The 41,825-nt window shown below is 71.6% G+C and carries 39 protein-coding genes, 1 pseudogene and 1 riboswitch; of the genes and pseudogenes, 26 read left to right on the top strand and 14 right to left on the bottom strand.

All coding sequences use genetic code 11. From position 1 onward, the window contains the following. Positions 1 to 749 precede the first annotated feature (749 nt). The 4 genes from AXW62_RS15405 (at position 750) to AXW62_RS15390 (ending at position 4,183) form a co-directional block, all read left to right on the top strand. A complete protein-coding gene (locus AXW62_RS15405; RefSeq protein WP_060945041.1) occupies positions 750 to 1,640 on the top strand; it encodes an N-acetylmuramoyl-L-alanine amidase in 891 nt (296 codons plus the stop codon). Positions 1,641 to 1,802: 162 nt separating this feature from the next. After that, the gene (locus AXW62_RS15400; RefSeq protein ID WP_060945040.1) at positions 1,803 to 2,618 is read left to right on the top strand and encodes a DUF5336 domain-containing protein; all 816 of its coding nucleotides are present in this window, start codon (positions 1,803 to 1,805) and stop codon (positions 2,616 to 2,618) included. 171 nt (positions 2,619 to 2,789) lie between these two features. After that, positions 2,790 to 3,800 (top strand): LLM class F420-dependent oxidoreductase, encoded by a 1,011-nt coding sequence (locus AXW62_RS15395; RefSeq protein ID WP_030825772.1) that lies wholly within the window; start codon positions 2,790 to 2,792, stop codon positions 3,798 to 3,800. 89 nt (positions 3,801 to 3,889) lie between these two features. After that, positions 3,890 to 4,183, top strand: coding sequence for a hypothetical protein (locus AXW62_RS15390; RefSeq protein ID WP_030825774.1), 294 nt, complete (start codon positions 3,890 to 3,892; stop codon positions 4,181 to 4,183). A 352-nt stretch (positions 4,184 to 4,535) separates the two neighbouring features. Here AXW62_RS15390 and AXW62_RS15385 read toward each other — a convergent pair whose 3' ends face one another. The 3 genes from AXW62_RS15385 to AXW62_RS15375 form a co-directional block, all read right to left on the bottom strand. Beyond that, complete coding sequence (locus AXW62_RS15385) at positions 4,536 to 5,636, bottom strand: prenyltransferase/squalene oxidase repeat-containing protein (RefSeq protein ID WP_060945039.1); 1,101 nt, start codon at positions 5,634 to 5,636, stop codon at positions 4,536 to 4,538. After that, a complete protein-coding gene (locus AXW62_RS15380; RefSeq protein ID WP_060945038.1) occupies positions 5,633 to 6,376 on the bottom strand; it encodes a class I SAM-dependent methyltransferase in 744 nt (247 codons plus the stop codon). Before AXW62_RS15380 ends, AXW62_RS15385 begins: the two co-directional genes overlap by 4 nt. Positions 6,377 to 6,500: 124 nt before the next feature. Continuing rightward, positions 6,501 to 7,838, bottom strand: coding sequence for a glycosyltransferase family 4 protein (locus AXW62_RS15375; RefSeq protein ID WP_030825793.1), 1,338 nt, complete (start codon positions 7,836 to 7,838; stop codon positions 6,501 to 6,503). A 392-nt stretch (positions 7,839 to 8,230) separates the two neighbouring features. On the opposite strand from AXW62_RS15375, the gene AXW62_RS15370 reads away from it, so the two are divergent. Together AXW62_RS15370 and AXW62_RS15365 are read left to right on the top strand one after the other, a co-directional pair. Next, positions 8,231 to 8,845, top strand: coding sequence for a TetR family transcriptional regulator (locus tag AXW62_RS15370; RefSeq protein WP_030825795.1), 615 nt, complete (start codon positions 8,231 to 8,233; stop codon positions 8,843 to 8,845). A gap of 294 nt (positions 8,846 to 9,139) precedes the next feature. After that, positions 9,140 to 9,766 (top strand): response regulator transcription factor, encoded by a 627-nt coding sequence (locus AXW62_RS15365; protein ID WP_174556396.1) that lies wholly within the window; start codon positions 9,140 to 9,142, stop codon positions 9,764 to 9,766. A gap of 76 nt (positions 9,767 to 9,842) precedes the next feature. Here the strand turns inward: AXW62_RS15365 and AXW62_RS15360 are convergent, their stop codons facing one another. Both AXW62_RS15360 and AXW62_RS15355 read right to left on the bottom strand, forming a co-directional pair. Beyond that, positions 9,843 to 10,076 carry a ferredoxin gene (locus tag AXW62_RS15360; protein ID WP_030825799.1) on the bottom strand — a complete coding sequence of 78 codons (234 nt, stop codon included), beginning with the start codon at positions 10,074 to 10,076 and terminating at the stop codon, positions 9,843 to 9,845. Further along, the gene (locus AXW62_RS15355; RefSeq protein WP_060945036.1) at positions 10,076 to 11,542 is read right to left on the bottom strand and encodes an aldehyde dehydrogenase; all 1,467 of its coding nucleotides are present in this window, start codon (positions 11,540 to 11,542) and stop codon (positions 10,076 to 10,078) included. Before AXW62_RS15355 ends, AXW62_RS15360 begins: the two co-directional genes overlap by 1 nt. Before the next feature lie 247 nt (positions 11,543 to 11,789). Here AXW62_RS15355 and AXW62_RS15350 point away from each other — a divergent pair, with 247 nt between their 5' ends. Next, positions 11,790 to 12,857 carry a Strvi_7410 family MBL fold metallo-hydrolase gene (locus AXW62_RS15350; protein ID WP_060945035.1) on the top strand — a complete coding sequence of 356 codons (1,068 nt, stop codon included), beginning with the start codon at positions 11,790 to 11,792 and terminating at the stop codon, positions 12,855 to 12,857. A 599-nt stretch (positions 12,858 to 13,456) separates the two neighbouring features. Here the strand turns inward: AXW62_RS15350 and AXW62_RS15345 are convergent. Further along, positions 13,457 to 13,927 (bottom strand): protein-tyrosine phosphatase family protein, encoded by a 471-nt coding sequence (locus AXW62_RS15345; protein WP_060945034.1) that lies wholly within the window; start codon positions 13,925 to 13,927, stop codon positions 13,457 to 13,459. A gap of 237 nt (positions 13,928 to 14,164) precedes the next feature. Between AXW62_RS15345 and AXW62_RS15340 the strand changes: the two genes are divergently transcribed. The 6 genes from AXW62_RS15340 to AXW62_RS15315 all read left to right on the top strand — a co-directional run bounded on the left by AXW62_RS15340 (position 14,165) and on the right by AXW62_RS15315 (position 21,180). Continuing rightward, positions 14,165 to 14,716 carry a GNAT family N-acetyltransferase gene (locus tag AXW62_RS15340; RefSeq protein ID WP_060945049.1) on the top strand — a complete coding sequence of 184 codons (552 nt, stop codon included), beginning with the start codon at positions 14,165 to 14,167 and terminating at the stop codon, positions 14,714 to 14,716. Positions 14,717 to 14,748: 32 nt separating this feature from the next. Next, a riboswitch (cobalamin riboswitch) is annotated at positions 14,749 to 14,821 on the top strand. 174 nt (positions 14,822 to 14,995) lie between these two features. After that, positions 14,996 to 16,333 carry an SCO2321 family membrane protein gene (locus AXW62_RS15335; RefSeq protein ID WP_060945033.1) on the top strand — a complete coding sequence of 446 codons (1,338 nt, stop codon included), beginning with the start codon at positions 14,996 to 14,998 and terminating at the stop codon, positions 16,331 to 16,333. Between the two features lie 206 nt (positions 16,334 to 16,539). Beyond that, entirely contained in the window at positions 16,540 to 17,148 is a 609-nt protein-coding gene (locus AXW62_RS15330; protein ID WP_060945048.1) for an SCO2322 family protein, read from the top strand. A gap of 8 nt (positions 17,149 to 17,156) precedes the next feature. Beyond that, the gene (locus tag AXW62_RS15325; RefSeq protein WP_252368618.1) at positions 17,157 to 18,479 is read left to right on the top strand and encodes an energy-coupling factor transporter transmembrane component T; all 1,323 of its coding nucleotides are present in this window, start codon (positions 17,157 to 17,159) and stop codon (positions 18,477 to 18,479) included. Further along, a complete protein-coding gene (locus AXW62_RS15320; RefSeq protein ID WP_060945032.1) occupies positions 18,476 to 20,098 on the top strand; it encodes an ABC transporter ATP-binding protein in 1,623 nt (540 codons plus the stop codon). Before AXW62_RS15325 ends, AXW62_RS15320 begins: the two co-directional genes overlap by 4 nt. 281 nt (positions 20,099 to 20,379) lie before the next feature. Next, entirely contained in the window at positions 20,380 to 21,180 is an 801-nt protein-coding gene (locus AXW62_RS15315) for an ECF transporter S component (protein WP_060945047.1), read from the top strand. A gap of 70 nt (positions 21,181 to 21,250) precedes the next feature. Here AXW62_RS15315 and AXW62_RS15310 read toward each other — a convergent pair whose 3' ends face one another. Then, positions 21,251 to 21,817, bottom strand: a complete 567-nt coding sequence (locus tag AXW62_RS15310) for a hypothetical protein (protein ID WP_060945046.1) — start codon at positions 21,815 to 21,817, stop codon at positions 21,251 to 21,253. Positions 21,818 to 22,177: 360 nt separating this feature from the next. Between AXW62_RS15310 and AXW62_RS15305 the strand changes: the two genes are divergently transcribed. Continuing rightward, complete coding sequence (locus AXW62_RS15305) at positions 22,178 to 23,359, top strand: UDP-N-acetylglucosamine--N-acetylmuramyl-(pentapeptide) pyrophosphoryl-undecaprenol N-acetylglucosamine transferase (protein WP_060945045.1); 1,182 nt, start codon at positions 22,178 to 22,180, stop codon at positions 23,357 to 23,359. Positions 23,360 to 23,522: 163 nt separating this feature from the next. Here the strand turns inward: AXW62_RS15305 and AXW62_RS15300 are convergent, their stop codons facing one another. Both AXW62_RS15300 and AXW62_RS15295 read right to left on the bottom strand, forming a co-directional pair. Next, positions 23,523 to 23,708, bottom strand: a complete 186-nt coding sequence (locus AXW62_RS15300; RefSeq protein WP_060945031.1) for a hypothetical protein — start codon at positions 23,706 to 23,708, stop codon at positions 23,523 to 23,525. Positions 23,709 to 23,793: 85 nt separating this feature from the next. After that, complete coding sequence (locus tag AXW62_RS15295; protein WP_306305058.1) at positions 23,794 to 24,153, bottom strand: ATP-binding protein; 360 nt, start codon at positions 24,151 to 24,153, stop codon at positions 23,794 to 23,796. A 136-nt stretch (positions 24,154 to 24,289) separates the two neighbouring features. Here AXW62_RS15295 and AXW62_RS15290 point away from each other — a divergent pair, with 136 nt between their 5' ends. Continuing rightward, complete coding sequence (locus AXW62_RS15290; protein ID WP_502688775.1) at positions 24,290 to 25,624, top strand: helix-turn-helix transcriptional regulator; 1,335 nt, start codon at positions 24,290 to 24,292, stop codon at positions 25,622 to 25,624. Then, positions 25,609 to 26,148, top strand: coding sequence for a GNAT family N-acetyltransferase (locus AXW62_RS15285; protein WP_060945028.1), 540 nt, complete (start codon positions 25,609 to 25,611; stop codon positions 26,146 to 26,148). The genes AXW62_RS15290 and AXW62_RS15285 overlap by 16 nt, the downstream gene beginning before the upstream one ends. A 119-nt stretch (positions 26,149 to 26,267) precedes the next feature. On the opposite strand, the gene AXW62_RS15280 is transcribed toward AXW62_RS15285, so the two are convergent. Continuing rightward, positions 26,268 to 27,437, bottom strand: a complete 1,170-nt coding sequence (locus tag AXW62_RS15280; protein WP_060945027.1) for a steroid 3-ketoacyl-CoA thiolase — start codon at positions 27,435 to 27,437, stop codon at positions 26,268 to 26,270. A 254-nt stretch (positions 27,438 to 27,691) separates the two neighbouring features. Here AXW62_RS15280 and AXW62_RS15275 point away from each other — a divergent pair, with 254 nt between their 5' ends. Both AXW62_RS15275 and AXW62_RS15270 read left to right on the top strand, forming a co-directional pair. Continuing rightward, positions 27,692 to 28,924: a cytochrome P450 gene (locus AXW62_RS15275; protein WP_060945026.1), complete on the top strand. Its 1,233-nt coding sequence runs from the start codon at positions 27,692 to 27,694 to the stop codon at positions 28,922 to 28,924. 58 nt (positions 28,925 to 28,982) lie between these two features. Beyond that, positions 28,983 to 29,582: an HD domain-containing protein gene (locus tag AXW62_RS15270; RefSeq protein WP_060945044.1), complete on the top strand. Its 600-nt coding sequence runs from the start codon at positions 28,983 to 28,985 to the stop codon at positions 29,580 to 29,582. 328 nt (positions 29,583 to 29,910) lie between these two features. On the opposite strand, the gene AXW62_RS15265 is transcribed toward AXW62_RS15270, so the two are convergent. The 3 genes from AXW62_RS15265 to AXW62_RS15255 form a co-directional block, all read right to left on the bottom strand. After that, the gene (locus AXW62_RS15265; protein ID WP_063817593.1) at positions 29,911 to 30,540 is read right to left on the bottom strand and encodes a superoxide dismutase family protein; all 630 of its coding nucleotides are present in this window, start codon (positions 30,538 to 30,540) and stop codon (positions 29,911 to 29,913) included. A 101-nt stretch (positions 30,541 to 30,641) separates the two neighbouring features. Next, a complete protein-coding gene (locus AXW62_RS15260) occupies positions 30,642 to 32,723 on the bottom strand; it encodes a bifunctional glycosyltransferase 87/phosphatase PAP2 family protein (RefSeq protein ID WP_060945025.1) in 2,082 nt (693 codons plus the stop codon). A 274-nt stretch (positions 32,724 to 32,997) separates the two neighbouring features. Continuing rightward, complete coding sequence (locus tag AXW62_RS15255; RefSeq protein ID WP_060945042.1) at positions 32,998 to 33,798, bottom strand: AraC family transcriptional regulator; 801 nt, start codon at positions 33,796 to 33,798, stop codon at positions 32,998 to 33,000. A gap of 157 nt (positions 33,799 to 33,955) precedes the next feature. Between AXW62_RS15255 and AXW62_RS15250 the strand changes: the two genes are divergently transcribed. Both AXW62_RS15250 and AXW62_RS40995 read left to right on the top strand, forming a co-directional pair. After that, positions 33,956 to 34,366 (top strand): DUF2000 domain-containing protein, encoded by a 411-nt coding sequence (locus AXW62_RS15250; protein ID WP_060945024.1) that lies wholly within the window; start codon positions 33,956 to 33,958, stop codon positions 34,364 to 34,366. A gap of 1,337 nt (positions 34,367 to 35,703) precedes the next feature. After that, complete coding sequence (locus AXW62_RS40995) at positions 35,704 to 36,900, top strand: helix-turn-helix domain-containing protein (protein ID WP_079115635.1); 1,197 nt, start codon at positions 35,704 to 35,706, stop codon at positions 36,898 to 36,900. Between the two features lie 24 nt (positions 36,901 to 36,924). Here AXW62_RS40995 and AXW62_RS15225 read toward each other — a convergent pair. Beyond that, positions 36,925 to 37,168: pseudogene (locus AXW62_RS15225) on the bottom strand (IS110 family transposase); the annotation flags it as partial. A gap of 115 nt (positions 37,169 to 37,283) precedes the next feature. Here AXW62_RS15225 and AXW62_RS15220 point away from each other — a divergent pair. From AXW62_RS15220 to AXW62_RS15200, 6 genes are all read left to right on the top strand, one after another. Next, entirely contained in the window at positions 37,284 to 37,613 is a 330-nt protein-coding gene (locus tag AXW62_RS15220) for an antibiotic biosynthesis monooxygenase family protein (RefSeq protein WP_060945019.1), read from the top strand. 541 nt (positions 37,614 to 38,154) lie between these two features. Beyond that, entirely contained in the window at positions 38,155 to 38,427 is a 273-nt protein-coding gene (locus AXW62_RS15215) for a hypothetical protein (RefSeq protein ID WP_060945018.1), read from the top strand. Between the two features lie 43 nt (positions 38,428 to 38,470). Next, positions 38,471 to 38,917, top strand: a complete 447-nt coding sequence (locus AXW62_RS15210; protein WP_060945017.1) for a DUF6879 family protein — start codon at positions 38,471 to 38,473, stop codon at positions 38,915 to 38,917. A gap of 3 nt (positions 38,918 to 38,920) precedes the next feature. Beyond that, the gene (locus AXW62_RS15205) at positions 38,921 to 39,769 is read left to right on the top strand and encodes a helix-turn-helix domain-containing protein (protein WP_060945016.1); all 849 of its coding nucleotides are present in this window, start codon (positions 38,921 to 38,923) and stop codon (positions 39,767 to 39,769) included. 642 nt (positions 39,770 to 40,411) lie between these two features. Continuing rightward, on the top strand, positions 40,412 to 40,567 hold the full coding sequence (locus AXW62_RS44470) for a hypothetical protein (RefSeq protein WP_164502487.1): 156 nt from the start codon (positions 40,412 to 40,414) through the stop codon (positions 40,565 to 40,567). Beyond that, positions 40,564 to 41,739, top strand: a complete 1,176-nt coding sequence (locus tag AXW62_RS15200; protein ID WP_060945015.1) for a methyltransferase domain-containing protein — start codon at positions 40,564 to 40,566, stop codon at positions 41,737 to 41,739. The genes AXW62_RS44470 and AXW62_RS15200 overlap by 4 nt, the downstream gene beginning before the upstream one ends. The last annotated feature ends 86 nt before the right edge of the window (positions 41,740 to 41,825 follow it).

Raw genomic sequence — 41,825 nt, 5'->3', positions numbered from 1 at the left:
GTGGGGGACCACTCAGCGACAACGCACGGCATCTGCCCCGACCCACGCGGCACCCGACCCGGCCCATGCGGCACCCGACCCGACCCATGCCGCTTCAGCCCCGGACCATGCGGCCCCAGCCCCGGACCATGCGGCACCCACCCAGCGACGACGCGCGGCACCCGACCCGACCCACGCGACACCCGACCCGACCCACGCGGCACCCCAACCCGGCCCATCCGACCCCAGCCCCCGGACCCGTGGGGGACCACTCAGCGACAACGCACGGCATCTGCCCCGACCCACGCGGCACCCGACCCGGCCCATGCGGCACCCGACCCGACCCATGCCGCTTCAGCCCCGGACCACTCGGCGGCCCCAGCCCCGGACCGATGCGGCACCACCCAGCGACGACGCGCGGCACTCGACCCGAACCACGCGACACCCGACCCGACCCACACGGCACCCCAACCCGGCCCATCCGACCCCAGCCCCGGACCATGGGGCACCCACCCAGCGACAGCGCACGGCACCCGACCCGAACCGCGCAGAACCTGCCCGGACCACGCGGCACCCGACCCGAACCAGCCACACCGGCCCCAACCACGCGGCACCCGCCCCCCGCCCGGGGCCTGGCCACCTCCGCCCGGGGCCTGGCCACCGCCCCGGGGCCGGGGCCAGGCCCGCCGGGGTCGGTGTCCGTCCGGCGCACGCGCCTCGTCGGCTGTCCCGGCGTGTGGGGCGGTGGCGGCCCGGCTACCATCGCCCGCGTGTCCAACGGCAGCTTTCCCCCCGAGTCCGGTCGCCGCGGCGGCACTCTCGCGATCGTCCTGGCGGCGCTGATACCAGCCTGTTGCGTCGCCTTCTGGCTGCTGTCGAGTTCCCCCGGCGGCTCGAAGGACGACGACGCGGACGGGGGCAGCGGGTCCACGGCCCCCTCCGCGTCCTCCCCCTCCCCCTCGGCCACGGCCTCCCCGTCGTCCGGTAAGCCCCTCCAGGGCAAGGTCGTGGTCATCGACCCCGGCCACAATCCGCACAACCGTGACCACCCCTCACAGATCGCCCGGCTCGTGGACATCGGCACCAACGAGAAGGAGTGCGACACCACCGGCACGGCCACCAACTCCGGCTACGCCGAGGCGTCCTTCACCCTGGACGTGGCACGCCGCGTGCGCACCGCGCTCGAAGCGCGCGGTGCCACGGTGCGGTTCACCCAGGACGGCGACCGGCCCTACGGGCCATGTGTGGACGAGCGCGCGGAGATCGGGAACACGGCGCACGCCGATGCCGTGGTCTCCGTCCACGCGGACGGCGCCGCCGCCGGGCAGCGCGGGTTCCATGTGATCCTGCCCAAGTCCGTGCGGGGCGGCGGCGCGGACACCTCCGCCATCACCGCGCCCTCCCGCCTGCTCGGCGAGCGGCTGCGCAGCCGGTTCGCCAAGGCCACCGGCAGCGAGCCCGCGCAGTACATCGGCGACGGCAGCGGGCTGGACGTCCGGGGCGATCTCGGCGGGCTCAATCTGTCCACCGTTCCCAAGGTGTTCATCGAGTGCGGCAACATGCGCGACCCCCAGGACGCCGCCGAACTGACCGACGCGGCGTGGCGCGAGCGCGCGGGGCGTGGTATCGCACAGGGCATTACGGACTTCTTGAACGAGTAGCGCTCCCTCAACCGAACGGGAGGTCACGACCGGGATACCGATGGGACACCCTCGGACTCCCCAGGGCGATTCCCCCGTACGATGGGGCCCACCCCCGACGCCTTCGCGCTACGCGCCTGGCGGCAGCGCTACGTACAGACGAAACCGACAAAGGACCTCACCTTGAACATCCGCTCGCTCACTCGAGGCGACGGCGTGGTGATCGGAGCAGCGGTGTTGCTGTTCATCGCCTCCTTCCTCGACTTCTACACCGTCGACTGCGGTGGCAACAGCTTCTGCCGGGACGCCGGTGAGAACGGATGGAAGTCCGCCTTCTTCCCCGTACTGCCGTCGATCTTCCTCGCCGGTATCATCGCCGCGGTGCTCATCGTCTCCGCACGTTTCCAGCCAGCGGGCCGCAACCTGTTCGGGCTCTCGCTCGAACAGTGGGGCTCGGCGCTGGCGGTCTTCGCGGCCTGGAGTTCGCTGTGGACGATCATCGGTGGCCCTGACGGGGTGGACAAGGGCGTCGGGCAGATCCTCGGCCTGATCGCCACGCTGGCGATGGCGGCCGTCGCGCTGCTCGCCCAGCGCGTCCCGGCCCTGAAGGCCCCGCTGATGAACGCCACCGGCCCGGCCCCGTCCCCCTACGGCGCCCAGGGAGTGCAGCCGGGTTACGGCTACCCGGGCCCGGGTGCCCAGCCCGGCGCCCCCGCGCCGTACGGCTCGCAGCCCGGTCAGCCGCAGCCCGGCCAGTCCTTCGGCGGCCAGCCGGCCCCGTCCCCGGCGGCCCCCGGCGGCGACTTCGCCCCGTTCTGGTTCGCGGTTCCGGTGGCCCGTCCGCTGTACGCCGAGGACGGTTCGTCCAGCACCATCGCCGAACTGGCCCCCGGCACCTGGTACCTCGCGGTGGAGCAGCGCGGTCAGGCGCTGGTCGCCCAGACGCAGGACGGCCGCCGCGGCGTGCTGCAGGACACCACGGGGATCCAGCGCGGCTGATCCGCTTCCCGCGTCTCCCATGACGCACACCGCAACGGCCCCTCGCCCGCGTTTCACCGGGCGAGGGGCCGTTGCCATGCGCGGCCCCGGCCCGTACAGTCCGGCCGGTGTGCGGCTGACGTGCCGTCAGCCGTGGTTGTCCACCCTGTCCGGCGGAACGAGGGGGCTCCCATGCGGCTCGGTCTGGCGCTCGGCTACTGGGGCCGCGGCCCCGATCCCCGCCATCTGGAACTCACCCGGGAGGCGGAGCGGCTCGGCTACCACTCGGTGTGGACCGCCGAGTCCTGGGGCTCGGACGCCTTCACCCCGCTCACCTGGCTCGCCGCGCACACCAGCCGGATCGCCCTGGGCACCGCGGTCGCGCAGATGGCGGCCCGCACCCCCACCGCCACCGCGATGCAGGCGCTCACCCTGGACCATCTCTCCGGCGGGCGGATGATGCTGGGCCTGGGGCTGTCCGGACCACAGGTGGTCGAGGGCTGGTACGGGCGCCCGTTCCCCAAGAGCCCGCTGACGGCGACCCGCGAGTACGTCGAGGTCATCCGGCAGGTGCTGGCCCGGGAGGCGCCGGTGCGGCTCGACGGGCGGTACCACGCGCATCCGTACGCCGGTCCGGACGCCACCGGACTGGGCAAACCCCTCAAGCCCATCGTCCATCCGCTGCGCGCCGGACTCCCGGTGCTGCTCGGGGCGGAGGGGCCCAAGAACATCGCGCAGACCGTGCGCATCGCCGACGGCTGGCTGCCGCTGTACTGGTCGCCGTCGCGTACGGAGCTGTACCGGGAGGCGCTGGCCGACGCCCGGGACGGCTTCATGGTGGCGCCGATGGCGCAGGTGCGGGTGTGCGCCGATGTGGCCGAGGGGCTGAGGCCGGTGAAGGCGATGCTCGGCTTCTACATCGGCGGCATGGGCCACGCGGCCCGCAACTTCCACGCCGATCTGATGGGCCGCTTCGGCTACGAGGCCGAGGCGCGCCGGGTGCAGGAGCTGTTCCTGGCGGGCCGGCGCGCGGAGGCGATCGACGCGGTGCCGGACGCCTTCGCCGATGAGATCTCGCTGGTCGGGCCGCGGGAGCGGATCGCGGAACGGCTGGAGCTGTGGCGCGAGGGCCCGGTGACGGACCTGCTGGCGGTGGCGCCGGACGCCGAGACGCTGCGGGTGCTGGCGGAGCTGGCGGGCTGAATCGCCTCGTACGCGCGGGGCGGCCGATCGTCGTACGGGTGTGCGGCCGCGCGGGGTTTGGCCCCGCCTCGGACGGCAACACGTGAGGCATGTCACGAAGTTATCGCCACGGAAGCAATCAGGCGGCGACCGTCGTGGCGGTCGCCGCGGATGTCATGGCCGTCATCCTCGGCCTCTGGATCCTGTTCGCCCTTCTCGACGCCAACCGCGCCAATGACCTGGTGACGGTGGTCCACGACGCGGCGAGCTGGCTCGCGGGCTGGTCCCATGACCTCTTCACGATGGACACGGACTGGCTCCGCACCGTCCTCAACTACGGTCTCCCGGCCGTGGTGTACCTCTTCATCGGCCACGCCATCGCCGGACGGCTCCGCCGCGGCTAGGCACGCCTGCGGCAGCCCTTTCCCCGCCCCCGCCCCTTCCCACAACTGGGGCTTCGCCCCGGACCCCCGGGGGCTCGGCTCCGCCCCGAAGGGGCGCGGGGCTGTGTCGATGTGCGGCTCCGCCGCGTGGGCGCGGCCAGCCACGACGGCGTCGCGAATGATCGACGGCATGGCGAGGCAGTTCCAGCGGAGCGTTACCGGGTGCCCGGCAGCCCTTTCCCCGCCCCGCCCCTTCCCGCGGCATCGATATGCGGCTTGGCCCCGGGGGTCCGGGGCAGAGCCCCAGTCAGGGGAAGGGGCCGGGAGGGGAACAGCCCGCCGCAGGCGTCACCCACCTCTCCGGTCGGCACACCTAGCCGCAGCAGTCCGAGTCCAGCCCCCGCGGCAGGCCCTCGCCGCCGAAGACGGCCGTGGTCGCCTCGTCGCCGCCCAGCGCCGCCACGGCCAGCAGCAGCGACCCGGCCGTCCAGGTGGTCCGCTCCTCCGGCCAGACCGCGTCGTCCTCGAAGACATAGCCGGTCCAGTACATCCCGTCCTCGGCCCGCAGCCGCGGCTGGATCCACCGCAGGATGTCCACGGCGCGGTCCGACTCCCCCATCGCCCAGAGCGCGAGCGCCAGTTCGCAGCTCTCGCCGCCGGTGACCCAGGGGTTGGGGGAGACACAGCGCACCCCGTACCCCGGGACCACGAAGCGGTCCCAGTCGCCCTCGATGCGCTCCTTGGCGGCGGCGCCGGTGAGAGCGCCGCCGAGGACCGGGTAGTACCAGTCCATGGAGTAGCGGCGCTTGTCGAGGAACCGTTCGGGGTGGTGGCGTATGGCGTGGCCGAGCAGTCCCGCCGCCAGCTCCCAGTCGGGCTGGGGCTCCTCGCGGTGCTCGGCGATGGCCAGGGCGCAGCGCAGCGCCTGGTAGACGGAGGAGGAGCCGGTCAGCAGGGCGTCGGGGTCGACGGTGTCGTCGGCGCGGCGCCGCCAGCCGATCTGGCCGCCGCTCTGCTGCAGCCCGAGCACGAACTCGACGGCCGCGAAGACGGTGGGCCAGATCCGGTCGAGGAAGGCGTCGTCGCCGGTGGAGAGGTAGTGGTGCCAGGCGCCGACCGCGACGTAGGCGCAGAAGTTGGACTCCCGGCCGCGGTCGGTGGGTTCGGCGGCGGCCACGCCGTCCGGGGTGTCGGGGTAGGCCGCGTACCAGGAGCCGTCGGGGTTCTGGTGCCGGGCCAGCCAGCGGTAGGCGGCCGCGGCGCGCTCGTGTTCGCCGGCCGCGTCCAGGGCCATGGCGGCCTCGGTGTGGTCCCAGGGGTCGAGGTGGTGGCCGCGGAACCACGGTATGGCGCCGTCCGGGTGCTGGACGGCGGCGATGCCCTCGACCGTGCGCAGCACCTGTCCGGGGCTGAGCACCCCGGGCAGCGCGAGCCGTTCGGTGCGGGGCCCCGGGCGCGGTCCGAGCGCCGTCACGCCCGGTCCTCGCGGGGTGCGTGGGGCTTGGTGGCGTAGGCCACGAAGCTCTTGCCGATGACGGGGTTCAGCGCGCGTTCGGCGACCCGCGTGGCCAGCGGCTTCTTCATGATGTCCCACACCAGCAGCTTGTGGTACGCGCGCACCGGCAGCGGCGCCTGGTCGCCGTCCTTGTCCACGCCGAAGGCGCACTTGAGCCACCAGTAGGGGCTGTGCAGGGCGTGGGCGTGGTGGGTGCCGTAGGGCCGCAGTCCGGCCTCGCGCATCTTCTCCAGCAGCTCGTCGGCGCGGTAGATGCGGATGTGGCCGCCCTCGACCTCGTGGTAGGCGTCCGACAGCGCCCAGCAGACCTTCTCCGGGCCGTAGCGCGGCACGGTGACGGCGATCCGGCCGCCGGGCCTGAGCACCCGCACCATCTCGGCGAGCACGCCCTTGTCGTCCGGTATGTGTTCCATCACCTCGGAGATGATGACCACGTCGAAGCTGTCGTCGGGGAAGGGCAGGGCGAGGGCGTCACCCTCCATCGCGGTGGCCGTGGCGCCGGCCGGGGCCTCCCCGGCCTCCTGCATGGCGGCGAACCACTTGGCGACCTCGCGTATCTCCTCTCCGTTGCGGTCGAGCGCGACGACCTGGGCGCCGCGCCGGTAGCACTCGAAGGCATGCCGGCCGGCGCCACAGCCGAGGTCGAGGACGCGATCGCCGGGGGCGAGGGGGAAGCGGGAGAAATCGACGGTCAGCACGGGGGTCTGCTTTCGTCCGGCGGGATCGTGGGGCGGGGGGAGGTAGCGGGGGCGGGGCTTCGGCCGGTGCGGCGGGAGGGCGTGCCGGGCGTCGCGACGCCGCGGAGATCCATCGCAAAGCCCCCTAGCCGCGGGCGGATCGCGCGGACGCGCCGATGGCCTCGCGGTACTGCTCGACGGTGCCGCGGGCGGCCTGTTCCCAGGTGAAGCGCCGCAGCACCCGCTCACGGCCCGCCGCGCCCAGCCGGCGTCTGAGGTCCGCGTCGCCGAGCAGCCGGATCAGGGCCGTGGCGAGCGCGTCGGCGTCGCCGGGCGGTACGGCCAGGCAGGTCTCGCCGTCCACGCCGGCGACCTCGGGTATCGCACCGCCGGTGGTGGCGACCAGGGGAGTGCCGGTGGCCATGGCCTCGGCGGCGGGCAGCGAGAACCCCTCGTACAGCGAGGGCACACAGGCGATCTGGGCGCCGCGCACCAGGTCCACCAGTTCGGCGTCGCTGATGCCCTTGACGAACTCGACGGCGCCTTCGAGCCCGTAGCGGGCCATGGCGGCGGCCACCGGCCCCTCCTGCGGCCGCTTGCCGACGACCACCAGATGGGCCCCGGGGTTCTCGGCGCGGACCTTCGCGAGCGCCTCGACCAGATACCCCAGGCCCTTGAGCGGCACGTCGGCGCTCGAGGTGGTGACGATGCGCCCGGGGATGACCGGGACGGCGGGGTCGGGCGAGAACAGTCCGGTGTCCGCGCCGATGTGCACCACGTGGATCCGGTCCGGCCGCACCCCGAGGTCCTCGACGATCTCCCGGCGGGAGGAGCCGGAGACGGTGAGCACCGAGGGCAGCCGCCGGGCCACCCGCTTCTGCATCCGGGTGAAGCCGTACCAGCGGCGCACGGACAGGCGCCGCTTCCAGCCCTCGGCGGCGTCCAGCTCCAGCTGCCGGTCGACGGTGATCGGGTGGTGGATGGTGGTCACCAGCGGGAAGCCGATCCGCTCCAGGCCCAGCAGCCCGTATCCCAGGGTCTGGTTGTCGTGGACGACGTCGAACTGGCCGGGGCGCGCGGCGAGATGGCGGCGGGCGCGCAGGCTGAAGGTGAGCGGCTCGGGGAAGCCGCCGGTCCACATGGTGGCGACCTCCAGGGCGTCGATCCAGTCCCGGTACTCCTCGCGCCGGGGCGTACGGAACGGATCGGGCTGGCGGTAGAGGTCGAGGCTGGGCAGTTCGGTGAGGGTGACGCCCTCCTCGGCGTCGAGCACCGGGTACGGCTGGGCGCCGATGACCTCGACGGTGTGGCCGAGCCGGGCGAGTTCCCGGGAGAGGTGGCGTACGTAGACGCCCTGACCTCCGCAGAACGGATTCCCCTTGTAGCTGAGCAGCGCGATGCGCAGCGGCCGTTCGTCGGTGGCGGTGGGGGGCACTGCGCCAAGCGGGTCGGCCCCGGTCTCCTGCGCGGCCTCTGCGGTCACTCGCGCCCCCTCCTTGGTGCAGTTCAGCGGGAGCGTATCCGCTTCCGTTTATCTAGAACAAGTTTCACTAACGCATCGGCTGAGGAGTCTCGAAGATACCTGCCCCGGATGGCCCCTCCGGGACCGGGGCAGGTGATCCCTACCACTCGGTAGCCGAGGCGCCGAGGAGAAGTTGACGACGGAGGTGTGTGCCGGGCCGGCCCCCGCCGGACCGGCCGCGCACGGCCCCGGCGGCAACCTGCGCCAACCGCGCGGACCCGGGTGCTCCGGACACCACCCGCGTTAGCCTAGAACGAGTTCCAGTGGCTCGCAGGGCCCGGTCCTGTCCTGCCATCATGCACGATGTCCGCTTGTCGCCGACCCGCAGACGCAATACATCCGAAGTGGGACACATGACCGCAGAAGTCAAGCCGGCCGCCCTGCAGCTGACCGAGCGGCAGGAGGCGCGCCGCCGGCGCATCCTGCACACCAGCGCCCGGCTGGCCGGCCGGGGCGGCTTCGACGCGGTCCAGATGCGCGAGGTCGCCGAGCACTCCGGCGTGGCGCTCGGCACCCTCTACCGCTACTTCCCCTCCAAGGTGCATCTGCTGGTCGCGACGATGCAGGACCAGTTGCAGCACATGCACGAGACGCTGCGCAAGCGGCCACCGACCGAGGAGGAGCCGGCCGCCCGGGTCGCCCAGACCCTGATGCGCGCCTTCCGCGCCCTGCAGCGCGAACCGCACCTGGCCGACGCGATGGTGCGCGCCCTCACCTTCGCCGACCGGTCGGTCAGCCCGGAGGTGGACACCGTCTCCCGGCTCACCACCGCGATCATCCTCGATGCCATGGGCCTGGCCGACCCTCCGACGGCCGAGCAGCTCTCCGCGGTCCGGGTCATCGAGCACACCTGGCATTCGGCGCTGATCACCTGGCTCTCGGGGCGCGCCTCGATCGCCCAGGTCAAGATCGACATCGAGACCGTCTGCCGGCTGATCGACCTCACGGCCCCCGCTCCGGCTAGCTGACCGGACGGATCCGACACCAGGGGATTCGACAGAAGGGGATCCGGCACAAGGGGATCCGACACCACCGGATCCGACACCACCGGATCCGACCTCCAGGGGATTCGACACCAGGGGCGCACGCGTCAATCTCTGCGCCCTTTCAAGCTCCTGGGAGTGGTTTGTGCGCCCTCGCGCCCCCTCTTGGCTCAAATTCCGCGTTCACGCCCTGCCCAATCCCGGTATTCATGAACGGCGCGCGACAGAGCGACAACGGCGCGCGACAAGAGAACCGCATCGTGGGGGGTGGAGAAATTCGTGATCAGGTTACTTCTGGTACACGATTCAGGTCTGTTGCGGTCGGCCCTGGCGTCTTTGCTGGGAACCGAACCGGACATCGAGGCTGCCGCGTGCTCCTGGCGCGACGCGCGTAGCAGAGCCCGTTCCTTACAGCCGCATGTGTGCGTGGTGGACGCGGACTGCCCGGCCTCCGACAGGGTGGCGCGCAAGGGGGAGTTAGGGAAGATCGTCGCCTCCGCCTCCGCCTCCGGCGAGAACGGCGACTGCGGACTGCTGGTGCTGGTCAACGCCGAGCGGCCGGGTCCGCTGCGCCGCGCCCATGAGGCCCGAGCGCTCGGCTACGTCGACAAGGACGCCCCGCCCCAGCGGCTGATCGAGGCCATCCGGCAGGTGGCGAGGAAGGAGCGCTATGTCGACGAGGCGCTGGGATACGGCTTCCTCCAGGCGGCCGAGATCCCGCTGACCCAGCGCGAGCTGGGCGTGCTGTCCCTGGCCGCCGACGGCGCCTCCATCCCGGAGATCGCCCGTACGCTCCACCTGTCCACCGGGACGATACGCAACTACCTCGCCTCGATCACCCGTAAGACCGGTGCGCGCAACCGCGTGGACGCCATACGCATATCGCAGGGCGCGGGCTGGGTCTGACCCCGGCCGGCGGCGGCCCGGCTTCTGCTCCCGGCTCTTACTTCCGGCTTCTGCTTCCGGCCTCTGCCCACGGCTTCTACTCATCGGGTGGAAAGACCGGTTCACCGGTGTCCGACAGCCGGATGGCGATCGCCTCGACCGGACAGCCCTCGGCCGCCGCCAGCACCGCCTCGGACGGCTCGGCCTCCGCCTCGGACGGATGCGACTGCCGCGCCCCGTCGAGCCGGAAGCCGCCGGGCGCGGTGCTCACGCACATCCCCGAGCCGATGCACACACCGCGGTCCACCTCGATCCGCCAGCGGTCCCCCATCAGCTCGGCTCCCCGTCCCAGCCCTGGGGCAGATGGATCATCTTGTGCTCCAGGTACGCGGAGAACCCCTCCGGGCCGAACTCCCGCCCCAGACCGGAGTTCTTGTAGCCGCCGAACGGTCCGAGCATGTCGAGGCTGAAGGTGTTGACGGAGTAGGTGCCGGTGCGCACCCGCCGGGCGAAGTCGACGCCGTGCCCGGTGTCCGCCGTCCACACCGAGCCCGACAGGCCGTAGTCGGAGTCATTGGCGATCCGCAGCGCCTCCTCCTCGTCCCCGTACGGCAGCAGACAGATGACCGGGCCGAAGATCTCCTCCCGGGCGATCCGCATGTCGTTGCGGACGTCGCCGAAGAGCGTGGGCTCCACGTACCAGCCGGTCTCCTGGGCCGCCGGCCGGCCGCCACCGGTCAGCACCTTGGCGCCCTCGCGCTGCCCCAGCGCGATGTAGTCCAGCGACCGCTTCTGCTGCCGCCGCGCCACCAGCGGCCCGACCTGCGTGGCCGGGTCCAGGGGGTCGCCGACGACCAGGGCGGAGGCGGCTGCCGCGAACCGCTCAGCGATCTCGTCGTACTGGCCGCGCGGCGCGAGGATACGGGTCTGGGCCACACACGCCTGCCCGTTGTTCATCCAGGCGTTGGGCACGATCCCGGTGACGGCCGCCTCCAGGTCCGCGTCCGGCAGGATCACCGCGGCCGACTTGCCGCCCAGCTCCAGGGTGACCCGGGTGAGCCGGCGCGAGGCGACCTCCATCACCCGCTTGCCGGCCGCGACCGACCCGGTGAACGACACCTTGTCCACGCCCGGGTGACCGACCAGGTACTCGCTGACCTCGCGGTCGGCCGGGAGGATCGACAGCACCCCCTCGGGCAGCCCCGCCTCGGCCACGATCTCCGCCAGGAGGTAGGAGTCCAGAGGCGTCTCGGGTGACGGTTTGAGGATCACCGAGCACCCCGCGAGCAGCGCGGGCGCCAGCTTCGCGGCCGCCACGAACTGCGGCACGTTCCACGGCACCACGGCCGCGACCACCCCGACCGGCTCCCGTCGCACCAGCAGCGGGCCGAGCGCCCCGGCCCGCCGCTCCTCGTAGACGAAGTCGCGGGCCACGGTGATGGCCGCGTCCCACACCATCATCGCGCCGAGCGCCTGGGCGAGGACGCTCCAGGAGTACGGGGAGCCGTTCTGCGCGCTGATGACCCGGGCGATCTCCTCGTGGCGGGCTGCGATGGCGTCCTTGACGCGGGTGACCACCGCGATCCGCTCGTCCAGGCCCGTCCGGGCCCAGGGCCCCTCGTCGAACGCCGTACGCGCCGCCGCGACCGCCCGGTCCACATCGGCGCGGGAGGCGTGCGGCACCCGGCCGATGACCTCCTCGGTGTGCGGCGAGACCACCTCGATCACGTCCGTACCGGCCGGATCGGCCAACGCGCCGCCGATGAAGAGCTGTCCGTGCTCGATGAGGTCGTCCATCGCTGATGCCTTCCGGCCGATGACTGAGGGGGCGTGCACCCGGTGCCTGAGTATGTGACGTGCCTCTGACGCCTATCCGACGCCGCGCAACTGACGCCGTCTATCCGACGCCGCCCATCTGACGTCGTCTATCCGACGCTGCCTATCCGGTACCGCCTATCCGATACTGCCCATCTGACGCTGCATCAGAACTGATACCAGTTCCCGTTATAGTGGGCAATGCTTGTGTCGAGGAGAGGGGGACCCGATGACGCAGGTGACGCGGGTGACCGAGCACGGCGGCGGGGTGTGGAGCATCCCGGTCCCGATCCCCGACAACCCGCTCGGGCACACCCTGGTCCACCTCCTCGACACCGACCGCGGCCCGGTCCTGATCGACACCGGCTGGGACGACCCCACGGCCTGGGACACCCTCACCGCCGGGCTCGCCGCCTGCGGCGCCTCGGTCTCCGATGTGCACGGCGTCCTCGTCACCCATCACCACCCCGACCACCACGGGCTGTCCGGGCGGGTACGGGAGGCGTCCGGTGCGTGGATCGCCATGCACGCCGCCGACGCGCAGGTCGTCCGGCGCACCCGCGAGGCCGACCCCTCCCGCTGGCTCGACTACCTCCAGGAGAAGCTCGCCGCGGCCGGGGCACCCGAGGAGCATCTGGCCCCGCTGCGCGCCGCCCGCGCGTCCGGCCGCACGGGCGTCCCGGGGCAGCGGGCCGCCCTCCCCGACCGCGAGATCGTCCCCGGCGAACTGCTCGACCTGCCGGGGCGGCGGCTGCGCGCCCTGTGGACCCCGGGCCACACCCCCGGCCACGTCTGCCTCCACCTCGAGGAGGCCCATCCGGTCCTGGAGCGGCGGCAGGCGGCGGAGGGGGACACCGGCCGGGGCAGGCTCTTCTCCGGTGACCATCTGCTGCCCGAGATCAGCCCCCACATCGGGCTCTACGAGGACCCCGACGACACCACCGTCACCGACCCTCTCGGCGACTACCTCGACTCCCTCGAACGCGTCGCCGCCCTCGCCCCGGCCGAGGTGCTCCCCGCCCATCAGTACGCCTTCACCGACGCCCCCGGGCGGGTACGCGCGCTGCTGCGCCACCACGAGGAGCGGCTGTCCGGACTGCTGGCCCTGCTGACCACCCCGCTCACCCCGTGGCGGCTGGCCGAGGCCATGGAGTGGAACCGGTCGTGGGAGCAGATCCCCTACGGCTCCCGCACCATCGCGGTCTCGGAGGCGGAGGCGCATCTGCGCCGACTGGTGAAGCTGGGCCGGGCGGAAGCGGTACCGGGCAGCGATCCGGTGACGTACCAGGCCGTTTGAGCCACGCAGGGGCGGGCTCCCCGGCTGGGCCCGGGCTCACCAGCCGGAACCGGGCTCCCGGCTGGGCCCGGGCTCACCAGCCGGAACCGGGCTCCCGGTTGGGGCCGGGCTCACCTGCCGGAACCGGGCCCCGACCGAGACCGGACCACCTGCCGAAAGCGGGCCCCCGACTGGGCCGGGCTCACCAGCGGGAACCGGGCCCCGGCTGGGGTCGGGCTCATCAGCCGGAGCCGAGCCCCGACCGAGGCCGGACCACCTGCCGGAGCCGAGCCCCCGACTGGGGCCGGACTCACCAGCCGGAACCGGGCTCCCCGGTTGGGGCCGGGCTCACCAGCCGGAACCGGGCCCCGGCTGGGCCCGGGCTCACCCGTCCTGGCCCCACACCGCGTACCGACGGGAGCGTGCGTGGCCGTCTTCGGCCGTCCGCCCGAATGGAGCGACGGACTCGTCCGGGCGGTCGGCCCGATCAGCCGGGCGGGGCGGCGCCGACCAGCCCGTGCGGGGGCAGCGCCGCCCAGTCCGTGCGGGGGCGGCGCCGATCAGCCCGTGCGGGCTGGCCCGTTGACTCGGTCGGCCCGGCTGGTGGCCCGACCACCCGATCAGCCCCGGCGGGCTGGCCCCTCCGCCTGGCGAGAGGGGTCGAAGCCGGTGACGAAGCGCCGCTGCCAGGGCGTTTCGACCGCGCGCCGCGAGTAGTGTTCGCGGACGTACGCCACCGCCTCCTGACCAGGCACCCCGTCCAGCACCGCGAGACAGGCGAGCGCGGTGCCGGTGCGGCCCTGGCCGCCGCCGCATGCCACTTCGACGCGCTCGTCCCCGGCGCGCTCCCATGCCTCGCGCAGCGCACCGGCGGCGGCACGGCGGTCGGAGGGCAGCCAGAAGTCGGGCCAGCGCACCCAGCGGTGCTCCCATTCCACGGCCGGTGGGCGGCGGCCCCGCAGATAGAGCGCGAAGGTGGGCAGCGGGCCCTCCGGAAGCGGATGGCGCAGCCCCCGCCCCCGGATGAGCCGGCCCGACGGCAGCCGCAGCACACCCGGCCCCGTGGGCTCCCAGGTATGGGTATGGGTCATGGAGCCAGGCTACCGAGAAGCGTTCCTTCCGTCCGCGTCCCGGCCACCGGAATCGTGGCACGGTCCGATCACGTCAACTGGCGTCGCCACCAAGCCCTGCCGGTGTGTCCACGCCGAGGTGGCGGACCCGCTGAGGTGCCCGGACCACCGAGGCGACGGAACCACCGAGGTGACGGAACCGCCGAGATCGCGTTATCGGATTGCCCGCTGGTGGACGGCCGCATAGCCTCGCGGCGCATGACGCCGACGCTGCGCACCGCACGCCTGCTGCTCGAGCCGTACCGGCCCCAAGACGAGGACCGCTTCGTGGCCCTCTTCCAGGATGGGCGGGTGTCCCGCTGGATGGGGGACGGAAAGCCCGTCCCGGAGGCCGACGACCGGGCGCTGTTCGGGCGGATCTTCACCAAGGTCTACGCCCGGCGGCTGTTCGACGTCTGGGCCGTCCGCGAGAACGGCCGGTACGTCGGCCACGCCGAGATCAAACCGACCGAGGCCGTCGACGGCCACGAGATCGTCTACGCGCTGGCGCCGGAGGCGTGGGGACGCGGCCTGGGGACGGAGCTGGCCGAGGCGGTCATCGGCCACGGCTTCGGCGCGCTCGGCCTGGAGGAGGTGCACGCCACGGTCACGGCGGCCAACGGCGCGTCGCTTGCGCTGCTCACCCGGCTCGGCTTCGCGTACGGCCGCGACATAGAGGAGGACGACGGCACCACGACGCGCTGCCTCACCCTCGCCCGGGGCGACCGCCATCGGTGGGCGGCCGAGGAGGTCCGACAAGTGGACGGATAAGCTGTCCGTAAACTTCATACGCGTCCGATCGGGGGAAGCCGGTGCGATTCCGGCGCTGACCCGCAACCGTGAGCGCGCCCCGCGGGGCGCACGAGCCGGAACACCCGGACGGGCGCGACGACGCAGGCTCCCGCCGCCGGAGGACCGGTGGCGGCACCGTCGAGGTATGCGGAGCTGAGCCGGGTGCCAGGCGTGTCGCGGAGCGTTCCGCACACGGATGGACGGCCGTGCGCGGCTGCGTACGCCACGCCCGTCCACCGACCGAGAGGCACCACAGCCATGAACATACGCCGCAGCGTGGCGGCTCTTTCCCTCTGCGCCGCCCTGGGTGTGGCCGCCGCGCCGGCCGCCTCCGCCGAGGACGGCCCGGCCGGGCGTTCCGCGGGTCTCTACGGCACCAAGGACCCGAAGTTCGACGGAGTGTGGCGGCAGTCGCTGGCACTGCTCGCCCAGGACGCGGTGGGGGTCACCCCGGCGAAGTCGGCCATCGACTGGCTGGCCGGGCAGCAGTGCGCGGACGGCGGTTTCCCGGCGTACCGCGCGGACACCACCAAGGCGTGCGACCCGAAGAAGGGCGAGTTCACCGACGCGACGTCGGCGGCGGTCCAGGCGCTGGCCGCGCTGGGCGGGCGCGCCGACGCCGTGGAGAAGGGCATCGGCTGGCTGAAGCGCCACCAGAACGAGGACGGCGGCTGGGGCATGAACCCTGGCGGTCCGAGCGACGCCAACTCCACGTCGGCGGTGATCGGCGCCTTCGCGGCCACCGGCCAGGACCCGGCCAAGGGCGGCGAAGACGGCAAGGACAGCGAAGACGGCGAGGGCGGCAAGGACGGCCACGGCGGCAAGAGTCCGTACGACGCGCTGCTCGGGCTGCAGCTCGGGTGCGCGGCGAAGGCGGACGAGCGCGGGGCGTTCGCGTACACCGCGGCCAAGGGCGAGCCGGTCGCCAATGAACTGGCCACCGCGAGCGCGGCGCTGGCCATCCAGGGCAAGGGCTTCGTCTTCGAGACGGTCGGCAAGGACAAGGGCGCCGGTCCGAAGCCGCTGAGGTGCGAGGACGGGGACAGTAAGGGCGGGGCCGGTAAGGGCGGGGCCGGTACGCCGAAGGAGGCCGCCGAGGCCGCGCTGGCCCATCTGTCCCGTGTCATGTCCGACACCGGCAGCCATCTGAAGTCCGCCATGCCCGGCGCCAAGGACCAGCCCGACTTCGGCGGCACCGCCGACGCGGTCGTGGCACTCGCCGCGGGAGAACACAGCGCGGCCGCGGGCAAGCCGTTGCAGTGGCTGCAGAGCAAGGACAGCGGCGCGGTGGCCTGGGCCAAGGGCGATCCCGGCGCACTCGCCAAGCTGGTCCTCGCGGCCCACGCGGCGGGGGCCAACCCGCGCGACTTCGGCGGCGCCGATCTCGTACAGCAGCTGAACGCGACCGGGCCGAAGCCGGAAGCGGCGGCCCCGGATTCGGGTGCGGACGCGGAGGGGGACTCGGACGGCAAGGGCGAGGAGAAGAAGAGCGACGGCGGCGGGATCGGCGGCGTCTGGTGGACGGTCGGGGTCTGCGCGGTCGCGGGTGTGGGCATCGGCTTCCTGCTCAGCGGCCGAAAGAGGCAGCAGCTTTGATCCCGCGCACCCACACGTCCCCGGCACGGCGCATGGGCACGTCCCCGACCCAGCGCGTCAACGCGGCTCCGGCCCACCCCGCCCACGCGGCCCCAACCCCGCACACCCGGACCAGCTCGGCCGCACGGGCACGTGCGCGTACACGTACATGTGCCCGTGCCCGCCTGGCCCGGCTGCTGGTGCTGCCCGCTGTCGTACTGTTCGCGATGCTCGGCGGTGCCCCCGCGCAGGCCGCCGACGGGTATCGCTACTGGTCGTTCTGGCAGCGGGGCGGGGACGGCGGCGGGTGGACCTATTCCACCCAGGGGCCTTCGTCGGCACGGCCCGGCGACGGTGACACGATCGGTTTCCGGTTCGCGGTCAGCGAGGACTCCGACGACGCCACCCGGCCGCGCGGCACGGCCGACTTCGCGGCCGTCTGCGCCGACACCCCGGCCAAGGACGGCACCAAACGGGTCGCGGTCGTCCTCGACTTCGGCACGGCCGCCGACGCACCGGACCACCGCACCCCGCCCGCGCCCCGTACGGAATGCGCCCGGGTCGGCGAGGACGCGTCCGCCGGGGAAGCGCTCGCGGCGGTCGCGAAACCGCTGCGCTACAACTCCGCCGCGCTGCTGTGCGCCATCGCCGGTTATCCGGAGTCGGGCTGCGGCGACAAGGTGAGCAGCTCGGTGGACGCCCACGCCGTCCCGAAGAGCGACGGCGACAAGGCGGATGGCGACTCGGGCCCGTCCGCCGGGCTGATCGGCGGGCTGGTCGCCGTGGTTCTGCTCGGCGCCGCGGCGGTCTGGCAGGCGCGCCGCCGTCGGGCATGAGCGCGCGGATGAGCGCCGTGCCACCGTACACCGGCCACGACACCGCTCCGCGCCGCCACCCCCGTGCGCAAGCCCGGCTCGGTACCCGACTCCGTACCCGGTTCGGCGCCCGGTTCCGCACCCGGCCCCGGACCGGTGCGCCGCGCGGCGGCGCCCCGCGGCGAAGTGGGGCGCGCGGAAGTGGGGCGCGCCGAAGTGGCGCGCTGCACGCGGGGGCCTGGTGGCTGTGGGCGCTCGGGCTGGCCACGGCCGCGTCCCGGACCACCAATCCGCTGCTGCTGGGGCTGCTGATCGCGGTCGCGGGTTACGTGGTGGCCGTGCGACGCACGGACGCCCCGTGGGCCCGCTCGTACACCGCGTTCCTCAAGCTCGGTCTGGTGGTGCTGGCCATCCGGCTGTTCTTCGCGGTCTTCTTCGGCTCGCCGATCCCCGGGACCCGGGTGCTCCTCACCCTCCCCGAAGTCCCGCTCCCCCACTGGGCGCAGGGCGTACGGATCGGCGGCCGGGTGTCGGCCGAGGGGCTGGTGTTCGCGCTGTACGACGGGTTGCGGCTGGCCGCCCTGCTGATCTGCGTCGGCGCCGCGAACGCGCTCGCCAGCCCGGCGCGGCTGCTCAAGTCGCTGCCCGGCGCACTCTACGAGGCCGGGGTCGCGGTCGTGGTGGCGATGACCTTCGCGCCCCATCTGGTGGCGGACGTCGCGCGGCTGCGCTCCGCCCGCCGGCTGCGCGGCCGTCCCGACCGCGGGGTGAAGGCGCTGCTGCGGGTCGGGCTGCCGGTGCTGGAGGGCGCGCTGGAGCGGTCGGTGGCCCTGGCCGCGTCGATGGACGCACGCGGCTACGGCCGCACCGCCCAGGTCCCGCCCGCCGTCGCCCGTACCACCACCGCGCTGACCCTGGGCGGGCTGCTCGGCGTCTGCTGCGGTACGTACGGCCTGCTCGCGGCCGAGGGCGCGGGCTACGGTCTGCCGCTGCTGCTCACCGGGCTGGCCGCCGCGCTCGGCGGGCTGTGGCTGGGCGGCCGCCGCTCGGTGCGCAGCCGCTACCGCCCGGACCGCTGGGACGTCCGGGCCTGGCTGGTGGCGGGGTCCGGAGCGGCGGTCGCGGCGCTGATGATCGGTGCCGCCTCGTACGCGCCCCAGGCCCTCCAGCCGTCCGTGGTCCCGCTCACCGCTCCGACGCTGCCGCTGTGGCCTGCGGCGGGGGTGCTGCTGGGGCTGCTCCCAGCCCTCGCGGCCCCGGCCCCCGACAACCACCGCACCGCACAGACCCCGCCCGGCGGCGATCGCGCTGACGCGCGAGCCGGGGCCGGACCCGAGGAGGCCACGCAGTGATCCGCTTCGAGCAGGTGTCGGTCCACTACGAGGGTGCGGCGCGGCCCGCCCTCGCGGAGGTGGACCTGACCGTCCCCGAAGGGGAGTTGTGTCTGCTCGTCGGCCCGTCCGGGGTCGGCAAGTCGACACTCCTGGGTGCCGTCTCCGGTCTCGTACCGCATTTCACCGGCGGCGTCCTGCGGGGCAGGGTCACCGTCGCGGGCCGGGACACCCGCACCCACAAACCGCGTGAACTGGCCGATGTCGTCGGCACCGTGGGGCAGGACCCGCTCGCCCACTTCGTCACCGACACCGTCGAGGACGAACTCGCCTACGGCATGGAGTCCCTCGGCATCGCCCCGGACACCATGCGCCGCCGGGTCGAGGAGACGCTGGACCTGCTGGGCCTGGCCGAGCTGCGCGACCGCCCCATCGCCACGCTCTCCGGCGGACAGCGGCAGCGCGTGGCGATCGGCTCGGTGCTCACCACCCACCCCCGCGTGCTGGTCCTGGACGAGCCGACCTCCGCGCTCGACCCGGCCGCGGCCGAGGAGGTGCTGGCCGTGCTGCAGCGGCTGGTGCACGACCTGGGCACCACCGTGCTGATGGCCGAACACCGGCTGGAGCGGGTGGCGCAGTACGCGGACCAGATGATCCTGCTGCCCTCCCCAGGCGCCGCCCCGCTGACCGGCGTACCGGCCGAGTTGCTGCCGGTGTCGCCGGTCCAGCCGCCCGTGGTGGCGCTGGGCGGCCTCGCCGGGTGGCCGTCCCCGGTGCCGCTGTCGGTGCGGGACGCGCGCCGCAGGGCGGGGCCGTTGCGGGAGCGGCTGGCGCCGCTCACCCCGCGGACGGTGGCCGATCCGCCGCCGGGCGAGCCGGTGGCCGAGGTGTCCCGGCTGTCCGTCCGGCACGGCCGGGTCGAAGCGCTGCGCGGGGTGGACCTGTCGGTGCGGCCGGGCGAGACGGTGGCGTTGATGGGACGCAACGGGGCGGGCAAGTCCACGCTTCTGGCGAGCCTGGTCGGGCTGCACGAACCGGCCTCGGGGTCGGTGCGGGTCGGGCCGGGGCGGGTCGTACCGCACCGCACCCGCCCCGCCGAACTGCTGCGTCAGGTGGGGCTCGTACCGCAGGAGCCGCGCGACCTGCTCTACGCGGACACGATCGCCGCCGAATGCGCGGCGGCCGACCAGGACGCGGGCGCGGCGCCCGGCACCTGCCGTGAGCTGGTGGGCCGACTGCTGCCGGAGGTGGCGGACACCGCCCATCCGCGCGATCTGTCGGAGGGGCAGCGGCTGGCGCTGGCCCTGTCCGTCATCCTCACCGCCCGCCCGCCCTTGCTGCTGCTCGACGAGCCGACGCGGGGCCTCGACTACGCGGCGAAAGCACGGCTGGTGGAGGTGGTGCGCGCGCTGGCGGCGGACGGCCATGCGATCGTGCTGGCCACCCACGATGTGGAGCTGGCGGCCGAACTGGCCCACCGCGTCGTGATCCTGGCCGAGGGCGAGGTGGTGGCGGACGGGCCCACGGCGGAGGTCGTGGTGTCCTCGCCCGCCTTCGCGCCGCAGGTGGCCAAGGTGCTCGCGCCGCTGCCGTGGCTGACGGTGCCGCAGGTGCGCGAGGCGCTGGCGGGGACACCGTGAGCGGGGCGTCCCCGCGCGGACCACGGTTGAGTGGAAAACGGTGGAGCGGGAGACAGCCGGGCAAGAGGCAACACAGCGAGGGCCAATTCAGCGGGACACGGCCGAGCGGACCGCGCCAGACCGACGGACCGCACCCGACCGATGGGCCACGCCAAACCGATGGGCCACACCAGACCGCCGGACCACACCGGACCGACAGGCAGCGCGGCGCCGACAGGCAGAACCAGACCGACGGACCGCACCGAACCGACGAACAGAGCGGCGGGGCCACGGCCGTACGCATCCGCGCCGTACGCCTCGGCCCGCGCTCGGTCGTGGCGCTCGCCCTCGTCTCCGCGATCGGTGTCCTCGCCTTCGGCTGGCCGCTGTTCGCACCGGGCGACTCGGGGATCACCACCCATGCCGCCGACGCGCCCTGGCTGTTCGCCGCGCTGCTCCCGCTGCTGCTGGCCGTGGTCGTGGCGACGATCGCGGACACCGGCCTGGACGCCAAGGCCATCGCGATGCTGGGCGTGCTGGCGGCGGCGGGCGCGGCGCTGCGGCCGCTGGGCGCGGGGACGGCCGGGATCGAGCCGATGTTCTTCCTGATGGTGCTGTCGGGACGGGTGCTGGGCCCCGGTTTCGGGTTTGTGCTCGGCGCCGTGTCGATGTTCGCGTCCGCGCTGCTCACCGGCGGGGTGGGGCCGTGGATGCCGTTCCAGATGCTGGCCATGGGCTGGGTGGCGATGGGCGCGGGGTTGCTGCCCGGGGCCGCCCGGCTGCGCGGCCGGGCGGAGTCGCTGCTGCTCGCCGGGTACGGGGCGGTGGCGTCCGTGGCCTACGGAACGGCCATGAACCTCCAGGGCTGGACCCTGATGCAGGGCATGGCCTCCGGGATCTCCTACGTCCCCGGCGACCCGCTCGACGAGAACCTCGCCCGCTTCGTGGCGTACTGTCTGGCCACCTCGCTGGGCTGGGATCTGCCGCGCGCCGTGGTCACGATGGTGCTCACCCTCACCCTCGGCGGCGCCATCCTGCGGGCCCTGCGCCGGGCCACGCGCCGCGCGGCGTTCGAGGCGCCGGTGGTGTTCGAGGACGGGTGACCGAGCGGGCCCGGCGCGTTGTCCGCACCGGGCCCGCCCGTCCTGGTCGTTGATTACTCCTGTCGGCGCGTCAGTTCTGGTGGAAGACGCTGGCGTCCCACTGCGCGACCCACCTGCCGTCACCGAACTGCAGGTTGGCCGTGCACTTGTAGGTGTCCCCGTCGCAGTTCAGGGCGGTCACCGGCACCGGGGCGGCGGCCTCCCGCGGAGCCTTGACCGTCTTCGCCGAGGCGGCGGACTCGGCATGGGCCATGGCCTGGTGGAACACATTGGCGTTCCACTGGGCGACCCACCTGCCGTCGCCGAACCGCAGCCCGGCGGTGCACTTGTAGGTGTCCCCGTCACAGGTGAGGGCCGTGACCGGGACCGGGGCCGCGGCGGTGCGCAGCGCGTTCGCCGACCGGGTGGCCCGCTGATGGCTCGCCGCGCTCTGGTGGAATACGTTCACATTCCACTGCGCGACCCACCTGCCGTCGCCGAACGCCAGGTTGGCCGTGCACTTGTAGGTGTCCCCGTCGCAGGTGAGGGCCGTCACGGGGACGGGCGCGGCGTTGGCCGCCGGGGCGACCGCCGTGGCGGCCAGGGCCAGGGCTCCCAGCCCCAGGAACGTACCGGTGAGCATTCGGCGAGCTGACATGGTGTCGCTTCCCTTCGACTCCGGCCACACAAGGTGCGATCAACGACAAATCACCTCAAGCGGCCAATCCGATGACATCCCAGAGGTTAGCCGCCCTTAAAGGGTTTTCATCTGCTCGTCCTACATGAACTCATATGCGAGGCAGCCCCCGTTACGGCGAAGGCGGTCACCGTGAATTGACGATTCCAGGCATACGAAAACGGCGGCGCCCCAAGGGGCACCGCCGAGGAATCGATACCGCCGACATCCAAGCCCCGGATTCCGGTCGATCAGCGCTCGACCATGGCCACACTCCCGCCGTTGGCGGGGCGCGGCTGGAATCGTCCTCCGGGCCGCGGTCGGGCCAGTAGGGTGCGCCGGGTGAACGAACCCGCTTCCCATCTGTCGAATACCTTCCGTCTCATCGTCACGGGCGGAGGTACCGGCGGCCACACCTACCCTGCCCTGACCGCGGTTCGGGCGTTGCAGACCCGGCTGGCGGCCGAGGGCCGCACGCTCGACGTCCTCTGGATCGGCACACCTGAAGGGCTGGAGGCCCGCGTCGCCCCGGCCGAGGGCATCGCCTTCACGACGGTCGCGACGGGCAAGATCCGCCGGTCCGCGAACCCGCTCAAGATGATCAGCCCGGCGAACGTCAAGGACATGGCGCGGGTGCCGCTCGGTGTCGCTCAGGCCCGCAGGATCGTGTCGGACTTCCGGCCGGATGTCGTCCTCGCGACCGGCGGGTATGTCGCCGTCCCGGCCGGGCTGGCGGCGCGGATGTGCAAGCGTCCCCTGGTGCTGCATGAGCAGACCGTGCGGCTCGGGCTGGCGAACCGGAAGCTGGCCGGGTCGGCGGCGCGTATCGCCGTGTCGTCGGAGTCGACGCTCCCGCTCCTCCCGGAAGCCGTACGGTCCTTGGCCGTCGTCACCGGGAACCCGATCCGGCCGGAGGTTCTGACCGGGCACGCCGACAAGGCGGTCGCCGCCCTCGGGCTGGCCGGCTTCGACCGCCGGCTCCCGACGCTGTACGTCACCGGCGGCGCGCAGGGCGCGCAGCAGATCAACAACGTCGTGCGGGACGCCCTCCCGTGGCTCCTGGAACGCGCCAACATCATTCACCAGTGCGGGCCGGCGAACGTCGAGGCCCTGCGCGCGAGCGCGGCCGGGCTCCCGCCGCACCTCACCGGCCGGTACTACCTCACCGGGTTCGTCGGCCCGGAGCTGCCCGACGTCCTGGCGCTCGCCGACATCGTGGTATCCCGCAGCGGCGCCGGCACCCTCGCCGAACTCACCGCCCTCGGCAAGCCGGCCGTGTTCGTGCCGCTCGCCTCCTCGGCGGGGAACGAGCAGGCGCACAACGCCCGGCACCTCGAGGAGGCCGGCGCCGCCGTCGCGCTCACCGGCGACGTCACCGCGGACCGGCTGCGGAACGCCCTCGGACCGCTCCTGGCCGACCCGGCGCGGCGCGCGGGGATGGCGGAGGCGGCCCGTGCGCACGGACGGCCGGACGCGGCGGACAGGCTCGTGGACGTGCTCCTGTCCGCCGCGACCGGCGGATGACCGGCTCGTGAACGTGCTCCTGTCCGCCGCGTCCGGCGGGTGCCGGGCCGAGTCCTTGTCGTGGCGCAGGGGTTTCCCGCGCGATGGCGCGGTGCTCGTCCCGGCCACTGGCCTGCAAGCGGAAGCGACCCGGTTCGCGTAGCGGTCGACCGCCGACGGTGTCTCATGTGACCTCCTCCGACCGGGCCAGCCGTGCTGCCTCCTCATAGGCACTGAGCAGCCGCTCTCCGGTCTCGCATACGGCGCCGGGCGTCCGGCAGGCCGGGCAGCCCGCGGCGTGCTCGATGGCCGCCCGCCACGCCTCCTCGGCGCCCGAGGCGCCCCCGGTGCACTCGCCGCCGCCCGCCATCAGCAGTGCTCCCTCGGCCTGGCCCGGAACGCCACGATGAAGCCACGCGGGCGGCCGTGCTGCGGGCAGTCGACACTGCGGGTGATCAGTCGCACGTCAGCTCACCCCAGACCTGCTTGCCCCAGCGGTATCGGTCCGTCCCCCATCGGTCCGTCAGGGCATCGACCAACAGCAGCCCACGGCCTCGGGTGTTGTCGCCATGGGAGTCCGTCCGCAGGTAGGGGATGTTGCGGGACCGGTCCACCACACCGAGGCGGACGCACTTCTCGGACGGCCGGGTGACGATGACGCGGATCGACTCCAGACGGGCGTGGTGCACGGCGTTGGAGACCAACTCGGTGATCACCAGGGCGGCGTCCTCGATCAGATCATGCTGCCCCCAGGCCGCCAGTGCGGTCCTTACCAGTGTGCGGGCGGCTTCCGCGCTCTCCGGTACGCGGCGCATGGTCTGGGAGTATCCGGGGTGCCCCGCAGGGCGAGGTGTAGCGGTCACGGACATCAGGACCTCGGTGAGTGCGAAGTGAGCGGCCTTGCCCGAGTGAACGACGGCCCGCCACGCGAGGAGAGGAAATGCCCATCGGGTGCGCAAACCGCCCAGCCGGAAATTCTCGGCCGACTCTCCTCACGGAGGGGGCTCACGTCGCTACGGTGGGTACGTGGAGGGGAACGAAAACCTCATCAGCGCCCTGCGCGAGAGCGGGCTCACCCAGACCGCCCTGGCGGACGCGGTGAACACTCATCTGTACCGCAACGGCTACGAAGGCACGGTCAGCGACCGGACGGTCCGCAACTGGCTGACCGGAAAAACGCGGTGGCCGCACCCTCGGCAGAGGGCAGCCTTAGAGGCAGTATTCGGATGTAGTGCCGAAGAACTGGGATTCGTCCCACCGGCCCCAAGATGTCCCGCCACAGAACCGGAGGATCCCATGAGGCGCAGGAACTTCCTGACCGCCACCACCGGTACGACGGCCGCGGTCGCCGTTCCGCTCATCGCACAGCACTCCGTAGGCACCTCAGACGTGATCCGGCTCCGTTCCGGCTTGGACGCCCTGGTGGCGCTGGATGACGCGCGGGGAGGTCACGAAGAACTCGAACGCAGGGCCCTTGCCGGGGCGGCCGAGGCGCTGGAGAAGCAGAAGCTGGGCGCCTCTCAGCGCATCCGCCAGAGGCTGTTCAGCGTGGCCGCCGACTACACGTGCAGGGCCGCCTGGTCCGCCATCGACGACAAGCGCACCGACCGGGCTCGCGGCCTGCTGGACCGGGCGCTCTATCTGGCCGGAATGTCCAAGGACTCCGTCGTCGAGCTGGAAGCCTGGAACTTGTACTCCATCCTCGCCCACCATCGTGGTACGTACACCGAGGCGGTCGACTCCGGCTATGCGGCCCAGGCGACGGCCATCGCCCGGCGGGACCCGTTCTACGCCTCTCTGGTCCACGTCCGGACGGCACTCGGCCACTCCACCCTGGGCGACCGGCAGCCCGCCTTACGCTCCCTCGGGTGCGCCTGGGAGGCGCTGGACAAGGCGTCCCTGAATGATCCCCGCCCGAGCTGGACCGCCTTCTACGGACATGGCGAGCTGCTGGCTCTCACGGCCATCGTCCGGGACAACATCGGTGAACCCGCGGAGGCCGAGGCCGCCTCCCACAAGGCGCTGGCCACCATCCCCGAGCAGTTCCGCCGTAACCGTGCCCTGGCCACCGTACGGCTCGCGCTGACCCAGCTCCACCAGCACGACGTCGACCAGGCGTGCGCCACGGCCTCCACCGCCTTCGACCTGATGGACGGGCACCCGATCCCTGGACGAATGCGCTCTCATCTCGGTGACTACTACCGCGACTTGATCACTATCGCCCCGGACGCAGGCGTCGCCCGCGAATGGGGAGACCGCTACCGATCCGAATGGAGCCGCGCGTGACCGCCGCAGGGCTGAACGTCCGACACTTCACCCACACCGATCTCCCGGAGATCCGCCAGACGCTGATCGACGTGCACGCCGACGCCCTGGCGGACGAGATGGACGACCCCTTCAATCAGCGCTTCCCCTGGTTCGTGGACCACTGGGGCGGCCGGCCGGGGTTCGCCTGCGTGATCGCGTACGACGGCGACAAGGCCGTGGGCTTCGCCTACGGAGCCCCGGGCAGCCCCGGTCGCGAGTGGTGGCGTGAGCACCTCGACCCGGCGCCGGAGAAGCACCGGACCTTCTCGTACTCCGAACTGGCTGTCGTCCCGGCGTGGCGGAAGCAGGGCGTGTCCGAACGACTGACCCGCGCGCTGCTGGAAGACCGGGACGAGGATCTCGTGGTCCTGCTCGTGGACACCGAACACCCCCGGGTGCAGGCCCTGTACGAGTCCTGGGGCTTCCGCAAGGTGGGCAAGGACCAGCCCTTCCCGGACTCCCCGGTCTACGCCGTCATGCTCGCCGAGCTGCCCCTGTCCTGATCCCGAACGCTTCTTCCCACGGTCAGCGGCGGTTACGTCGCCGTCGGACACACGCCCTTCGGGAGCGCTCCCGAAGGGCCCCGCCCGCCGGGCGGACGGCTGGAGTTCGCCCCCGAACCCTACAGCCGCTGAATGATCGTGCCCGTGGCCAGTCCGCCGCCCGCGCACATGGTGATCAGCGCGAACTCCTTGTCCGCGCGCTCCAGCTCATGCAGCGCGGTGGTGATCAGGCGGGCCCCCGTGGCGCCCACCGGATGCCCCAGGGCGATCGCGCCGCCGTTCACGTTGACCTTCTCCAGGTCCTGTTCGAAGACGCGCGCCCAGGACAGCACCACCGAGGCGAACGCCTCGTTGATCTCGACCAGATCGATGTTCTTCAGCGTCATCCCGGCCTTGCCGAGGACCGCCTTGGTCGCGTCGATCGGCCCGTCCAGGTGGAAGTGCGGATCGGTGCCGACCAGGGCCTGGGCCACGATCCGGGCGCGGGGGCGGAGTCTGAGGGCGCGGGCCATCCGCTTGGAGGCCCACAGCACCGCACACGCGCCGTCGGAGATCTGGGAGGAGTTGCCCGCGGTGTGCACGGCGGTCGGCATGATGGGCTTGAGCCCGCCCAGCGCCGCCATGCTGGTGTCGCGCAGCCCCTCGTCCCGGTCGACGGCCCGCCACATGCCCTGTCCGGCGGTCTGTTCCTCGTCGGTCGTGGGCACCTGCACCGCGAAGGTCTCGCGCTTGAACCGCTCCTCCGCCCAGGCCCGTGCCGCCCGCTCCTGGGAGATCAGCCCGAGCGCGTCCACGTCCTCGCGGGTCAGCCCGCGGTGCCGGGCGATCCGCTCGGCGGCCTGGAACTGGTTGGGCAGGTCCACGTTCCACTCCTCCGGGAACGGTTTGCCCGGACCGTGTTTGGAGCCGCTGCCCAGCGGCACCCGCGACATGGCCTCGACCCCGCAGCCGATGCCGATGTCGATGACGCCGGTGGCGACCATGTTGGCCACCATGTGATTGGCCTGCTGCGAGGAGCCGCACTGACAGTCCACCGTCGTCGCCGCGGTTTCGTACGGCAGTCCCATCGCCAGCCAGGCGGTCCGGGCCGGGTTCATCGACTGCTCCCCCGCATGGGTGACCGTGCCGCCGACGATCTGCTCGACGCAGTCGGGCTGGATGGCGGTACGGGCGAGGAGTTCGCGGTATGTCTCGCCGAGCAGGTAGACGGGGTGGAGGTTGGCGAGCGCGCCTCCGCGCTTGCCGATGGGGGTGCGTACGGCTTCGACGATGACGGGTTCCGCGGCCATGGGTTGTCTCGTCCTCTCCTCGCGTCCGCGGGGCTCCCGGCAGCGCCCGCGCCAGAACTAGTACGCGTTCTAGTTATTCAGCTCAGTCTGCTGAGGCCCGGCCCGGCGGCGCAAGGGGCGTGCAGGGGTTGCGAGGAGGCCGATGGGCACCGCCGCGCCGCAACAATGGCCGCGATTTCTCTTGCGCCTTGTAGAACCCGTTACTACCTTGCCGGACACTTCTGATAGGCCGTCAGATATACCTGGAGTGGCCGATGTCCTGTCCAGCGCTCCCCGAAGGCTTTGACCTCACCGACCCCGACCTCCATCAGCATCGGGTGCCACTCCCGGAGCTCGCCCGGCTGCGGCAGACCGCCCCCGTGTGCTGGATCCCCCAGCCGCACGGCATCGCCGGCTTCGGCGACGACGGCTACTGGGCCGTCACCCGCCACGCCGATGTCAAGGAGGTCTCCACCCGGCCGGAGATCTTCTCCTCCCACGCCAACACCGCGATCATCCGCTTCAACGAGCACATCCCGCGCGATCAGATCGACGTCCAGAAGCTGATCATGCTCAACATGGACCCACCCGAGCACACCCGGGTCCGCCAGATCGTGCAGCGCGGCTTCACCCCGCGTGCCATCCGTGCCCTCGAGGGCGCCCTGCGGGACCGCGCCGCACGCATCGTGGCCGGGGCCAGGGAGAGCGGCAGCGGGGACTTCGTCACCGACGTGGCCTGCGAACTGCCACTACAGGCGATCGCCGAGCTGATCGGCATCCCCCAGCAGGACCGGTCCAAGATCTTCGACTGGTCCAACAAGATGGTGGCGTACGACGATCCGGAACTGGCCATCACCGAGGAGATCGGCGCCGAATCGGCCATGGAGCTGATCTCGTACTCCATGAACCTGGCCGCCGACCGCAAGGCGTGCCCGGCCGAGGACATCGTCAGCCGGCTGGTGGCCGCCGAGGACCAGGGCAATCTGGGCCCGGACGAGTTCGGCTTCTTCGTCCTGCTGCTCGCCGTCGCCGGGAACGAGACCACACGCAACGCCATCACCCACGGGATGCACGCGTTCCTCACCCACCCCGGCCAGTGGGAGCTGTTCAAGGCCGAGCGCCCCGCCACCGCCGCCGACGAGATCGTGCGCTGGGCCACCCCTGTGATGTCCTTCCAGCGCACCGCCACCCGGGACACCGAACTCGGCGGACAGCGCATCGAGGCGGGGCGGCGGGTCGGCGTCTTCTACTCCTCCGCCAACAACGACCCCGAGGTCTTCGACCACCCGGAGGTCTTCGACATCACCCGCGACCCCAACCCCCATCTCGGCTTCGGCGGCGGCGGACCCCACTTCTGTCTCGGCAAGAGCCTGGCCGAGCTGGAGATCCGGCTGATCTTCGAGGCCATCGCGGACACCCTCCCGGACATCCGGCTCGCCGGTGAGCCCCGGCGGCTGCGCTCGGCCTGGCTGAACGGGATCAAGGAGCTGAGAGTGACCTACACGTAGCCGGTTCGTGCCGTGCCGGGAGTCCCGCAACTCCCCGGGTACGGGCACACTGGCCGCCATGAGCGAGATGAGCGGCCCGCACGGCGCGGCGGGCGACCGGCGAAGACTCTTCGACTTCATAGCCTTCACCGCCCGTCTGCGCGAGGTCGAACGCGCCAACAACGCCACCGCCACGCGCAAGGAGAGCGTCGCGGAGCACTCCTGGCACCTGGCGATGGTGAGCTGGATCCTGCACGCCGAATTCGAACGCGAGGCCGGTCAACGCCTGGACCTCACCAAGATGCTCAAGCTGTGCCTGATGCACGACCTCGTCGAGATGGACGCGGTGGGCCGGGGCGCCGGAGGCGGAGAGCCCCCGCGCTTCGCCTCGCTGCCCGCACCGCTCGGCACCGAGCTGCTGGCGCTGTGGCGGGAGTACGAGGAGGGCCGTACGCCGGAGGCGTGCCTGGTGCGCGGGGTGGACCGGCTCAACCCCGCCCTGATGCGCTGCCTGACCGGCCAGGGCTGGGCCGACATGGCCACCGACGGCAACGCGCCGGTGGACGCCGAGGCGCTGGACGGGCTCCAGCTGCCCCGGGTCGCCGTGAGCGAGACGCTGCGCACGCTCTACGAGGAGATCAGGGACGCCTCGGTGGAGGGCGGACTGCTGCCACCGTGAGCGAGGACGGACCGCCGCCGCCCTGAGCGGGGACGGACCGCCGCTCCCACCGTGAGCGAGGACGGACCGCCGCCGCCCCGAGCGAGAACGGACCCGATCCCCGCCCTGAGCGAGGGCGACCCGCTGCCACCGTGAGCGAGAACGACCCGATCCCCGCCCTGAGCGAGGACGGACCGCGCCCGCCCTGACCGAGAACGACCCGATCCCCGCCCTGAGCGAAGACGACCCGCCGCCGCCCCGAGCGAGAACGACCCGCCCCCGCCGTGAGCGGGGGCGGGAACGGCGGCTCGCGGTCCGTCGCCTCGCGCTCACCGCCCCCGGTAACCCGCTACTTGAACGGGACGTTGATGCACGCCACCCGGGCGCCGGCCTCCCCGGCCTTGCCCGACGTGGTGCCCGTCGCATGCTTGTGGATCACGACCGAGCGGGCCTGGCCCGACCTGAAGTGCCACTTCACCCACGCCTTGGAATACCCCTTGCCGGCGCTGTTGGTGGTGAGGTCCAGCCACACCTCGTTGTGCGGGTTGGCGTACTTCGGATTGGTCGAGGGCTGCTTGGGGTCCTTCGTGTTCTGGTAGTGCGGCCCCGCCTCATCGGGCTTGGCGCCGCACGGCTTCGTATGGACGTGGATCCCGAAGTGGTGGTCCGCCGCGACGCCCCGCAGACTGAGGAAGACGAACGTGCCGCCGTGCTTCCCGTGCTGCGCGCCGCCGCCCGGGCTCTCGTGGTTCTCCATGCCCTTGCCGCCCACCCGCGCCTCCGCGATGAACACCGACGCGGAGGTCGGCACCAGCGACTTGTCGTACGTCACCGCACCGGCGCCCTTCGCCTGCGAGGCCGGCTGGAAGTTGTCGTGGACGAAGACGAAGGGGTGTGGCGGCGCGGCGACCGCGGGGGTCGCAATGGCCATCGAGGCGGCCATCGCCACCGCCGCTGTTGCTGCCTTCACCAGGGACATCCTTGATCCCTCCTCGGTTCGGGGCCCCCGCCCCCCCGTCTCGATTCCCGGATCCCCCCGTTCAACGCGTTTTCGCGCCTTCGCGCCCCCTTCTCACCACGCTAGACCCGCTGGTCATGCTGCTCAACGCGAGGTTGATCCCCCTTTTGGGGCCCGTCCGCCGCGGGATGGCCCTCCCCCGCGGGCACGGCGTCGTCGTGCTGTCCGTCGCGCTGCCGCACCAGCCCCGGCACCAGCCCTCGGGCCCGGGCGACCGCCGCGCCCACCGCCGCCGACAGCGGCGGCGCCTCCTCGTGCGGCCGCCTGCCCACGCCGAGCAGCAGGTACTGCAGCCCGAACCCGGCCGAGACGATGGCCGCGCCGCCGAGCGCGTCCAGCACGTAGTGGTTGGCGGTGCCCACGATGACCGCCGTCGTCAGCAGCGGGTACAGGATGCCGAGCACCTTCGCCCAGACGTACGGCGCCACGATCGCGATGACCACCCCGCACCACAGCGACCACCCCACGTGCAGCGACGGCATGGCCGCGTACTGGTTGGACAGCTTGGTGAGCGCGCCGAAGTCCGGGTTGTTCAGGTCCTGCGGGCCGTGCGCGGTGTCCACGTACCCCAGGCCCATCAGCCGCGGCGGGGCCAGCGGGTAGAGCCAGAAGCCGATCAGGGCGAGCAGCGTGGCGAAGGCCAGCGGCGTACGGGCCCAGCGGTAGGTCGCCGGGCGGCGCAGATACAGCCAGGCCAGCAGGGACAGCGGGATCAGGAAGTGGAAGGTGCTGTAGTACCAGTTCATGAAGTGCTTGAGCCATGAGGTGTCGGCCACGATGGCGTTGAACCAGTGCTCGATGTCGATGTGCAGCCAGCCCTCGAGGCTGAGCACCTGGTGTCCGTGCCCCTCCGCCAGACTGCGCTCGTCCGGGGCGTGGCCGCGGATCCAGGAGTAGGCGAAGTAGCCGACGCGGATCAGCATCAGCTCGAGCATCAGGTTGGGGCGGGACAGCGGCCGCTTGATGAAGCGCAGCAGCGGCACCCAGGCGAAGCGGCCCCTGGCCGGCTCGGCGACCGGGGTCGGCTCGGGTGCGTCCCAGTGCGGCGAGGTGCGGGAGAGGAAGGGCACCACGCAGGCGGCGGCGAGCGCGGCCAGCAGCGGCGCGTTGTAGCCGATATGGCCCAGGATCTCGATGTCGGGCAGCAGCGCGGTGCGGTTGAGCGACATCGCCAGCACCACCAGCACCGGCCACACCAGCCGGTCGGAGCCGCGCCGGCCCACCCGGCCCACCACGGCCAGCAGGATCCACAGCTGCTGGTGTTGCCAGGAGGTGGGCGAGACCGCGAGCGCCACGCTGCCGGTGATGGCGGCGGCCAGCAGCGGCTGGCCGTCCCTCGCGTAGTGCACCGCGCGCCGCAGGCCGAGCACCGCGACCGCGACCGCGAGCACGGCCAGCGGCGCCAGTTCCACCGGGCCCTCGAGGCCGATGCGCAGCAGCAGTCCGTGCAGCGACTGGTTGGCCAGGCTGTCGGCGGGCGCGCCGAGCCCGGCGCCGCCGATGTGGTGCACCCAGTACGTCCACGAGTCGCGCGGCATCACCGCCCAGGCGAGCGCGGAGCACACCGCGAAGGTCGCGCCCGCGAGGGCCGCGGCCCGGCGCCGTCCGATGCACCACAGCACGACGGCGAACAGCAGCAGCGCGGGCTGGAGCGCCGCGGCCACGCCGATGAGCACACCGGTCTGCCGCCCGGAGGTTCGGGGCAGCACGGTGAGGACGACCAGCAGCACCGGGATGATGCTGGTCTGACCGAGGGTGAAGGTGTTGCGCACCGGGAGCGAGAGCACCAGCAGGCTGATGGCCAGGGGTGCGGCGATCAGCGAGGTGCGGCGGGAGACCGGACCGGGCAGCGCCCGCGCCACGACCAGCCCGAGGACGACGACCAGCAGCAGGGTGCCGAAGGTCCAGGCGACCCCGAGGCTCTGCTCGGCGGCCCGGGTCAACGGCTTGAGGACGAGCCCGGAGAAGGGGGTACCGGTGAAGGAGTCCCCGTCGTACAGCGACCCGCCGACGTGCAGCACGCCCTCGTCGCCGATCCAGGTCTCCAGGTCGGTCAGCCGCTCGTCCGGCGGCAGCCGCAGCACCGCGGCCGCCTGACGGACGGCCAGCAGTCCCGCCAGGAGCCACAGGGCCGCGAGCCCCATTCTGGTCCGTGACGTCCGCGCCCCGACGGCGCCGGGGGGCGACCCCGTATCCGGGGTGTTCCCCAGTCCGCTCCGCTCCACGTTCGCCACGGCCTGCCGCTCCCCCACTCGCCCTCTTCACCTGTCCCGGATGTCTGAAGACCCTACTGAGCCCCTTACTCAGACGCGCCACACCCCCACTTCACCTGACCGACGTCCGGAGTTGTCCGAAAGATGTCAGGCTGTGGCAGGGTGTTTGCGCTCCGGGTGGTCGGTACGGTCCTGGTCAATTTCATCAGGGCCGCGGGGCGCGCCGCGAATCGGGACCCACCGCGCGCCGAAATGTCCCCGGTGTCACCCCGAAGCACCGTACGAACCACCGGTGGAAGTGGCTCTGGTCGGCGAACCCCGCCTCGGCCGCGCTGCGGCCGGCGATCAGCAGCCCGCGCGCCCGGCGCAGCCGGAGCTGGCGCTGGAAGTCGCTCGGCGCCATCCCGTACTCGGCGCGGAACGCCCGGTAGAGCGCGAACCGGCTGCACCCGGCGGCCTCCGCGAGCCGGGCCGCCGGAATCTCCTGCGCGTACGCCTCCTCCAGCAGCGTCCGGGCCCGCAGCGCGGCCCGCGCCTGCCCGGAGCCGCCGGCCGGAAGCGTCCGGGCGCGCAGCGGTCCGGTGGCCCCGCGCCGCACCATCGCCCCAACGGCCGCGGTCAGCCGCTCGTCCCGCACCAGCGGACCGGCGCCGTCGACCAGGGCGGTGTGCAGCCGCAGCAGGGCGCGGGCCAGCACCGGATCGGAGACCACGGGCTGGTCGAAGAGCGGCAGCGCGGCCCGGCCGTCCGCGATATCGGCCACATCGGCGAGTACATTTTTCACCACATCGGGACCTATATGGACGATGCGGTACTTGTAGCCCAGCTCGGCGGCGGCCTCCCCGTCATGCGGATCGTCGGGGTTGAAGACCATCACCATCCCCGCCCCGCTGGTGCGCAGCGCGCCCCGGCACCGGAAGCGCTGGGCACCGGCCTCGGTGACGGCGAAGGAGTAGGAGTCGTGGCTGTGCGGATGGAAGCGGTGACTGAAGAAGTGCGCGTGCATGGCCTCCACGGGCCGATCGGGATCGCGCCAGTACCGGGCCCAGTCCTCCTGGCGCCGCTCTCCCTCTCCCCCGGCCCGCACGGTACGCACCGCTCCATTGTGCCGTCCCGCACCAGCGTTCAAGACCGCAGGTCACGACCGTGGCGAGAGTGTGCCCATGCGTTTCGACACCAAGATCGCCGTCATCGTCCGCACCGACCTCGCCGACTGGCAGAAACTGAACGTCACCGCCTTCCTCGCGAGCGGTCTGGCCCACGCCACGGACGAGATCGTCGGCAAGCCGTACGAGGACGCCTCGGGCAACGCCTACCTGCCGATGTTCCGCGAGCCGGTCCTCGTCCACGGCGCCGACGCGCCCGCCCTCGCCCGCGCCCGTGCCCGCGCCCTCTCCCGCTCCCTGCCGACGGCCCTCTTCACCGAAGACCTGTTCCGCACCGGCAACGAGGACGACAACCGCGCGGCGGTCCGGGCCGTCGAGGCCGACGCGCTGAACCTGGTGGGGCTGGGGATCTACGGCCCGCGCAGCCAGGTGGACAAGGTGACCAAGGGGCTGAAACTGCACGGATGAGGGAGAGCCCCGCCGACGCGCGGCACCAGCTGCGGCAAGATGAGGGCGTGAGTGTTGTGAAGATCAACGTGCCTGTCAAGCTAAGCACATGAAGTACCCCGAGAAGAGCCCCGCCCGGCGCCACGGGGAAGCGCACAGACGGGGCGTGTTCCGCTCCGGCCTGGTGGCCGTGCGGTGATCAGTCAGCGACGGCTAGGCAGTCAGGGCAGTTCACCACCCGCTGCCATCGGGACACCTCTCGTCGCGAGGAGACCTCAGCCCCGCATCGGGGAACCATCGGCGTGACGCTGAACTTATGCACAGTCATCAGGTCATCCCCGATGGTTCCCGGGAACCACTCCTCGTCTCCCCGCATGTCAGTCGGTCGCTCCATCTGTGGCTTCCCCACGTTGCTCCTCTGTCTGTAGCTGGAGTCCTTTCCGGCGGCAGTGCGCGCACGGGTACGGGCACGGCGGGAGGTCAGCCCCGGAGGGAATGAAGACGACGCCCGACACGACGTCCTTCGCCCCGCCGTACGTCGTCCACCACCCCTCCGGGGACCCTTCGTACGGCGTGCCCGCGAACGCGTCGGCACTCACGACGTCAGCGAGCGACGCCGCTCCTCCTGCTCAGTGACCAGCCGGTGAAGCTCCGCCCACGTGGGCGCGCTGAGGGTCTGGTCCAAGTGCTTCCGGGCCGGTCCCGGAGGCAGGCTGGACACGAAGTACGGAGCCGTGGCGTAGAACTGCGGAAGGCTGCCGCCCCGTTTCGGCGAGCCATACGAGAGGAACCACCTCCACCCTTTGGGAAGGGGTGCGGTGAGCGGCGTCGGACGCGTCTGGCGCGTCATGACCGCCCCCCATCCGCCGGGCTGCTCGTGGAAACCTCACCCTCCAGGCACTCCGCCTCCGGCTCCAGAGGGTCCGGGACCGGGAGTCGGCCGCCTCGGGACTCCGCCACGCGAAGCACGTCGTCAAGGCACTCCGTGAGTCGCTTCAGCAGGTACGTGCACTCATGCGGTTCGACAGGGAGACCGGCGTCCAGCATGCCCTTCGCGAGCGACAGGACGGACTCCGCCGTGGCGATCTGCTCTGCCTCCACCCCGTCGGCCAACCGGGCGATCCGGCCGGTCGGGAAGTCATCCGGCGTGTACGCGCGCTGACCGGTCGGCCCCGGCCATGGCAGTAGACGCAGACGGGTAGCCTGCATGTGTTGCGCTCCTATCCAGCGTGACCATGCCCCCGGCCTGGTAGCTCAGGTGCGGGGGTCCTTGCGTGCACGCATAAGACAACCGCGAATGTGCAGTCATCGGTGGTGACTGCGTGGTGACTGCGTGGTGACAGTCGTACGCTGGTCTCATGAGTAGCGGGGAGTTCATTCAGAGGGTCCGCGACATACTTCTTGATCGGCGCATGAGTGTTCGATCAGTCGCCCGAGAGCTGAACTACGATCACGCGTATCTGTCGCGCGTTCTTTCCGGGAAGCAAGAGCCGTCGATGCAACTCGTCGCGGGGCTGGATGAATTCCTCCAGGCTGACGGTGAACTCCTCGAACTCGCAACGCAAGCGGAGGAACCGAATGGGTCGTCGGAGGACGCTGAACCGTCCTCCACCGCTCACCGGATACTGCTCCTCAGCAGCGCACAGGGCGCAGACTTCGTACAGGCCATCCGAGACACGTCCCGCCGTTTGATCGTCCTGGACAACGAACTCAGCGGCGTTTCTATCGCCGAGCCGGCTGGACGAGCGTTCAGGGTCGTCCATCGCCGGCTCGGCGTCGGTGACTACGACCAGCGCCACGAGCGGGATATCCAGTCCGCGGCTTCTGAGCTTGCCGAAGTCGCCGGGTGGGCACTATGGGATGCAGAGAACGACGATGCGGCCCACCGGTTCAACCATGAAGCGCTGTTCCTCGCGAAGCTCTCAGGAGACCGGGCCACCGAGCTGTTGACGCTGCAAAACATGGCCATGCAAAGCGAGTGGCGGGGACGCCCTCAAGAGGCACTGTCCATCGCCCGATCGGTCCTCCACAGTCGGCGGTTGCACCCGCGCGTCGAAGCAATGTTCCGCATTCGCGAAGCTAAAGGACTCGTCGGCACCGGCCGACTTCCGGAGGCTACAGAATCACTCCGGCGCGCACGGTCGCTTGTAGAAGACGGCACCCACGTTGGTGCTCCTGAGTGGACATGGTGGATCACGCCCGGGGAAATTGACCGTCAGTGGGGCCACATGCTCCAGATAGCTGGCCAATTAGATGATGCGATCGCATACTTGCATCGGTCAATCCAGACATCTCGCGACGTCACCACGGGCTACTCAAGTGAGCGGGTTGCACGGCTGGCGGATTGCCTCCTCGACGTGGGTGCGTGGCGCGACGCGGAGGATGTAGCGGCCTCCCTGATCACGTCCACACCCGGTATCTCGTCAGGGCGAACGATCCGCATGATTGACAACGTCGCCCACCGTCGCAGCAGGCTCCCAGACGCTCCGTCGAGTCTTCGCGATACGCTGGACCATCTGAGAGACACACTGAACGAGGATCCATTCACGCTCTAAAGGTCTTCCTTGTCAGGCAGAATGACGGATCGAGTACGCGTCGATAAAGGCATCCTTGGCATCTGTCTTGCCCTCACCCCTTGTAGATGGCCGAGGCGCGGTGGACCGCCAGGCCGGTCAGATAGGCCATCGGCTGGTCGTGGCTCAGGAGCAGGCCAATCAGCAGGACGGCGCCGCCGTGGTTGAGGTCAACGGCCCACAGCACGTCGGTGGATATAGCCAGGACGTCGCCGATGAGCTGGAGCAGCTCGGTCTCGTCGTTCAGGACCCAGGCTGGCCTGGGAATCGTCTTCACGTCTCTTTGACTGGCGGATGTAGGAGACTGCTCGCACAGAGTCGAGGTTAGGGCGCCAACCTGGCGCCCGCTGTGTGAGAGGTGTCATGTGCCTAGCGTGGTAAAAATCAACGTGCTGACCGTGCCGGAGGAACAGCGCGAGGTGCTGGAGAAGCGCTTCGCGTCACGCGCCGGGGCCGTGGAGGGCTCCGACGGCTTCGAGTGGTTCGAACTGCTGCGTCCCGTCGAGGGGACGGACACCTACCTGGTGTACACCCGCTGGCGCAGCGAGGAGGACTTCCAGGCGTGGATGGAGGGCCCCATGAAGGCGGCCCACCAGCGCGGCGGCGAGGACGCCCCGCAGCAGAGGCCCGCCGCGTCCGGGTCCACGCTGTGGTCCTTCGAGGTCGTACAGCAGGCCGGGCCCAAGCAGGGCTGACCTGGAGCCTGCGCACGCGCCCCGGTCCGCGCCGGGGGCACGGACCGGGGCACCGGCCGGGGGCACGGACCGGGGGCGTGGACGGGGGGCGCGGACCGGAGCGGAGACCGGGGGCACGGAGCCGTCAGAGCGGGTTGAGGCGGGCCCTGAGCAGGCAGAACTCGTTGCCCTCGGGTCCTGTAACGCGCGACTAGCAGCTCTGTAAGCGACTGCCAGGAGGGCCGCCGTGGCCGCATCGGCCATGCTCAGGGGCGTTTCCGCCCTTCGTCTGTCCGTCCTCACGGATGAGACGACCAGCCCGCAGCGCCAGAGGGAAGCGAACGCCCGCGTTGCGGCGGATCTGGGCATCGACCTGGGAGACCGGGAGGCCGTGGACTGGGCGTCTCCGCGTCCAAGACGGCCCCGTTCGAACGGCCGGAGCTGGGGCGTGGCTGGCCCGTCCGGCGGAGTACGGCCATACGAACGTGTCCTCTTGACGTCTTCCGCCGGGCGGGCGAAGGTCGAGCAATTGGCTGCAATCCGATCGAGACAGGGAGAGGGCATGAGGTTGCGTTTCCTCGGGATCATCCCGAACACGCCCGGCAACGAGTCTCCGACCATCTGGCTGGACGAGGACAGCGGGGACCTGCTGATCCAGTCCTACAAGGCCACTGAGGAGGAGGTGAAGGCGTGCCAGGAGATCGGGTCAATCCCCGGTCACGGAACGGATGTTCCTCACCACGAGACAGTCATCCGGCTGCCCAAGGTCATGCTTCAGTTCATCCCCCGACCCGACAGTGAGGACAAGACGAACGGTGTCAACGAAGTCGCTTGAGGAAGAGTGGGCCAGTGTCACTCGGAGCGCTGTCCATCTGGAGATGCGGGACAGCTACATCCGGGACGATCCGGGGTTCATCGCATGGCAGCAGGGGCGGACCGCCGACGCGGCTGCCCAGTACCAGGCTTGGACAGAGCTGATGAAGAAGGCGACGGCGCGCGGGGTAGTGGTACGTCGCGCCCGGATCATGAGCGAGCCTCTGTCGGACTACTGCCGGTTCGAGTACGACGTGACCGGCCCGGTAAACCTCGCTGGCGGCGAGCAGGTGCGCTGGCTGCCTCGCCGCCGCGCGTCGGACATTGCCCTGCCCGGTAACGACTTCTGGGTGTTCGATGGCACGTACGGGAAGTTCAACCACTTCACGGGTGATGGGTCGTCCGCTGGCCCTGAACCGTTCGATGACCCTGACGTGGTGAAGCTGTGCGTTGATGCGTTCGAGGCCGTGTGGGAGCGGGCTACTCCGCATGAGGAGTACCGGCCCGTCTGAGCCATGGCAGCATCATCATCGTCCAGCGTCCAGGCGGCCCGGCAGGCTCTCGCGGATCGGCTCCGTGAGCTGTGCCGGGACGCCGGGCTGGAAGGCAAACAACTCGCAGCGCTGTGCGGTTGGCACCCGTCCAAGGTCTCTCGGATCTCGACCGCGAAAACGACCCCGAGCGCTGACGACATTCAGACTTGGTGCCGGGCGTGCGGACGGGAGGATCAGACAGCCGACCTAGTCGCGTCCCTGCGTGCTGTCGAGGGCATGTGGGTGCAGTGGCACCGCATGGAGCGTACGGGGCTGCGACGCGCTCAGGAGTCGGTTCTACCGCTGTATGAGCGCACCACTCGGTTCCGGGCCTACTCACCGAATTTCGTGCCCGGCCTAGTCCAGACGTTTGGCTACACGGAAGCCGTGTTGCGCGCTGTCCAGCGCAGACGCGTTGCCGTCGATGACGTGGCCGACGCCGTGGCGGTACGCATGGACCGGCAACGTGTCCTGGACGACGGGCATCGGCGCTTCGCGTTCCTGATGGAAGAGTCCGTGTTGTCCAACGGGCTTGGCGACGCCGACACGCAAGCTGAACAGCTTGATCACCTGATGACTGTCGGCGCGCTGCCCAACGTCAGCGTCGGAGTGATTCCGGCGCGGGTGGGACGGTCGCGTATGCCCGTTGAGGGCTTCTGGATCTACGACACGGCACAGGTCAACGTCGAACTAGTCTCGGGCTATCTCACGCTCACGCAGCCCAGCGAAGTGAAGGCGTACGCCGACGCGTTCGCCATGCTGGCGGACATGGCGGTCTACGGTGCGAAGGCTCGGGCACTGATCAGAGCGGCGATGGACTCGCTCAGGTGATCGCGTCGCAATCACGTGCAATCGGCTGTGAGTCGGTATCGCTGCCTTCCTAGCGTTGTCACCACACGGACGACGTGAAGGGGTCGGCATGAGCAAGCCGAAGACCTGCCCGAGTGAACCGGCGGCATTGCCGCCGAGGATGGACCCGGAGCCTCAGCCGGTCCCGGGCTGCGCCGGTTGCACCGAGTTGGCGAACGTCCGGGACCGTGCGCACACGAGCGGCGACATGACCACCGTGACGGACGCCGGCGTCTTGATGGCGCGGCACCCGGAGGAGCACTCATGGTCGCGTCGGCGAACACAGACGGTTGCCGGTCATGACGGCTCCCGCCAGGCTTCATAGACAGGGACCGACCCGGTTACCGGCCCCGGAGCTGGTGACCCTGATAGACGACCCTGACGGCCCGTACGCGAACTCCCCAGAGGGCTGGTGGACACAGCGCGGCGGCGCGCTGGACGTGCGCTCCGGCGTCGTCTACATCCCCCCCCTGCTCCAACCCGCCCCACTCGCCGTCTGCCGAAGGTGCCGGGCGGCCAGCAACCATGAACTCCCGCCCCCGGTCGGCCCAAGGGGACAGCGCGGCCGGGGGCGGGTGGCAAGTGCAGTGCACGACCCAAACTGATGAACGAGAGGAGAGCGGCATGCGCGTGCAGATCATTACCGCCACTGACGGCGGGCACGGCGGAGGCGGAGGGGGCGGAGGCGACGGCCACCCCGGCCAGCCCTGGACGCCGCCCCAGGAGCCGCCGTCCCCCGACGGCGACACCCCGCCCGGCGACGGAACGCACCGCAAGTGACTGGCAACTCCCCGCAGGCGGGCCGCCCCAGCCGTAAGGAGCTGGGGCGGTTCCTCCTGGAGACACAAGCGATGTCGTCGGACTGGGCTCCGACGTTCGCGGCCGTTGACCGGGCGGCCTTCCTGCCTGGCCTCATGTGGCCGTTCGACATGGACGCGGGTACGAGCGTCCCCGTGAACCGGGCGGACGACCCAGACGCCTGGTACGCGGCGGCGGACAGCAACGTCCCCATCGTGACCCAGTGGGACGACGGCAAGCACATCGGCACCAAGCCGGGGAAGGTATCCACCAGCTCCTCCTCCATGCCCTCTGTCAACTACGCGATGTTCCAGGCACTGGCCGTGGATGAGGGCATGAAGGTGCTCGACGTGGGCACCGGCACCGGGGAAACGGCTGGCGCGCTGGCGCACCGCTGCGGAGCGCGGAACGTCACCACCATGGAAGTGGACCGGGCCGTGTCGAGACAGGCCCGCGAACGGCTGTGCAGGCTCGGCCTGTACCCGGATGTGGTCGTGGGCGACGGATTCGACGGCCACACGGACAACGCCCCCTATGACCGCATCCTGGCCACGGTCGGACTCCGGGAGATCCCCGGGGCATGGATTGAGCAGACCCGGCCCGGCGGCCTCATCGTGGCCCCCTGGGGGACCCACTACTCCAACGCGGACGCCGTGGCCCGCCTGGAGGTCAAGGGCGGGACAGCGTCAGGACACTTCACACGCCCTGTCGAGTTCATGAAATTGAGAACACGGCGGCTCTCGATTCCAGGGCACGGCGAGTACGTCCCGGCGGATGCCCTGGACAACGCCGACACGTCCACCACGGAGGTCACGGAGGCGGAGTTCGTCACGGGGAAGCACACCGCCCTGTCCTTCGCCCTGGGGCTCCGCGTCCGGGACTGCGTCCAGGCCGTGGCGGACAAGCGCGAGGGCGCGCGGCCGGTGTGGTTCTACTCGCTGAGTGACCGCTCCTGGGCTTGCGTGATGTTCCGCGATGGCGCGGAGTCGCGCGTCTGGCAGTCCGGACCTCGGCGGCTATGGGATGAGGTGGAGCAGGCGTACCGGTGGTGGGTCGGCCGGGACAAGCCGGATCACACCCGGTTCGGCCTCACGGTGACCCCGGACGGACACCGCGCGTGGCTGGACGTTCCGGCGGAGATGTGGGCCGTGTGAGGCACCGAACTGGCCCCGCCCGTGCGCCTCCCCCGACGCGCGGGCGGGGCCTTCCTGCGTTTGCTGGCCAGCGGATAGTCTAGAAC

It is taken from the genome of Streptomyces hygroscopicus subsp. hygroscopicus (assembly GCF_001553455.1).
GTDB classification, from domain to species: domain Bacteria; phylum Actinomycetota; class Actinomycetes; order Streptomycetales; family Streptomycetaceae; genus Streptomyces; species Streptomyces hygroscopicus.
This window is presented reverse-complemented; position numbering and strand designations above follow the sequence as displayed.

Excerpts from the sequence above, each read along its gene's own strand:
- AXW62_RS15275 (WP_060945026.1), top strand. The coding sequence starts at position 27,692 with ATGTCCTGTCCAGCGCTCCCCGAAGGCTTTGACCTCACCGACCCCGAC.
- AXW62_RS15335 (WP_060945033.1), top strand. The coding sequence starts at position 14,996 with ATGAACATACGCCGCAGCGTGGCGGCTCTTTCCCTCTGCGCCGCCCTG.
- AXW62_RS15270 (WP_060945044.1), top strand. The coding sequence starts at position 28,983 with ATGAGCGAGATGAGCGGCCCGCACGGCGCGGCGGGCGACCGGCGAAGA.
- AXW62_RS15215 (WP_060945018.1), top strand. The coding sequence starts at position 38,155 with ATGAGGTTGCGTTTCCTCGGGATCATCCCGAACACGCCCGGCAACGAG.
- AXW62_RS15205 (WP_060945016.1), top strand. The coding sequence starts at position 38,921 with ATGGCAGCATCATCATCGTCCAGCGTCCAGGCGGCCCGGCAGGCTCTC.
- AXW62_RS15280 (WP_060945027.1), bottom strand. The coding sequence starts at position 27,437 with ATGGCCGCGGAACCCGTCATCGTCGAAGCCGTACGCACCCCCATCGGC.
- AXW62_RS15325 (WP_252368618.1), top strand. The coding sequence starts at position 17,157 with ATGAGCGCCGTGCCACCGTACACCGGCCACGACACCGCTCCGCGCCGC.
- AXW62_RS40995 (WP_079115635.1), top strand. The coding sequence starts at position 35,704 with ATGAGTAGCGGGGAGTTCATTCAGAGGGTCCGCGACATACTTCTTGAT.
- AXW62_RS15310 (WP_060945046.1), bottom strand. The coding sequence starts at position 21,817 with ATGTCAGCTCGCCGAATGCTCACCGGTACGTTCCTGGGGCTGGGAGCC.
- AXW62_RS15390 (WP_030825774.1), top strand. The coding sequence starts at position 3,890 with ATGTCACGAAGTTATCGCCACGGAAGCAATCAGGCGGCGACCGTCGTG.
- AXW62_RS15285 (WP_060945028.1), top strand. The coding sequence starts at position 25,609 with ATGGAGCCGCGCGTGACCGCCGCAGGGCTGAACGTCCGACACTTCACC.
- AXW62_RS15350 (WP_060945035.1), top strand. The coding sequence starts at position 11,790 with ATGACGCAGGTGACGCGGGTGACCGAGCACGGCGGCGGGGTGTGGAGC.
- AXW62_RS15345 (WP_060945034.1), bottom strand. The coding sequence starts at position 13,927 with ATGACCCATACCCATACCTGGGAGCCCACGGGGCCGGGTGTGCTGCGG.
- AXW62_RS15360 (WP_030825799.1), bottom strand. The coding sequence starts at position 10,076 with ATGGGGGACCGCTGGCGGATCGAGGTGGACCGCGGTGTGTGCATCGGC.
- AXW62_RS15260 (WP_060945025.1), bottom strand. The coding sequence starts at position 32,723 with ATGGGGCTCGCGGCCCTGTGGCTCCTGGCGGGACTGCTGGCCGTCCGT.
- AXW62_RS15370 (WP_030825795.1), top strand. The coding sequence starts at position 8,231 with ATGACCGCAGAAGTCAAGCCGGCCGCCCTGCAGCTGACCGAGCGGCAG.
- AXW62_RS15295 (WP_306305058.1), bottom strand. The coding sequence starts at position 24,153 with ATGCGCCGCGTACCGGAGAGCGCGGAAGCCGCCCGCACACTGGTAAGG.
- AXW62_RS15355 (WP_060945036.1), bottom strand. The coding sequence starts at position 11,542 with ATGGACGACCTCATCGAGCACGGACAGCTCTTCATCGGCGGCGCGTTG.
- AXW62_RS15210 (WP_060945017.1), top strand. The coding sequence starts at position 38,471 with ATGCGGGACAGCTACATCCGGGACGATCCGGGGTTCATCGCATGGCAG.
- AXW62_RS15340 (WP_060945049.1), top strand. The coding sequence starts at position 14,165 with ATGACGCCGACGCTGCGCACCGCACGCCTGCTGCTCGAGCCGTACCGG.
- AXW62_RS15330 (WP_060945048.1), top strand. The coding sequence starts at position 16,540 with ATGCTCGGCGGTGCCCCCGCGCAGGCCGCCGACGGGTATCGCTACTGG.
- AXW62_RS15300 (WP_060945031.1), bottom strand. The coding sequence starts at position 23,708 with ATGGCGGGCGGCGGCGAGTGCACCGGGGGCGCCTCGGGCGCCGAGGAG.
- AXW62_RS44470 (WP_164502487.1), top strand. The coding sequence starts at position 40,412 with ATGCGCGTGCAGATCATTACCGCCACTGACGGCGGGCACGGCGGAGGC.
- AXW62_RS15255 (WP_060945042.1), bottom strand. The coding sequence starts at position 33,798 with ATGCACGCGCACTTCTTCAGTCACCGCTTCCATCCGCACAGCCACGAC.
- AXW62_RS15265 (WP_063817593.1), bottom strand. The coding sequence starts at position 30,540 with ATGTCCCTGGTGAAGGCAGCAACAGCGGCGGTGGCGATGGCCGCCTCG.
- AXW62_RS15395 (WP_030825772.1), top strand. The coding sequence starts at position 2,790 with ATGCGGCTCGGTCTGGCGCTCGGCTACTGGGGCCGCGGCCCCGATCCC.
- AXW62_RS15250 (WP_060945024.1), top strand. The coding sequence starts at position 33,956 with ATGCGTTTCGACACCAAGATCGCCGTCATCGTCCGCACCGACCTCGCC.